The organism is Aerolutibacter ruishenii, from assembly GCF_007830115.1.
Classification (GTDB): Bacteria; Pseudomonadota; Gammaproteobacteria; order Xanthomonadales; family Xanthomonadaceae; genus Aerolutibacter; species Aerolutibacter ruishenii.
The window spans coordinates 57,672-114,840 of the sequence record NZ_VLKP01000011.1 but is presented as its reverse complement, the minus strand read 5'-3'; the positions used below and the strand labels follow the sequence as shown (position 1 = coordinate 114,840).

Below are 57,169 nucleotides of genomic sequence, written 5' to 3'. Positions count from 1 at the left end.
CATCGCTGCTGCAGACGCCGATGGTCACCTTCAAGCGCGCAATGGCGATCGCGCGCTGGGTCGTGCGTCCGCCCACGCGGGACAACGCCGCGACCATCACGCGCATGGTGGAATGGAGCAACATCGCCCGACGCCAGGGCCTGCTCGGGCTGGAGCCCGAAATCGAGAAGCAGGACGATCCGTTCCTGCGCAAGGGCCTGCAGATGGTGGTTGACGGGCTGGAGCCCGAATCGATCCGGCAGATGCTCGAGATCGAACTCTACGGCCAGTCCAAGCGCGACCTCGACGCGGCCAAGGTCTATGAAGGCATGGGCATCTACGCCCCGACGCTCGGCATCATCGGCGCGGTGCTGGGCCTGATCGCGGTGATGAAGAACCTGGCCGACCCCAGCAAGCTGGGCCACGGCATCGCCGCGGCATTCACCGCCACCATCTACGGCATCGGCTCGGCCAACCTGGCGCTGTTGCCGATGGCCTCCAAGCTCAAGGGCATCGTCCACGACCGCACCCAGGAGCGGGAAATGATGGTCGAGGGCCTCATCGCCATCGCGCAGGGCGAGAATCCGCGCAACATCGAGTCGCGCCTCAGCGGCTTCGTGCTGTGACCGGGAGACGCATCGCATGGGTTCCCGGCACAAACGCCACCAGCACGAAGAGCACGCCAGCCACGAAGCCTGGGCCATTCCCTACGGCGACCTGCTGACCTTGCTGCTGGCCTTCTTCGTGGTGATGTACGCCATTTCCTCGATCAACGAAGGCAAGTACCGCGTGCTCTCCGATGCGCTGTCGTCGGCCTTCGGCGGGCCGCCACGTACCATCTCGCCGATCCAGCTGGGCCACACCCAGCTGCGCGGCTCGTCGTTCGACCGCCCATCGCTGCAGACGCCCGGCACGCGCGCCGGCCCGTCCTCTGCCAGCCCCATCGCCTCGCCCAGCCGCCTGCAGGTGCTCGACCTGCCCACCTTCGCCGCCGTGTCCCGCATGCAGCAGGACGCCGCCGCCAGCGGGGCCACCGGCAAGCGCGTGGAGCTTGAGCGCCTGGGCACGCGCATCCGCCTGGCACTGCGGGAACTGGTGAAGTTGCGCCTGGTGAAGGTGCGCGAGAGCGAAACCTTCGTCGAAGTGGAAATCCAGAGCGACATCCTGTTCCAGAGCGGTTCGGCCGCACCCAGCGCAGTCGCCATCGCCACGGTGCGCGAACTGGCGGGCGTGCTCGCCCCCGAGCCCAACGCCGTGCGCGTGGAGGGCTATACCGACAACCTGCCCATCCGCAGCGTGCAGTTTCCGTCCAACTGGGAGCTGTCGGCGGCGCGTGCCGCCAGCGTCACCCACGAGTTGATCGGCAATGGCGTGGTGCCGCACCGGCTGGCCGTGGTCGGCTACGGCGAGTACCAGCCAGTGGCGGACAACGCCACGCCGGAGGGACGCAATGCCAACCGGCGCGTGACGCTGGTGATCCTGGCCTCGCCACAAGGACCGGATACGCCCGACGCCACGACACCGGCCCCCTCGCCCACGCGCACCGCCGCGGCCGAAGCCGAAGCCGCCGACGCATCCGCGCCCCATCCACCGGAGGTCGGCTGACATGGAAATCTGGGCCATCGCAAACCAGAAAGGCGGCGTCGGCAAGACCACCACGTCGATCTGCCTGGCCCGCGGGTTGGCGGCGGCGGGCAAGCGCGTGCTGCTGCTCGACCTCGATCCGCATGCCTCCGCCACGCGTTCGTTTGGCGTGCCGGCCGAACCCACGCCCGCAGGCACGCACGAAGTGTTCCTCAGCGCCACCAACCTGCTGGTCAACCTGGCGCGCGGCACGGCCGTCGACGGCTTGCAGCTGGTCGCGGCGCAACCGGCGCTGGCCACGCTGGAGCGGCGCGGCGCCACGCAGCCCGGACTGGGACTGGCGCTGGGGCGCGCACTGCACGCCGCGCGCGGCAGTTACGACCACGTGCTGCTCGACTGCCCGCCGACGCTGGGCCTGCTGATGGTCAATGCCTTGGCCGCCGCGGATCGCCTGGTGATCCCCACCCAGACCGACCCACTGGCCCTGCATGGGCTGGCGGACATGCTGCGCACGGCGACGATGGTCGAGCGCTCGCGCCGGCGACCGCTGCCGCACTACATCCTGCCGACGCTGTACGACCGCCGCACACGCTCGGGCGTGCAGAGCCTGGACACCCTTCGCGACAGCCATGAACAGCGCATCTGGCCGGGCGCGGTGCCGACCGACACCAAGCTGCGCGACCCGGCCGTGATTACCGGCGCCGAAGAACTGCAGGGTCGCGGCGCCGAGGCGTACGCGAAGGCCCTCAACTGGATCCTCAACGTGGCCGATCGCCGCCGGGAGGCTGCATGAACGCCCAATGGGTAGACGAATACGTGGACATGCTGCTGGCACCCGAGGCCGCGCACGCGCCGGTTCCCGACAGCGCGCCGGCGGCGGCTGCGCCCGCCCCGGCGGCACCTGGGCCCGCGACCCACCACGGCGCGTCCGAGGCCCCCGTCGTGGAAGTCCCGATGCACATGCCCGAACCCTCCACGGCTGCCCAGCCGCGGGCCGAGACGCGCCCGGCGCCCTCGCCTGCGCCCACCCCGACGCGGACACCTGCGCACTCGCCCGCCGCTGTGCCGGCGCGGGCAGAACGCCCGGCCAACTCGCCCTATGTGGATCGTTCGTCTCCGTCGCTCCACGACGAGCGCGAGCGTCGCGCAGGCGGCGACCCGGCGGACAGCGGCGGCACCCGCTGGCTGCGCGTGTGCGTGGGCGGTGACAGTTACGCACTCGAACTCCTCCGCGTGCAGGAAGTCCTGCGCCCGGCGCCCATCGTGGCCATGCGCGGCACGCCGGCCTGGACGCTGGGGGTGATGAACCTGCGCGGCCGCATCGTTCCGGTGATCGACCTTGGGGCTTGGCTGGGCGGCCGCCCCGCCACGGCCAGCGAGACCACGCGCATCGTGGTGGTGGAGCGCGACGACGAGCTGATCGGCATCCTCGTCTCGATGGTCGAGGACGTGGTGACCTTGCAGCGCGAGCGTCGCCGCTCCGCCCCTGTGGGCCAGGCCGGCCCGACCCTGATCGAGGACGTGGCCCTGCTCACGCCCTCTCGCACCGAGTCCAGCCACGCCAATGCCGCGCGCGGCGCCACCGTCGGCGTCGCCCGCGTGGGAAGCGTGCCCACGGTCCTGCTGGAAGCATCGCGCCTGTTCGAGTGAGTGCGCGCGGCGGGCTAAAGATCCCGCCGCGCCCGCCGTTAGAGACAGTGAAAGTTTCCGACGGCTGCCCCAATGACCGCCCTGTCCCTGCCCGCCGACCTCGGCATCGAACACGTCTCAGGCCTGCAGCAACTGCTGTCGGCCCACGTCGATGATGCGCAGGCGCTTGAACTGGTTGCCTCCGATGTCCGCCGCGTGCATGCGGCGGGCGTGCAGTTGCTGCACGCATTCGCCTGCGAGCGTGCGCAGCACGGACACCCCACCCTTGTCACCCAGGCATCGCCGGTCCTGGTGGATGCGCTGCGCCTGCTTGGCCTGGCCGCATCCCTGGGTGTCGATGCCCCCTCAGATTCCACTGGAGACTCCGTGTGAGCGCGCAGCTTCTGATCGTCGACGATTCCACCTCCATGCGGCAGATGGTCGCATTCGCCCTCACCTCGGGCGGTTACCAGGTGCGCGAGGCCGAGGACGGCCAGGCCGCCCTCGACATTGCCCGCACCGCGCGCTTCGACGCCGTGGTGACCGACGTCAACATGCCGCGCATGGACGGTATCGAACTGATCCGCCAGCTGCGCCAGCTGCCCGACTACCGCTTCACTCCGCTGCTGATGCTCACCACCGAGTCGGCCGCCGACAAGAAGCAGGAAGGCCGCGCCGCCGGCGCCACCGGCTGGCTGGTCAAACCGTTCGACCCTGAGCAGCTGGTCGCCACCGTCCGCAAGGTGCTTGGCTGACGCCCATGGACATGTCCCGGTTCCACGCCGCGTTTTTCGAGGAAAGCCGCGAAGGTCTCGACGCGATGGAGCGTGGCCTTTTGGCGATGGAATCCGGTGATGCCGAAGCGGACACCCTGCACGTGGTGTTCCGCGCCGCGCACTCGATCAAGGGCGGCGCGGCCACGTTCGGCTTTTCCACCATTGCCGAACTGACCCACCTGCTGGAAACGCTGCTGGACGAGGCGCGCAATGGCCGCCGCCAGCTCGACAGCATTGCCACCGGTGCCCTGCTGGTGTCGGTGGACGTGCTGCGCGGCCTGCTGGAAGCCGCCGAGCACGGCGGCGGTACCGACGATGAGGCCGTGGCGCACGCACGCCGCGCGCTGGAGCGCGTGCTGGCCAGTCCGGCCGACGGCGCGGCGGCACCCGCGAGCGCCGCCAAGCCCAGTGCCAACGCCGAGCCAGAGGCGTGGCACATCGTGTTCAAGCCATTCCCGTCGCTGTTCCTGAGCGGCAACGACCCGCTGCGCATGCTGCGCGAACTCGACCAGCTCGGCGCCATGACCAGCCGTTGCCTGGACGCGTCCCTGCCGGCCTTCGCGGCGCTCGATCCGCACCAGGCCTTCCTCGGCTGGGACATCACCCTGCCGGGCACGGTCAAGCGCGCCGCCATCGACGAAGTGTTTGCGTGGGTCGAGGACGAGTGCGAACTGGACATCCAGGCGGTGATGCCCGCCGCGGCCGCACCCGCCCCAGCGCCTGCCCTGCCGTCGCCTGCAACGACCGATGCGGCGCCCACCACCGACGGGATCGATCGCGCCGGTCGGCGCGCCACCGACGCCCCGCAGGAAAGCTCGATCCGCATCGCGGTGGCCAAGATCGACGCGCTCATCAACCTGGTGGGCGAACTGGTCATCACCCAGGCGATGCTGCAGCAGCGCGCCGCCGCCCTCGACCCGAACGAGCACGAGCCGCTGCTGGCAGGCCTGGTGCAACTGGAACGCAACACCCGCAACCTGCAGGAATCGGTGCTGGGCGTGCGCATGTTGCCGGTGGAATTCGCCTTCAGCCGCTTCCCGCGCATGGTCCGCGACATTGCCTCGCGCCTGGGCAAACGCGTGCAGCTGCGCACCCAGGGCGAAGCCACCGAACTGGACAAGGGCGTGATCGAGAAAATCGTCGACCCGCTGGTGCACCTGGTGCGCAATGCGATCGACCACGGCCTGGAAATGCCCGAGGAACGCCGTGCCGCCGGCAAGGACGAGACCGGCACGCTGGCGCTGACGGCCGCGCACCAGGGCGGCCACATCCTGATCGAGATCGTCGACGACGGCCGCGGCCTGGACCGCGACAAGATCCTCAAGAAGGCGCTCGAGCGCGGCCTGCCGGTGCCGGAGAATGCCACCGACACGCAGATCCACGAACTGATCTTCCACCCCGGCTTCTCCACCGCCGATGCGGTCTCCGACCTGTCGGGGCGTGGCGTGGGCATGGACGTGGTCAAGAGCAACATCACTTCGCTCGGCGGCACCGTCGAGATCCGCAGCGAACACGGCCGCGGCACCACCATCGCCATCCGCCTGCCGCTCACCCTGGCCATCCTCGATGGCATGTCGGTGTCGGCCGGCGGCGAGGTGTTCATCCTGCCGCTCAACGTGGTCGTCGAGTCGCTGCAGCCCGCCGCCGCCGACATCCGCACCATGGGCGGGCAGTCGCGCGTGATGCGCCTGCGCGACGACTACCTGCCGCTGCTCAACCTGGCCGAGCAGTACCAGCTTCCACGCCTCCCCACCATCGTCGGCGACGCCGACCCGATCGCGGTCGTGGTCGAAGCCAACGGCCAGCGCGTCGCGCTGGAGGTGGACGAACTGGTCGGCCAGCAACAGGTCGTGGTCAAGAACCTGGAAACCCACTACCACCGCATCCAGGGCGTGGCCGGCGCCACCATCCTGGGCGATGGCCGTGTCGCCCTGATCGTCGATCCGGTCGGACTGGCCCAGGCCGCGGCACTGCCCAGTGCCGCCTGAGTCGTCCACCGTACCCAAGGCCCCCTACGCATGACCCAAGCCACCGCCGACCTGACCGACGCCGACCACACCCAAGGCGAACCGCGCGAATTCCTGACGTTCACCCTTGGCAACGAGGAATACGGCATCGACATCCTCTGCGTGCAGGAGATCCGCGGCTACGACGGCGTCACCCGCCTGCCGGGCGCGCCCGCGCACATCAAGGGCGTGGTCAACATCCGCGGCACCATCGTGCCGGTGGTGGACCTGCGCATCCGCTTCCAGCTCGGCAACGCCACCTACGACGCGCTCACCGTGATGGTGGTGCTCAACGTCGGCGACCGCATCGTCGGCGTGGTGGTCGACAGCGTGTCCGACGTGGCCGCACTGGCCGAGGACCAGATCCGCCCCAACCCCGACCTGGAAGGCGCGGTCGACCCGCGCTTCGTCACCGGCATCGGTACGCTCGACGGCCGCATGCTGATCCTGCTCGACATCGAAGGCCTGATGGCCAGCGCTGAAATGGGCCTGGCCGGCAGCGAGGCCGCCTGAAGCCCCCGTGACCACGATTCCGCCCCCGCTCCCGCTGCCCGCCGCCGGTGATTACCTCGCCGTGACGCTCGGTGGCGAGGAGTACGCGATCGACATCCGCCCCGTCCGCGAGATCCGCGATTGCGAGGGCATCACCGACCAGCCGGATGCGACTGGACATGTCCTGGGCACCGTCACCCTGCGCGGCAGCGCGGTGCCGGTGCTGGACCTGCGCCAGCGCCTCCGGCCGGACCACCTGCATGCCGGCAGCCCGCCGGTGATGATCGTGCTCGACACGCCCGTCGCCACCGTCGGCCTGGTGGCCGACGCCGTGTCCGACATCATCCCCCTGGGCAGCCGTCAGATCCTGCCCGTTCCGGACATGGCCGCCATCGTCGATGCGCGGTATCTCGCCGCGATCGCCGTGCTCGACGAACGCATGCTGGTGCTGCTCCATGTGGACCAGTTGCTGGCCGACATCGCACCGGAAAACACCATCCCCCCCGCCCACCCCCAGGGTTGAAATGCGCAAGAACCTCCCGGTCACCGGTAAGGAATTCGACCTCGCCGACAGTGACCGCTTGACCTCACGTACCGATCTGCGAGGCGTCATCACGCGGGTCAACCAGGACTTCGTCCGCGTCAGCGGTTTCACCGAAGCCGAACTGATCGGCCAGCCACACAACCTCATCCGCCACCCGGACATGCCCGCGGCGGCCTTCGCCGACTTCTGGGCCACGCTCCAGGCCGGTCGGCCGTGGGTGGGGCTGGTCAAGAACCGGCGCAAGAACGGCGACCACTACTGGGTCGAAGCGCAGGCCACGCCGGTCTACGAGGACGGCAAGCTCGCCGGCTACATGTCGGTGCGCCGCAAGGCCAGCCGCGAGCGGATCGTCGCCGCCGAGCGCGACTACGCCACGCTGCGCACCGGCAACTCCGCGCTGCGCATCCGCCACGGCCATGTGGCCCTGCCCGACCGCCTGCGGCAACTGAATCCGCTGTGGCTGCTGTCGCTGCGCCAGCGCATGATGCTGTCCGGCCTGGGCGTCGCGGTGTTCGGCGGCGCCATGACCCTGCTGGCGTCGCGCGGCGCGGGTATCCCCTTGCTGCTGGGCATGAGTGCCATCGCCACCGCCATGACCGTCTACTCGATGTGGTGGTTGTCGCATGACGTGGTCGACCGCCTGGACGATGCCGTGGACGAGTTCCGCCACATCGCCGGCGGCGACTACGGCCGCGACATCCGCGTCGACCGCGACGACGAGGTCGGCCGCGTGCTGATGGCGCTCAAGTCGATGCAGATCCGCCAGGGCTTCCTGATCGAGGACCAGACGCGGCGCGCCAACGAGGCCATCCGCATCCGCCGTGCGCTCGACGCCGCCGACGCCAACGTCATGGTCGCCGACCACGACCACACCATCGTCTACGCCAACCCGTCCATGCTGGGCCTGTTGCGCACCGCCCAGTCCGACTTGCGCCAGCACCTGCCCGAGTTCGACGCCGACCACGTCATCGGCCGCAGCATCGACCTGTTCCACCGCGACCCCACGCACCAGCACACCCTGCTCGACACCCTGCAGGACACCCACCACGCCACCATCCGCGCCGGTGGCCGCACCCTCGACCTGCTGATCACCCCGGTGCGCAACGAACGCGACGAACGCATCGGCGTGGTGACCGAATGGCGCGACCGCACCGTCGAGTTGGCGCTGGAGCGCGAGGTCCAGGAGCTGGTCGACGCGGCCGCGCGCGGCGACCTGGGCCGGCGGCTCGCGTTGGACGACAAGCAGGGCTTCCTGCGCGTCCTCTCGCAAGGCATCCACCGCCTGCTCGAGGCCACCTCCGCCAGCCTGCTCGAAACCCGCACCGTGCTGTCCGCGCTTGCCGATGGCGACCTGCGGCCGCGCATCGCCTCGCACATGGAAGGCGTGTTTGGCGAGTTGAAGGACAGCACCAATGCCACCCTCGACCACCTCGACGGCATGGTGGCCACCATCCGCGACACCTCGACGGCCATCGACCACGCCGCGGCCGAGATCGCGGCGGGCAACGACGACCTGTCCCGCCGCACCGAACAGCAGGCGGCCTCGCTGGAGGAAACCGCCGCATCGATGCAGGAGTTGACCTCCACCGTCCGCCAGAATGCCCAGAGTGCGGGCGAGGCCAACCGCCTGGCCCACGAAGCAGCGGCCATCGCCGCCGACGGCGGCCAGGTCGTCGGCAACGTGGTGCAGTCGATGCAGGCCATCCGCGAGCGCTCCGACCGCATCGCCGACATCATCGGCGTGATCGACGGCATCGCATTCCAGACCAACATCCTGGCGCTGAATGCCGCGGTCGAAGCCGCCCGTGCCGGCGAGGAAGGCCGCGGCTTCGCGGTCGTGGCGGGCGAGGTGCGTGCCTTGGCCCAGCGCTCCGCCGCGGCGGCCCGCGAGATCAAGCAGCTCATCACCGATTCGGTGGCCGAAATCCGCGGTGGCGCCACGCTTGCGCAGCAGGCCGGCGCCACCATGGACCAGGTGGTGGGCAGCATCCGCCAGGTGTCCGAACTCGTGGCCGGGATCAATGCCGCCTCGCGCGAACAGAGCATGGGCATCGAACAGGTGAACCAGGCGGTCATGCAGATGGAGGAAACCACGCAGCAGAACGCCGCGCTGGTGGAGCAGGCCGCCGCCGCCGCCGCGAGCATGGCCGACCAGTCGGCACAGTTGCAGCGCACCGTCGCCGAGTTCCGCCTGGCCGGCACGGCGGCCTGACGGCCCCACGGCCGCGCGCGCGCAAAAAAGGGCACCGCTGGTAACCCGGCGGTGCCCTCGCAGTGCGCCAGCCCATCCAGGCCGGCACACCCTTCGGGGATCAGAGGCTGAAGTCGAGGCGGATCTTGCCGCGCTGCTCGGCACCGGACGCGACGAACTCCCACTGCTTCACCGCACGCACGGCGGACGACTCGAAGGTGCGGGCAGGCTTGGCGTTGAGCACCGAGACCTTGCTGACCTTGCCGTCGCCACCCACGGTGAACTCGAGTTCGACAAAACCGGTGGTGCCGGCACGCACAGCCTCGGCCGGGTACTGCGGCTCGACGCGCTTGGTCGGCTTCGGCTGGGCCTGCGCAGGCAGGACGAATGCCAAAGCGAGGATCGCGGCGGCAAACGGGAGGGGGCGGGACATGGAGGACTCCTGGGAACAATTCGGGTGACTGCATCGCAGGTATCGGCCCTGCCGGCGGGACCTTTAGCGCCGCTAAAGTTCGCCCCCGCGCTGCCGATGACTTCGGATGAGCCCCCCGTCCCGGGCGCTGCCCAAGCACTTCCGAGGCTGTTCATGTCCTTCCGTCCTACTACGCTCCTGGACCGCGCCCTCGCACCGTCGGTCCATTTCATGTCCCGCTTCAGGTTCGCGCAGAAGGCGATGGTCATCGGCACCTCGTTCCTGCTGACCTGCCTGGTGCTCGGCGGCATCCTCATGACGCGCTCGCTGCAGGAGCTGTCATCGGCCAGGCAGCAGCGCACGGCGGTGGAAGCCCTGCACCACCTGCACGTCGCGATGGGGGCCATGCAGCAGCACCGGCAGTTGCTGGTGCGGCGCGCGGCCAAGGACGCCGTGACCACGGGCGCAATGACCTCCAGTGCAGAGAGGGCCAAGGGCGCGCTTGATGGCTATGAAGCATGGCAATCGGCCAACCTGTCCGAAGCGCCGCTGGCCAAGTCCCTGAAGGACGTGCGCACCGCCTGGGCCAAGGCCGCCGGACAGGACGAAGCCAGCACGTCGATGGACCTGCACAACGCCGCCATCGCCGCGCTCCGCCACCAGATGAGCCTGGTGGCCGAGCACACCAGCCTGTCGCACGCCACCAGCGCGCCGATGCTGTACATGGGCCGCGCCTCCAGCGAGTGGCTGCCGACCCTGTCCGAATACACCAGCCAGCAGGCCACCGTCGGCTTGCGGGTGCTGGGCGAAGGCGCCATCTGGGTGGAGGACCGCACCGGCTTCGCCGTGTCGCAGACCATGCAGTCGTTCCTGCGCGGCCGCATCGAACAGGACGTCCGCAACGCGCAGAAGGAGATGCCGAGCCTCGACGCCGATATCGGCAAGCCCCTCAAGCTCGCGCTGGCCGCGATCGACAAGCAGAACAAGGCGATCCAGACCCACGTCCTCGACGCCGAGACCCCGGTGTTGCCGGTGAAGACGATGGCCCTGCGCGACGACGCCACCCGTGTCGCCATCACCACGGCCCTGGACGGCGCCAACCAGGCTCTGCAGCAGGCCGCCGACAGCCAGATCGCCAGCCTGCAGCGCCGCACCGCGCTCACCGCACTGACCTGCATTCTGGTGCTGCTGCTCTCGGCCTACCTGTTCGCCGGCTTCTCGCGCAGCACCCGCACCGCACTGACCAGGATCGACGAAGCGTCCAAGTTGCTGGCCATCGGCCAGTTCCCCGCCAGCATCACGGTGGAGACGCGCGACGAACTGCGCGACATCGCCGACGGCATGGCCAGTGCGATACGAACCCTGCGTGAATTCGCCGACGCCCAGCAGGAACTGTTCCGCTCCCACCAGGCCGGCGACATCGACGCGCGCCTGGATACGGGCCTCTACCCCGGTTCGTTCGGCGTCATGGCCGACGAGATCAACACGCTGGTCGGCTCGCACATCGAGCTCAATTCGCGCGTCATCGACATCGTCTCGCACTATGGCCGGGGCGACCTGTCGCTCGACATCGAGCGCCTGCCCGGCAAGAAGGCCCGCGTCACCGAGGCGGTCGATGCGGTCAAGGCCGGCCTGGTGCAGGTCAACCAGGAAATCTCGCGCCTGGTGAACGCCGCCGTCGCCGGTGACTTCCACCAGCGCGGCAACGCCGAAGGTTTCCAGTTCGCGTACCGCGACATGGTCGAAGGCCTGAACACGTTGATGGCCACCGCCGACCGTGGCATCCAGGAAGTCGGCGACCTGCTCGCCGCCGTCGCCGACGGCGACCTCGACCGCCGTGCCGACGCCGAGCTGCCGGGCCAGTTCGGCCAGCTGGCGGCCGATGCCAACGCCACCGTCGACAAGCTCGCCGCGATCGTCGGCAACATCCGCAGCGGCAGCGACGCCATCAGCGCCGCCGCCGGCGAGATCGCCAGCGGCAACAACGACCTGTCCGGCCGCACCGAACAACAGGCCGCCGCACTGGAGGAAACCGCGTCCTCGATGGAGGAACTCACTTCCACCGTGCGCCAGAACGCCGACAACGCGCGCCAGGCCAACCAGCTGGCGGTGGGCGCCGCGGACGTCGCGTCCAAGGGCGGCGAGGTGGTTGGCAAAGTGGTCGACACCATGGCCGAGATCAACCGTTCCTCGCACCGCATCGTCGACATCATCGGCGTCATCGATGGCATCGCGTTCCAGACCAACATCCTGGCGCTCAACGCCGCTGTCGAAGCGGCCCGCGCCGGCGAACAGGGCCGCGGCTTCGCCGTCGTCGCCGCCGAGGTGCGCTCGCTGGCGCAGCGCTCGGCCGGTGCCGCCAAGGAAATCAAGCAGCTGATCAGCGACTCGGTCGACAAGGTCGAGGAGGGCTCGGTGCTGGTCGACCAGGCCGGCAAGACCATGAACGAGATCGTCACCAGCGTGAAGCGCGTGACCGACATCATCGCCGACATCAGCGCCGCCTCGCAGGAACAGACCGCTGGCATCGAACAGGTCAACCAGGCCATCACCCAGATGGAAGAAAGCACGCAGCAGAACGCCGCACTGGTCGAAGAGGCGTCCGCGTCCGCCGCGAGCATGGAACAGCAGGCCGCCAGCCTGGTGCACACGGTCGCGGCCTTCCGCCTCACGGCCGTCGACGCGGGCGAGCCGGGGCCGGTCGAAAGCGCTGCCGCCACGCGTCGCGCGCATGCGCACACCCACGCACGCGTGCGCGAGCCTGCCGCACCCAAGCACGCACCGCGCGCACCGAAGCTGGTGACCCAGCGCGTCGCCAAACCGGCCGCGAGCGACCAGCACTGGCAGGAGTTCTGAGGGACACACCCTCGGAGCAATGATGGCCGCTGGTCCCCGCGCCCTGCACCGTGAAACCCGCCAGGCACCCACGACGGGCCCCGGCGGGGGATCGGCCCACGCCCCCAGCGGCGACCGCGAGTTTGCCTTCACCGAACGCGACTTCCAGCGCGCGTGCCGCCTGATCCACGAACATGCGGGCATCAGCCTCGGCACGCACAAGCGCGACATGGTGTACAGCCGCCTCGCGCGGCGCATCCGCAGCACAGGCACGGCGTCGTTCGCCGACTACCTCGACCACGTCGAGCGCGGTGACCACGACGACGTGCAGGCCTTCGTCAATGCGCTGACCACCAACCTCACGTCGTTCTTCCGCGAAAGCCACCACTTCGACATGCTCGGCGAGCAGCTGCGCGCCGCGCCGCGACGCACGCACGAACTGTGGTGCTGCGCGGCATCCACCGGCGAGGAGCCCTACTCCATCGCCATCACCGCCTGCGAAGCGTTTGGCACGCTGGCGCCACCGGTGCGCATCCTGGCGACGGACATCGACACCAACGTGCTGAACACCGCCGCCCGCGGCGTGTACCCCATCGAACGCGCGGAGGCGGTACCCCCGGCACTTCGCCATCGCTATTTCCAGCGGGGCACCGGCCCCAATGCCGGGCTCTGCCGCGTGCTGCCCGCACTCCAGGCATTGATCGAATTTCGTCCGCTCAACCTGCTGGCGCCGCACTACGGCCTCGCGGGCGGATTCTCGGCCGTGTTCTGCCGGAACGTGATGATCTATTTCGACAAACCCACCCAATTGCAGGTCCTCTCGCGGATCGTGCCGCTGCTCGAGTCCGATGGCGTGCTGTACGCCGGACACTCCGAAAGCTTCACCCACGCCGCCGACCTGGTGCGCCCGGCCGGCCGCACCAGCTACCGCGCCGCCAAACCGAAGCGCGCGGAGCGCACCGCATGAGCGTCGCCGAACGCCTCGAGAGCGAGGCCGGAACCTACTTCGACAGCGCCCTGAAGACCGCGGCCTACAAACTGCTGCCCGCCGAGTACCGGGTCAGCAACCTCCCCGAACCGCTGGTCACCCTGCTCGGCTCCTGCGTGGCCGCCTGCCTGTACGACCCCGCCCTCCAGACCGGCGGCATGAACCACTTCATGCTGCCGGCCGGCGGCGCCGGCGACGGCAACAGCGCGCGCTACGGCGTGCATGCAATGGAACTGCTGGTCAACGGCCTGCTCAAGCGCGGTGCGAAGCGCAACCGGCTGCAGGCCAAGGTGTTTGGCGGTGGCAACGTGCTCAACGGGTTCTACAGCGACCCCATCGGCACGCGCAACGCACGTTTCATCCTCGAGTATCTCGAAGCCGAACGGATCCCGCTGCTGGCCCAGGACCTGGGCGACGTGCATCCGCGCAAGGTGGCGTTCTACCCGCAGACCGGACGCGCCCTCGTGCGCCGCCTGCCGTCCACGCGCGATGGCGAGATCACCAGCGCCGAACGCGACTATTACGGCCGCCTGGCGCGACGCCCATTGTCCGGTGGCGTGGAGTTGTTCTGAGATGTCCCGCCCCATCCGCGTCCTGGTGATAGACGACTCTGCACTCATCCGCGCCCTGATGAGCGAGATCCTCGGTGCCGATCCCCGCATCGAGGTCGTCGGCACCGCCGCCGATCCGTTCATCGCCCGCGAAAAGATCAAGCAACTCTCGCCCGACGTGCTCACGCTGGACGTGGAGATGCCGCGCATGGACGGCCTCACGTTCCTGCGCAACCTGATGCGCCTGCGCCCGATGCCGGTGGTGATGGTGTCCTCGCTCACCGAGCAGGGCGCCGCGGTCACCCTGGATGCCCTTGCAGCCGGCGCCGTGGACTTCGTCACCAAGCCGAAGATCGACGTGGCCCGCACGATGGCCGGTTACGCCGAGTTGCTCGTCGAAAAGGTGAAGAATGCCGCGCGCGCGCGCGTCCACGTCATCGACGATCGCGCGTCACCCGCCCCGGTCGGCGCCATCGGCTACCGCACCACCGACCGCCTGTTCGCCATCGGCGCGTCCACCGGCGGCACCGAGGCCATTCGCACCGTGCTCGAAACCATGCCGGCTGACGCGCCGGCCACCGTGATCGTGCAGCACATCCCCGCCGCGTTCAGTGGACCCTTCGCCCAGCGCCTGGACCGGCACAGCCGCATGACCGTGGTCGAAGTAGCCCGGGGCCAGCCGCTGCTCACCGGCCACGCCTACGTGGCGCCAGGCGGCCGTCACCTGCGCGTGGTGCGCAACGGCGCGCGGTGGTGGTGCCAGTTGGACGACGATGCGCCCGTGCGCCGCCACCGTCCCAGCGTCGACGTGCTGTTCGAGTCCATTGCCGAGCACGTGGGCAGCAACGCCAGCGCGGCGCTGCTCACCGGCATGGGCGACGACGGTGCTCGTGGCCTGCTGGCACTGCGCAATGCCGGCGCCGCCACCTTCGCGCAGGACCACGACAGCAGCGTGGTATGGGGCATGCCGGGCTCGGCGGTAGCGCTCGGTGCCGCCACCGAAGTCGTGCCGCTGCACATGGTCACCGCGCGCCTGCTCTCATCCACCCTCCAGAGTGCGGCCTGATTCGGCCTCGCACGCTCAAGCCACGCCTCACGCCGCCGATACCGCGGTTGAAGTCCCGACGAGAACTGCAATGGCTCCCCGCATCCTGATCCGCCTGGCTCCGCCTTTGGTACTTACTCTGTTGCTCCTGCTCGCCGAGGCCCTGGGTTGGCCGGGTGCGGTGCGCTGGGGCACCCTCGTGGCGATGACAGCGGCATGGCTGTTCGCCTTCTGGGCCGCCACGCGCCCCGATGCCGTGCAATCGGCCGCACTGCGCGAACAGTCCCGCCTGCTCGACGAGTTGCGTACCTTCGTTGGCAGCGAGATCCAGGGCTCCCGTACCGAGATCGAACGAACCCGCGACCTGATCCGCGATTCGGTCGCCCGCCTGGGCACCAGCTTCGACGCGGTCAACCGCCAGTCGCGCCAGCAGAACGACTCGATCAAGCGCATTCTCGATCGCACCGACGGCGACCAGGGCGGCCTTGACGTGCATCGCTTCGCGCTGCAGGCCAGCCAGAAGATGGAACAACTGGTGGAGGCGCTGGAAGCCGTCAGCGGCCAGAGCAGCAACACCGTCACCCACATCGACGCGATGGCCGAGCATCTGGACGGCATCTTCGCCCTGCTCGAGGACGTCAAGTCGATCGCCGACCAGACCAACCTGCTGGCGCTCAACGCCGCGATCGAAGCGGCGCGTGCCGGCGAGGCGGGACGCGGCTTCGCGGTCGTGGCCGACGAGGTGCGCAACCTGTCCGAACGCTCCACCGCCTTCAACGAGCAGATCCGCAAACTCGCGCACAGCTCCAAGGACGCCATCGCCAAGGTGCGCGACACCGTGTCCCACATGGCGTCGCGCGACCTGGACCGCTCCCGCGGTGCCCGCGCCGAAGCCGCGCAGATGCTCGAGCACGTGGAGGGCATCAACCGCAACCTCGGCAACGGCATGCGCGAGATCGCCGACTGCGGTCGCGCCATCGACACCTCCGTCGCCGAGGCCGTGCGCTCGCTGCAGTTCGAGGACATCGCCACCCAGGCGCTGGGCGCGGCCCAGCTTCACCTGGACCGCATGCTGGAGATCAACCGCGAGGCCACCTCGCTGCAGGAACTGCTGCACCGCAGCGGTGGCAATCCGCAGGACGACGACGTCAAGCGCGCACTCAAGAAGATCGGCGACCGCGTCGCCCAGATGCGCGGCGAATGGGAACGGCCGCCGCACAAGCCCGTCTCGCAGCAATCCATGGACGTGGGCAGCGTGGAACTGTTCTGACGCCCAGCCCGTTTCGGGCGTACCCTGCCGACCACCGAGCCCCCTGTTCCCACAGGGGGCTTGGCGTTTTACAAGCACGCATCATTCCGATTGGAGCCGTGGCGGATGCCGCGACCAGCGGTCTGTCACGACAGGCCGTATCGGCTGATCTCAGCGGCCGCGACCGACAGCGTCACGCTGCGCTCCACCGCCCCAAGTTTCACGGCCTCGCGCGGCATTCCGTACACCACGCAACTGGCCTCGTCCTGGGCGAAGGTTCTTCCACCGGCGTCGCGAAGTTCCTTCAAGCCGCGTGCACCGTCGTCCCCCATTCCGGTCATGATCACGCCCATGGCGTTGCGCCCAACGCTACGGGCCACCGAGCGGAACAGCACATCCACCGACGGGCAATGCCGATTGACCCGCGGCCCGGCCACCACTTCAACCTGCAGTTTCCCGCCGCTGCGCCTGAGCATCATGTGCCGGCCGCCAGGCGCGACCAATGCCTGCCCCGGCACCACCGGATCGCCGTCGCGCGCCTCGCACACCGTGATCGCACAACGGGTATCCAGCCGCGCGGCAAACGCCGCGGTGAACTTTTCCGGCATGTGCTGCACGATCACGATGCCAGGACACGATGGCGTCAACCGGGTCAGCACTGCCTCCAGCGCCTGCGTGCCTCCGGTGGAGGCGCCCAGCGCCACCACTTTTTCGGTGCTTTGCGCCGTCGAGGATGCACCCTTGTCGACGAGTGCACGCACATCGCCCCCTCGTCCACCCGCCGAAAACGGCAGCATCCGCGATACGTTGGCGCGGGCCGCCCCACGTACCGCCTCGGTGATCTCCGAGGCCGCCGACTCCAGGAACTGTCGCAGTTCCACTGTCGGCTTCGCGATCACGCTGACAGCGCCCGCTGCCAATGCCTGCATCGTGGTCTCCGCGCCCCTCGCGGTCAGTGAGGAGCAGATGATCACCGGCGTCGGGCGCTCTGCCATCAGCTTGCGCAGGAAGGTCAGGCCGTCCATGCGCGGCATTTCGATATCCAGCAGGATGACGTCAGGCCATTGCCGCGCCATCTTCTCCATCGCGAACAGTGGATCGGACGCAGTGCCGATCACGTCGATGTCGGCCTGCTGTGCCAATACCATGGACAGGACCTGCCGCACGGTCGCCGAATCGTCCACGACCAGCACCTGGATCCGGCTCATGCCGCGCCTCTGACCTGCACCATCGCCGGAGGCGGCAGCGGCGTATGTTTCAACCACGCATCTCCGCTCGCCACGTCAAACAGCACCTGGCGATGCCCGTATCCGCCCAGGTGCTCGGCCTTGACCTGGAATCCATGGCTGGACATCAACTTGCGCGCCATGTCCACGTTCCGTTCCTGTACGCCAACGTTGCCGTTGCCGCCATGGAACATCCGTCCACCGCCAAAAAGCTTTGCCTCGAACTCGCTGGCCCGACAACCACTCGCCTGGACTTCCCGCAGCAACAGCCGCACCGCATCAGTGGCGTAGCGCGGGTCGGGAGCGGCCAGCTGTCGACCGACGTGCTCGGGCAACATGAAGTGGCACATGCCACCGATACGCCGCTGCGGATGCCACAGCGTGATCGCAACGCAGGAGCCAAGGATCGTGCGTACCTGCACCGCGCCTCCGCCGAACCAGACCTGGGCGGGCTGCAGGTGCACCTCGCGCGACGCCGGGGAGTCTTTCATGGCTTCCGATAGACCGACGGAACCACGTTGACGAGCCCGCGGGAGGTGCTGCCGAAACTTTCCGAATGGCCCACCAGCAGCCACCCTCCCGGGCGAAGGCGTTCCAGTACGTGCCCGATCACCCGCTGCTTCACGTCGGGCTGGAAATAGATCAGCACATTGCGCAACAGGACGACATCGAACAGACCGATGTCCGGAAGCGACGCATTCAGGTTGATCTGCGAAAAACGGACCTTCTGCCGCAGCTCCGGCGCAATGACGAACGAACCCTCCTGACGGCCGATACCGCGCAGGCAATAGGCGCGCAGATAGCCGTCTGGCAGCTCCCGGGCCTGGCTCATGTCGTACTGTCCGCGCCGCGCCTGTTCCAGTACGCGTGAGCTGATGTCCGAACCAAAAACCTCCCAGTCGTTATGCGCGACATGGCGCGCGAGCAGCATCGCCAGGCTGTAGGCCTCCTGTCCCGTCGATGCCGCGGCACTCCATATGCGCAGCGGACGCGCCTTCGACAGACTCGGCAGGATCCGCTCCCGGAGCAGATCGAAATGCGGCTGTTCCCGGAAGAAATGCGTCTCGTTGGTGGTCAACAAGTCGACCGCGACCTGCATCTCCTCCGGCGATCGCGCAACGGCCTGGTGATAGGCCTCGTAGCTGTCCAGCTGCAGGTGCTTCAGGCGCTTCGCCAACCGGCCCGCAACCATCGCCTTCTTGCCCGACGCCAAACTGATGCCGGCTGACTGCAGGAGCATGTCCTGGAACAGCCGGAAGGCGGAGTCGCTGAGCGGCACCGCCTCGGCAACGCCCTGGCGAAACGACGCGTGGCCGTTCATCAGGCCCTCGCCACCGCAACCGCCAACGCCGGGACGACCACGTTCATGCCGAAACGGTCACAGGGCCCAGGCATTCGCAATCACTCCGATCCCGCCTCGCCAAGCTGCGAAAGCTCGTCGACCGACAGTATCCGGTCGGCGTCGAGTATGACCACGAACTTTCCGTCCAGCTTGCCCATTCCCGAGATGAACTCGGTCCGGATACGCGGTCCAAACGCCGGTGGCGGCTCGACATCGGCATCCGCAATGTCGACCACTTCATTGACCGCATCGACCACCAGTCCAATCACTTGCGGCGGCGTTCCGTCCGGATCGTGCGCATCCAAGGCAACCTCGAGAATGACGATGCACGAGCGTCGCGTGACCTCGCTCCGGCTCCAGCCAAACCGACTGCCCAGGTCAACAACGGGAACCACCGCGCCGCGCAGGTTGATGACCCCTCGGATGCACTGGGGCATCATGGGCACCGCGGTGAGGGTTCCGAACTCGATGATTTCCTTGATGTTGTGGATCGGGATGGCGAAAGCCTCGCCACACAGCATGAAAGTCAGGTATTGCTGGGCGCCGCGCCCAGCCCCGGGCGGTGCGACGGCGACTTTGACCAGTGCGTTCATCACTACCCCGCGCGCTCAGAAGCGGACGAATTCGGACTCGGCCTCGGCCATTGCCGGCACCATTGCCGGACGTATTCCGCTCTTGGAACGCTTGACCGGTTGCGCTGCCTCGACGACGCGCGCAGTCTGTTGATCCAGTCGGAAGAAGCCCATCAGCACCTGCAACTGCTCGGCCTGGCTGCTCATCTCCTCCGAAGTAGCGGCCAACTCCTCGGCGGCGGACGCATTCTGCTGGGTCGCGAGGCTCAACTGACTCATCGCAGCGTTGATCTGGCGCCCCCCGCTGGACTGCTCTTCCGAGGCGGCGGCGATCTCCTGCACCAAGTCAGACGTCTTGCGTATGGAGGGGACCATGGTATCCAGAAGCTGTCCGGCCCGCTCGGCCAGCTGCACGGAGCTTCCTGCCAGCTCACCGATTTCCTGTGCGGCGACCTGGCTGCGCTCGGCCAACTTGCGTACCTCGGCCGCAACGACTGCGAAGCCCTTGCCGTGCTCGCCCGCACGGGCCGCTTCGATCGCGGCGTTCAACGCAAGCAGGTTGGTCTGGTAGGCAATGTCATCAATGATGCCGATCTTGCCGGCGATGCTCTTCATCGCGGAGACCGTCTGCTTCACCGCGTCGCCGCCATCCACCGCCTCCTTCGCCGCCACGCCCGCAATCCCGTCGGTAGCCTTCGCGTTCTCGGTGTTCTGGGCAATCGATGCGCTCATCTGCTCAACCGACGCCGAGGTTTCCTCCACGCTGGCGGCCTGCTCGCTGGCACCTTGCGACAGGCTCTGCGCGGTCGCCGAGACCTGCTCTGAAGCGCTCGACAGATTCTCCGAAGCGGCACGCACCTCGCCGATGACCTGCGCCACCTTTTCCATCATCGCCTTCATCGCCGCCAGCAGCCGCCCCGTTTCATCGTGGCGGTCGACGACGATCCGCGCGGTCAGGTCCCCGTTGGCCAGCTGGGTAGCGACCTCGACCGCCCTCGCAACGGGCTTGGTGACGCTGCGGGCGACCACGTAACCGATGGCGGCTGCCAGCAGTACGGAAACGGATGCGATCACCAGCAGGATCCAACGCGCAAACCGATAGTCCTCGGTCGCCGCGGTGCCCGTTTCCACCATCAACTTGCCCTGGAACGCGGTCATCGCGGAGGCCGCCGCAACATAGCTCTTCTGCAAAGGCTCCACTTCGGTCAGATAGCGCTCCCGTGCCGCGTCGAACCGGCCGTCGCCGACCTCCGCAAGGAAGCGATTCTGCGCCTCGACGTAGGCCGCCCGCGATGACTTGATCGTGTTGAGCAGCTCCCGGCCCTGCGGCAGGGTGATGGTTTCGTCCAGCACGGCCAGACGATCGCCGATGGTCTTGCGCGTGCTCTCGATCAGTGCCCGCTGTCTCGCCACGCCTTCCGCATCGCGCACCACAAGGCTGGTGGCCATGGCTTGGGCGATGACGTTGACGCCGTCGATGATGTCGTTCGTCTGCACGGTCTTCGGGTAGCGATCGGAGACCAGCAACGCGACATCGTCATTGAGCGTCGCAAGCCGGTCTATGGTATGGACAAGGCGACGATGGCCATCATCAACGCGAGGATCAACGAGAAACCAAGACCGAGCCGCGTTCCGATTTTCATGTTGGCAAACATGTGCGTTCCTTTATAGCGCCTGGTTGGGCTGCATGGGTTTGGGCGGAATTGCGTCACGTCCACCGTGGGTGATGCTCGCCAGCAGTGAGGGAATGTCGAGTACGAGTGCAATCTCCCCCGACCCGAGAATGGTGGTGCCGGAAATACCGACCAGTCGGGAGAACAGGCGGCCCAGCGGCTTGATCACCGCCTGCAGCTCCCCCTCCAGCTGGTCCACCACCAGCCCGAGCTTGAATCCGAGGTTGGCCACCACGACCACGCTCTGCCGCCGCCCCAGGCCGCTTTCCAGGCCAAAGTGCTCGCGCAGGCGCAGCAGCGGCAACACTTCTCCGCGCAGGTTCAGGTAACCACGACCGTCGTCTTGCGCCTCCAGCTCGACGCATTCGATGACCGTATCGAGCGGCGTGACGTAGTGGCTGCCAGCCACGCCCATCAGAAAGCCGTCAATGATCGCCAGCGTCAGCGGCAGGCGGACCCGGAACGTGGTTCCCTGGCCACGCACCGAGTCAATTTCGATGTTGCCGCGCATCGCCTCGATGCTTTCCTTCACCACGTCCATTCCGACGCCGCGGCCGGACAGGTTGCTCACCTGCTTGGCGGTGGAGAACCCGGGGAGGAAGATCAGCTTCCAGACGTCCGCATCCGCGGGCTGGGCCCCATCGGCCAGCATGCCGCGTTGACGCGCCTTGGCGAGGATGCCCTCCCGGTCAAGGCCGCCGCCATCATCACTGACCTCGATGATCACGCTGCCCGCTTCGTGCCGGGCTGCAAGCCGGATCACCCCGCGCACCGGCTTGCCGGCGGCCTCGCGCCGTTCGGCCGATTCGATTCCGTGGTCTATCGCGTTGCGGACGAGGTGGGTAAGAGGGTCGGCGATATTCTCGACCAGGTTCTTGTCCAGTTCGGTGTCCGCACCCTCGATCTCCAGTTCGATGTCCTTCCCCAACTGGGCACTCAGGTCCCGCACCACCCGGCGGAACCGGCTGAAGGTTTCACCAATTTCCACCATGCGCAGGCGCATTGCGTCGTCGCGAATGTCCTCGACCAGGCGGGCCATGCCGGCCACGGCCTCAAGCAGGCCGTTTTCGCCGGACTGCGCCGCCATCTGGCCAATTCCCGCACTGGCAATCACCAGCGCGCCCACGCGATCGATCAGCCCATCGAGCTTGCCCGACTGGACCCGGATCAGGCGCGCCGCGTCGTTGTGCCGAAGCCGTGTTTCACGCTGCTTCAGCAAGGCCGCCCGCACCACTTCGGCCGGAGCGGCATGCTGCTGCACCACCAACTCGCCGATCGGCTGCGTGATCCCGGCGCTGCGGCGCTGGTCCGCCTGGATGGCGAGGATCTCCTCCAGCTCGCCCTGCGTGATCGCGCCGCAGGCCAACAGCATCTCGCCGATTCGCGCATCATCCTCGGGAAGTTCATCGATCAGGCGCATGTAGTCGGCGACCCGGCTGCCTGGCGGCAGGATCTGCAGCAGGCAGTCGTCGCGTACAAACTCGAACACGTCCTCGATGCTGGCCTTGGATGCGGCACTGCGGAGCCGTATTTCCAGGCCCAGGTAGCAGGATTCCGGATCCATGTCCGGCGTCACCGGAAGCGCGTCGGCGACGGTGATGACATGAACCAGCTCGCCCATTCGCGCCAGGCAGCGAAGCAGCGGTGTCGGGCTCATGCCCTTGCGGAACAGGTCCGTCCCGAAACGGACCGAGATGTGCCAGGCGTCATCGTCCGAAACGGTGCTGGCATCTTCGCCGGGGGCCGCCCCCCCCTTGTTGGGCGGCGACCGTTCGTCCTCGTCGAGCAACGCCGACAGGCATCGCACCAGATGCTGGTTTTCCTCCTGGACGTCGGCATCGGGGGTTGTTTCCGCCACCGCCGCGTCGAGCAGGCGCTCCACGTGGTCGCGACAGTTCAGCAGCAACCCGACACCTTCCATGTCCAAGGCCAATCGGCCGTCGCGAGCACGATCCAGGACGCCTTCGACGTGGTGGGTGAACGTCACCACGTGGTCCAGCGCAAACAGCCCGGCCGATCCCTTGATGGTGTGCGCGGCACGAAACACCTCGTTGATCGCATCGAAATCGGCAGGCGCCGACCTCAACCGCAACAGACCGTCCTCCATCTGCTCCAGCAAACCGTGGCATTCGGCAAAGAAGGTCTTCAGCACGTCTGCGATGCTGTCCACTCGGCCACTCATCCTTCGTTGCTCCTGGCAGGCACGACCATCGGGTCGCCGAACACCGCCGCCAGGTTGAACAGTTCGAACTGCTCAATGACCGCGGGGCTGTGGTCCACCAGCCTGAGGCCGTGCCGGCGCTGCGATGCCATGCGTTTGCAAAGGATCAGCAACTGCATGCCGGCCGCATCCAGGCGGCGTATGCCGGACAGGTCGAACTCAAGCTCGGGATGGCACTCGATCGCATCCAGCAACGCCGCCTTCGCCGACGCCACGCAGCTGATGTCCAGATCCCCGGAAAGCCGCGCACGCGCACCGTCGGCCAATACCCCGATCTCGACCTTCACGCGGCACCCCGCGGGAGCGCCTTGATCCATGTGTTCCCGCCCGTCACCCATCGTGCTTCGCCGCCCTTGCGAAAAGGCATTCGGCCCGGCGCGCAGGGTGCCAACCGGGCGACGATGAGTCCTGTCATGGCGTGTCCGCAGCGGCATTCGAGCGCACGACGCTACCGGTACAATGCCAATTCCTGCATAGGCGCCGACTTAATTCGGTGTAGGCGCAGGATTAATTCAAGCCAGCCCCGCAGAGGGCGACGCCTCCCACCCAGTGCTCCGGATAGCCGTCAGCCGGGGCGTCGCGAACGCCAGGCGGCCAATAGCACCGCGGTGGCGGCCGCCACATTCAGGCTTTCCACCGCACCGGTGCCCGGGATGGACAGTTGCAGGTCGCATGCACGCGCCAACTCGCGGTCCATGCCCTCGCCCTCGGCGCCCATCACGTACACCAACCGCGTCGGCAGATCGGCGGCGAACACGTCGCGCCCCCCCGCCACCACCGTCGCCGCCAGGGCAAAACCGGCGCCACGCAACTGCGCCAGCGCATTGTCGGTACGCCCCAGGCGCACCATCGGCACATGCTCGGCACCGCCCTCGGCCACGCGCGCGGCCGCCCCGGACAGGGCCAGGCTGGAATGCTTGGGCAACAACACCGCGGCCACGCCAAAGTGCGCGGCCGACCGCAGGATCGCACCGAGGTTGTGCGGATTGCCCACGCCGTCCAGCCAGATCGCCAGTTGCGGACCGGCCGGCAAGTCACGCAGCCAGGTGGACAGCGACTCGGGCTCGGCGCGCAACACGTCGGCGACCACGCCTTCGTGGTGGGCGCTGCCCGACAGTTTCTCCAGGTCGGCCTCCTCCACCACGCGGTAACCAACGCGGTGCGCCACGCACCACGCCAGCAGCGGCTGGAGCGCGGGGATGCGCGACTGGACCAGGTACAGCTTGCGAATGGCTTCGGGCCGCTTGGCGAACGCCGCATGCACGGCATTGAGCCCATACAGGCGCAACTCGCGCGGTCCGCGCGGAGCCGGGGACTCGGTGCCTTCCAGCTCAGGGGATGCCGCCATCGGCGGCCGAGCACGAGGCGCCCGTTCGCGATCCTGCTCACGGCCGGGAGCGCGGTCCAGCGCACCACCGCGGGCGGCACGCTCGCCCCATGGTCGCTCGGCTGGCCGAGCCGGCCGCTCCCGCTCCTGCTCCCGCTCGATCTGCGGGCGCGGCGGCCGGTCCGTCGTCTGCGGCCGCTCGGGGCGCGGCTCGCGCCACGGGCCCGCACCTCCCTCCCGCCGCGGCGGCTGGCCGCGGTTCTGACCCGGTCGGGGAGGACGTCGTTCGCTCATCGTAGGAACCTGTTACGGATTGCCGCCGCCCTGGCGACGCCAGAACTCGGCATTGCGGATGCCCAGCGCATCGGGATCGAACACCGGATCCTTGCCCGCCTTCTTCTGCGCCTCGTAGTCGCGCAGCGCCAGCATCGCCGGCTTGTGCAGGATCAGGATGGCGATGATGTTCAGCCATGCCATCAGGCCCACGCCGATGTCACCCAGCGCCCAGGCCTGGCCGGCGTTGTGGAACGCGCCAAAGACCACCATGGCCATGATGCCCAGGCGCAGCAGCAGGATCGCCAGAGGGTGCGTGCGGTTGGTGCCGGCCACGTAGGTCAGGTTGGTCTCGGCCATGTAGTAGTAGGCCATGATCGTGGTGAAGGCGAAGAAGAACAGCGCCACTGCCACGAACCCCGCGCCCCAACCCGGCAGGATCGATTCCACCGCCGCCTGGGCGTAGCCCGGACCGGCTTCAATGCCGGGCAGCGCGTTGTGCAGCATCGTCACGCCGTCGGGCGCATGCACGTTGTACATGCCCGAAGCCAGCACCAGGAACGCGGTGGAAGTGCACACCAGCATGGTGTCGATGTAGATGGCGAAGGCCTGCACGTAACCCTGCTTGGCCGGGTGCGAGACCTCGGCGGCAGCGGCGGCATGCGGGCCGGTGCCCTGGCCGGCCTCGTTGGCGTACACGCCGCGCTTGACGCCCCACTCCACCGCCAGGCCGATCATCGCCCCGAACGCGGCATTGGCACCGAACGCGCTGCTGAAGATCAGGCCGAACATCGCCGGCACCTGTTCGGCGTTGAGCACCATCACGGTGAGTGCCATCAGGATGAAGCCGCCGGCCATGAACGGCACCACGATCTCGGCGAAGTTGGCGATGCGCTTGACGCCGCCGAAGATGATCACGGCAAGCAGCAATGACACGCCCAGGCCGATACCCAGCTTGAGCGTCTCGCGCGCCGACAGGCCCATCCACTCGCCGTCCATCGGGCCGCACAGCGCCGTGCCCTGGCAGGCGTTGGCCACGCTGTCGGCGATCGCATTGGCCTGCACGCCGGGCATCAGGAAGCCGGCGGCGACAATGGTGGCGAACGCGAACAGCAGCGCGTACCACTTCAGGCCCATCGCCTTCTCGATGTAGTACGCCGGGCCGCCGCGATAGCGGCCTTCCGCGTCCTTGACCTTGTAGATCTGCGCCAGGGTGCACTCCACGTACGAGGTGGACGCGCCCAGGAAGCCCATCACCCACATCCAGAACACCGCGCCAGGGCCGCCGAAGGCGATGGCGGTGGCCACGCCGGCGATGTTGCCGATGCCGATGCGGCCTGCCATCGACATGGCCAGCGCCTGGAACGAGGAAACGCCGGCCGCGGAGCTCTGCCCGCTGACCGTGAGCCGTGCCATCTCCACGAAGCCGCGCACCTGCATGAAACGCGTGCGGATGGTGAAGAAGATGCCGGCGCCCAGGCACATGGCGATCAGCGCCTTGCTCCAGATGATGCCGTTGATTGCAGAAAGCAGTGATTCCACCAGTGTCTCCCCGGATGTGGAACGCGCGCCCCCGGACGCACGCCTGAGGCGCCCACGATAACCGCATCGGGGCGCTCGCGACACGGCCAGGCACCCGGTGGGACGCAATCGGCGTCCGGCCGGCGCCCTTCTGCTCCCTTATGCGTGCCCGCCCGCCTGCGGCGTGGTGGCTTCCTGATGCTCCAACTCGCGGGTTACCGCCTCCGGCGAGCGGGTATAGCGCGCCAGCAGCACGTAGAACACCGGCACCACCACCAGCGACAGCAGGGTCGAGAACGACACGCCGAAGATCACCACCACGCCGATGGTGGCGCGGCTGGCCGACCCCGGGCCGCCGCCCAGCACCAGCGGCAGCGCGCCGGCCACGGTGGCGATGGAGGTCATCAGGATCGGCCGCAGGCGCACCGCCGAGGCTTCGACGATGGCGTCGTGGATTTTCCGGCCTTCGTCGCGCAGCTGGTTGGCGAACTCCACGATCAGGATGCCGTTCTTGGCCGCCAGGCCCACCAGCATCACGATGCCGATCTGGCTGAACAGGTTCAGCGTGCCACCGGTCAACCACAGTCCCAGCAGCGCGCCCAGCACGCCCAGCGGCACGGTCAGCATGATCACCAGCGGATGGATGAAGCTCTCGAACTGCGCCGCCAGCACCAGGAACACGATCAGCAGCGCCAGCGTGAAGGTCATCAGCACCGCGCCACCGGCCTGCTGGTACTCGCGCGACTCGCCCTTCCAGTCGATCTGCGCATGCTCGGGCAACTCCTCCCGGACCACGCCCTGCAGCCACTCGATGGCATCGCCCATGCGGTAACCGGGCGCGAGGCCCGCACTGATGGTGATCGCACGCAGGCGGTTGAAGCGGTTCAGGCTGCCCGGCTCGGCCAGCTCGCGCAGCGTCACCAGGTTGGACAGCGGCACCAGGCTGCCGTCGCGCGCGCGCACCTGGATCGCGGCCAGGTCGGCCGGCGAAGCACGCCCTTCCTTGCCCGCCTGTACCACCACGTCGTACTCCTCGCCGTCCTGCACGAAGGTGGTGACGCGGCGGCTGCCCATCATCGACTCCAGCGCGCTGCCGATGGCGGTGACGCTGACGCCCAGGTCGGCCGCGCGCTGGCGGTTGATGTCCACGCGCATCTGCGGGCGCGTTTCCTTGTAGTCGGAGTCGACCGAGAACAGTCCGGGGTTCTGCTCCATGCGCGCCAGCAAGCGATCCCGCCACTGCGCCAGTTCGGCATAATCCGGGCCGCCGAGCACGATCTGCAGCGGCTGGCCGCGGCTGCGCACCAGGCCGGTGCGCACCGACGGGTTGGCGCGCACGCCCGGCAGCTTGCCCAGTTCGCTGCGCAGGCTGTCGACCACGTCGTTGGTGGTCACGTCGCGCTTGTCCCAGTCCTGCAGGAACACGATCACCTGGCCGGTGTGCATCTCCTCGCTGGCGCCAAAGCCACCGGGCACACGGGTGTTGGCGCGCTGGATCGGCTGGCCGTCGCCAATGTGCTTGGCCAGCACCTGCTCCACCTGCTGGATCTGGCCGACGGTGTAGTCAAAGCCCGCACCTTCCGGTCCCTGCACCGAGACGAAGAACGAACCGCGGTCTTCCGGCGGAGCCAGCTCCGAGGGCACCAGCTTGAACAGCACCGCACTGGCCACCAGCGCCGCCACCATCAGCGCGCCGAAGAACCACGGGCGCTCGACGCTGCGGTCGAGGAACCGGCGATAGCGCACGACCAGCCCGTCCAGACCCGCATTGACCCAGCGGTTGAGCGCCAGCGACTTCTCCTCCTTGTGCGGGCGCACCAGTTTGGATGACATCATCGGCGTCAGCGTCAGCGCCACGAACGCGGAGATGGCCACTGCGCCGGCCAACGCCACCGACAGCTCGCGGAACAGGCGACCGGTGTTGCCTTCCATGAAGCCCACCGGCAGGAATACCGCCACCAGCACCGCCGTGGTCGCGATGACCGCGAAGGCCACCTGCCGGGTGCCGCGCGCGGACGCCACCAGCTTCGGCTCGCCCAGGTCGGCACGGCGCTGGATGTTCTCCAGCACCACGATCGCATCGTCCACCACCAGGCCGATGCACAGCACCAGCGCCAGCAGGGTCAACAGGTTGATCGAGAAGCCGAACAGGTACAGCGGAATGAACGCCGCCACCAGACACACCGGCACGGTCACCGCCGGGATCAGCGCCGCGCGCACGCTGCCCAGGAACAGCCAGATCACGATCAGCACCAGCGCGATGGCCTCGAACAGCGTGCTGTACACGCGATCCACCGAGGCCTCGATGAACACCGTGCTGTCGAACGCGACGAAGATCTTCGTGCCTTGCGGCAGGCTCGGCTGGATGCGCTCGGCCTCGGCGCGTACCGCCTTGGCCACGTCCAGCGAGTTGGCGGTGGAGGTCTTGATGATGCCCAGGCCGATGTTGGGCGCGCCGTTGCTGCGGTAGTAGGCGCGGCGCTCGGCCGCGGCCAGTTCGACCTTGGCCACGTCGCCCAGGCGCACCACATAGCCGTCATTGCCCTTGCGTAGCGGCATCTGCGCGAACTCTTCCGCGCGCTGGTAGCCGCGCGCCACGCGCAGGGTGAAGTCGCGGTCGGCCGATTCGATGCGGCCGGCGGGCAGCTCCACGTTCTCTGCGCGCAGCGCGCTTTCCACGTCGCCCACGGTGATTCCGCGCGCGGCCAGCGCGTCGCGGTCCAGCCACACGCGCATCGCATAGCGCTGGCCGCCGCCCAGGCGCACCTGGGCCACGCCGTCGATGCTGGACAGGCGGTCCACCACGTAGCGCTCGGCGTAATCGCTGAGCTCCATGGTGTCCATCTTCTCCGAGCTCATGTTGAGCCAGAGGATGGTCTCGGCGTCGCTCTCGACCTTCTCGATCTCCGGCGCGTCGGCCTCGTCGGGCAGGCGGTCGACCACGCGGCTGACCGCATCGCGCACGTCGTTGGCCGCCGCTTCGATATCGCGCTCCAGGCTGAACTCGATGGTGATGCCCGAGCGACCGTTGACGCTGCGCGACTCGATGGTCTCGATGCCTTCGGTGCCGGCCAGCGCGTCCTCCAGCACCTGGGTGATGCGGGTCTCCACCACCGCGGCGGAGGCGCCGGGGTAGCTGACCGTCACCGAGACGATGGGCGGGTCGATGGCCGGAAGTTCGCGCAGGGTCAGGCGCGAGTACGCCATGATGCCCAGCACGATCAGCAGCAGGCTCATCACCGTCGCGAAGACGGGGCGGCGGATCGAGATGTCGGAGAGCAGCATGGCCGGTCAGCCCTTGGCGCGGGCGGGCGTGGAGGTCGAAGCCGCGCTGGCACCTGTCTGCGGAGCCGGCGCCTTCACACCTTCGGCGGCCGGCTGCGTCGCAGGGCTCGCGCCTGCCTTCTCCGGGCCACCCTGCGCCTCCACGACTGTCGCGCCCGGGCGAAGCTTGCCGGTGCCGTCCACCACGACGCGATCGCCGGCGGCCAGGCCCTCGACGATCTCGGCGAGGCCATCGCGGCGCACGCCCACCTTCACGTCCGCGCGCTCGGCCTTGCCATCGGCGCCCACACGGAACACGTAACTCGCGTTGCCCACCTGCACCACCGCGATTTCCGGCAGCAGCAGCGCCTGGCGCTCGGGGCGGCTCAGCGTGACCTGCAGCAGCATGCCCGGGCGCAATGCGCGATCCGGATTGTGAAAATCGCCACGCACCACCAGTGCGCGGGTGGCTTCGTCCAGGCGCGAATCCACCGTGGCGACGGTGCCGTCAAAGGTGCGCCCCGGCCATGCCACGCTGGTGCCACTCACGCGCTGGCCCGACGCGACATGGCCCAGTGCCGCTTCCGGCACCGGAAAGTCCACGTAAACGCGCGAAGTGTCGTCCAGCGTGGTGATCACCGTGCCCGGGGTCACCAGTGCGCCCGGACTCACCTGGCGCAGGCCCAGCACACCAGAGAAGGGCGCGCGGATGACCCGGTCGCCCAGGTTGGCGCGGATCTGCGCGACGCGGGCATTGGCGGCGTCACGGGTGGCGCGCTGGCTGTCGAGCGAAGCGCGCGCGATCAACTGCTGCGCCGCCAGTTCCTCCTGGCGCTTGAACAGGCGCTGGGCCTCGTCGGCGCTGGCCTGCGCCTCGGCCAGGGCGGCCTGTTGCTGGCGCCCGCTCAGGGTCACCAGCGCCGCGCCGCGGGCCACCACGTCACCGCTGTCGAAGTGCACTGCGTCAACGGTCTCGCTGACCTTGGCGGTCACGGTGACCGATTCATGCGCCTTCACCGTGCCCAGGGCCTGCACCGTGTCGTTCCACGCCCGCGGCTGTACCACCGTGGTGGTGACCATCGTCGGCCGGTCGCCGCCGCCCTTGGCCGGCCCCTCCCCGTCGCCGCCACAGGCACTGAGGGTCAGGCCAAGCGCAAGGATGCAGGCGGCACGGAACAGGGGGCGAGAGTGCATTCGACAGGCCGGTATCGGGCAAGGGACCCCGATTCTAGTAGCAGGTTGTTAACGCACGCGTGGGCCAAAGGTTGACCCTGGCCGCATCCGCCAGAATCGGACAGGTACGGCGGCGGAATGACGGCGCGTGAACGTGGGCGGCCGTAGCCTCGCCCGGAACGGGACATGGCCCTTCGCGGGGCCCCATACCGTGTTCAAGGGCATCATGCCGGGACGGAGCCGGTCTCCGCCCATTCCTCAACCCCGCCCAACGCGAGGCCTCCATGATCCACGACAGCATCCTCGACACCATCGGCAGCACCCCGGTGGTGCGCCTGCACCGCATCGCCCCCCAGGGCATCGCGCTCTACGCCAAGGTCGAAGCCTTCAACCCCGGCGGCTCGGTGAAGGACCGCCTGGCCATCGCGATCATCCTCGATGCCGAGGCCCGCGGCCTGCTGAAACCCGGCGACACCGTGGTCGAGGCGACCTCGGGCAATACCGGCGTGGCCCTGGCGATGGTCTGCGCGGCGCGTGGCTACAAGTTCGTGGCGGTGATGACCGAAACGTTCTCGATCGAGCGCCGCAAGCTGATGCGCGCGTACGGCGCCAAGGTGATCCTGACCCCCGCCGCCGAGCGCGGCAGCGGCATGGTGCGGCGCGCGGAGGAACTGGCGAAGCAGCACGGCTGGTTCCTGGCCCGCCAGTTCGCCAATCCCGCCAACCCGGCGTACCACCGGCAGACTACGGCGGCAGAAATCCTGCGCGACTTCGCCGGCCGGCGGCTGGACCACTTCGTCACCGGCTGGGGCACGGGCGGCACCCTGACCGGCGTGGGCGAGGTGCTGAAAGTGGCACGGCCCGAGGTGCGGATCACCGCCTGCGAGCCCGCCGGCGCCGCAATGCTGTCGGGCAAGGAATGGCAGCCGCACAAGATCCAGGGCTGGACCCCCGACTTCGTGCCCGAGGTCCTCAATCGCAACGTCGCCGATGCGATCCTGCCGGTGGACGATGTGCTCGCGCGCGATACCGCGCGCCGGCTGGCGGCGGAGGAAGGCCTGTTCGTCGGCATCTCAGCCGGCGCCACCGTGGCCGCGGCGCTGGAGGTGGCACGCAGCGCCGAACCCGGCGCGGCAATCCTGGCGATGCTGCCCGACACCGGCGAGCGCTACCTCAGCACCTTCCTGTTCGAGGATGTGAACGAAGGCTCGGACGAAGACTGGCTGGCGAGCCTGCCCTGATCGCGACAGGCGCTGGATATCCGCCGCATCAAAGAAAAACGCCGGTCGCAAGACCGGCGTTTCCCGTGGCGCAACAGTGGCGAGGTCGCTTACGCGGCCTTCCACTCGCCCAGCGCCGCCAGGCCGTTGTCGCGGGCGCGCTCGTACACGGTCTGCTGCGCGGCCGCGTAATTGCCGACCATGTCCTGCGCCCACAGCTTCAGCGCGGCCTGCTGCATGGCGCGACCGTAGGAGAACGACAGCGGCCACGGCTTCGGGCCCATCTGGTTCATGGCGTTGAGGTGCGAGGTGGCCGCCAGGTCCGACTGGCCGCCCGACAGGAACACAATGCCCGGCAGGGTGGCCGGCACGGTGGCCTTCAGGCAGTGCAGCGTCGCGGCAGCCACTTCCTCCACCGAGGCCTGCTCGGCGCTGGTGGTGCCGGAGATCACCATCGAGGCCTTCAGGATGGTGCCCTCGAGCATCACGTTGTGCTCATGCAGCGAGGCGAACAGCGAACGCAGGGTCACTTCGGTGACGTCGTAGCAGGTGTCGAGGTCGTGGCTGCCGTCCATGATCACTTCCGGCTCGACCATCGGCACCAGGCCCTGTTCCTGGCACAGCGCCGCGTAGCGGGCCAGCGCGTGGGTGTTGGCGTCGATGCAGGTGCCCGACGGGGTCTCGTCGCTGATGTTGATCACCGCGCGCCACTTGGCGAAGCGGGCGCCGAGCTTGTAGTACTCCTCCAGGCGCGCGCGCAGGCCGTCCAGTCCTTCGGTCACCACTTCACCCGGGAAGCCAGCCAGCGGGAAGGTGCCCTTGTCGACCTTGATGCCCGGGAGGATCCCGTTGTCCATCATGACCTTGGTGAACGGCACGCCGTCCTTGGTCGACTGGCGGATGGTCTCGTCGAACAGGATCGCGCCGGAGATGTAGTCACCCAGCTTCGGGGCGGTCAGGAGCAACTCGCGGTAGGCGCGGCGGGTCTCCTCGGTGCACTCGATGCCGACGCCGTCGAACCGCTTCTTGCAGGTGGCGTTGGACTCGTCGATGGCGATGATGCCCTTGCCCGGGGCGACCATGGCCAGGGCGGTTTCTGCAAGCTGTTCGATGCTCATGGGATCCTGACGATGCGGGAGGGAAAGAACCGGGATTATAGCCCGCTCCTCCTCCCCACGTCCCGCCACCGCCGGCGCAAATCATTGGCAGGACTGGCGAAATATCCCCGGGCCCCGCCCCGCAGGCGCCGATGCGACCGCCAGGTTGAAGGCAACGGGCCGGGCAACGGGCCAGCACCGGCGAGCGCCCGACTGGGCTCCCGCCCCTGCGCTCCAGCCGCGGCCTAGAGTTCCCCCAGTCCCTGCGCGCCGCCGTCGGCCCCCACCTGCAGCAGGCGCAGGGTGTTGGTCGCGCCGTGCTGCTCCATCGTGTCGCCGCTGGTGAAGATCACCCGGTCGCTGGGCACCAGGAACCCCCCGTCGAACAGCTGGCGGACCGCGGCGCGCGCCGCGTCGCGCGAGGCCATGCCGCGGCTGTCGAAGGCGATCGGGGTAACACCCCGCATCAGTGCCATGCGCCGGCGGGCGTCGGCATGGCGCGACAGCGCGAACACCGGCGAGGGGGCGCGGAACCGCGACAGGAACCGCGCGGTGCCCCCGGATTCGGTCATCGTCACGATCGCGCGCACGCCGATGTGCTCGGACAGGAACATCGCCGCCATCGCAATGGCCTGGTCGGCCCGTTCCAGCCCCCGTTCGGCTTCCTCGAAGTCGGTGTCGTGGTTGAACTGCCGCTCGGCGCCCAGGCAGATGCGCGCCATCGCCTCCACCGCCTTCACCGGGTAGCGCCCGGCGGCCGATTCCTGCGACAGCATCACCGCGTCGGTGCCGTCGATGACCGAGTTGGCCACGTCCAGCACCTCGGCGCGGGTCGGGATGGGACTGTCGACCATGGATTGCAGCATCTGCGTGGCGGTGATCACCACGCGGTTGCGCGCCAGGGCCTCACGGATGATCTTCTTCTGCAGGCCCGGCAGCTCGGCGTCGCCGATCTCCACGCCCAGGTCGCCACGCGCGACCATCACCACGTCGCTGGCGTCGACGATCTCGGCCAGGTTCTCGATCGCCTCGGCGCGCTCGATCTTGGATACCAGCGCGGCCTTGCTGCCAGCCGCGCGCGCCACGCGCCGCGCCTCGTGCATGTCCTCGGCGGTACGGCAGAACGACACCGCAATGAAGTCCGCACCCAGTTCCGCGGCGACCGCGATCAGTTCGCGGTCGCGCTCGGTCAGGGCCCCCAGCGACAGGCCACCGCCCTGCTTGTTCAAGCCCTTGCGGTCGGACAGCGCGCCGTCATTGAGCACGGTGTTGACGATGCGATCGCCTTCCACCGCCTCCACCCGCAGTTGCATCATCCCGTCGTCCAGCAACAGCACGTCGCCCGGTTTCACGTCACCGGGCAGGCCCAGGTAGCTGACGCCCACTTCGTGCACGGTACCCGTCGGCGCATCGGCGCGCGCGACCAGATCGAAGCGGTCGCCGGCCCTGAGCTGCACCTTGCCTTCGGCAAAGCGCTCGATCCGGATCTTGGGGCCCGGCAGATCGGCGAGGATGCCGACCTCGCGACCGGCGCGACCGGCGGCTTCGCGCAGCGCGTGCGCGCGCGCAAGCTGCCCCGCCGGATCCCCGTGCGAAAAGTTGAGGCGGACGCAGTCCACGCCAGCGGCGAGCAGCGCGTCGAGAACGCCCGGCGCATCGGTGGCCGGGCCGAGGGTGGCGAGGATCTTGGTGCGGCGTAGCGTGTTGGGCATGTCAGACTTCCTTGGATGGATCCACGCTAGCACAGCGCTGCGACCGAACGGATTGAATACGTATGCCAATCGCCGACACGTCCCGGCCAACCCGACCCGCATTGGCGATGCTGGACGCGGGCACCGTACGCCTGCGTCCGCACCGTGCGGACGACCTGCTGGACTTCTTCGCGCTGTATTCGGACCCGCAGGTGATGCGCTACTGGAGCTTCCCGGCCTGGACCCACGTCGACCAGGCGCGCGAACGATTCGAAGGCGCGCTTGCCGGCGATGATCCGTCGAAGCTGCTGTGCTGGGCGGTGGCCGACGCGGAGCGTGATCGCCTGATCGGCGGCGTCACCCTGTTCGCGATCGATCCCGCGCAGGGGCGCGCGGAAATCGGTTACGCGCTGCATTCCTCGCAATGGGGCCGCGGGCATGCGCGCCATGCGCTGCGCGCGGTGCTGGACCACGCCTTCGGCGCGCTGGGGTTGCGCCGGGTGGAGGCGGACATCGATCCACGCAACCTGGCGTCGTGTCGGCTGGTGGAACGCCTGGGCTTCACCCGCGAAGGCCTGCTGCGCGAACGCTGGCAGGTGGGCGGAGAACTGCAGGACACGGCGTTGTACGGGCTGCTGGCGCGGGAGTGGTTTGCCGGACAGCGTTGAGCCAGTGCGCGTTGGGTGCGCGCCCGGATCATGGCACCCGGACCGCACACCCACTACGCGACGTGCACGTAGGTTCCCAGGCCGCCAGCAACATCGGAAGGTGCGTGGGAGTCATCGCGATGTGCAACGCCCCGGCCGCGTGCAGCTCCACCTCGCCGCCAAAGCCCCACAGCACGCCGATGCCGCGCATGCCGTGGTGGCGCGCGCCCTCGATGTCCATGTGGCGGTCGCCGATCATCACGCATTGCCCGGGCGCCAGCGCCAGCCGGCGCAGCGCCTCGCCGATCAGTTCCGGCTTGTGGCTGCGGCTGCCATCGGGCGTGGCGCCGATCACCTCCTCGAACAGGTGCCCGAACGGCAGGTGTGCGGCGATCTTGCGCGCGTGCGGCTCGTTCTTGGCGGTGACGATGGCCAGCCGATGACCGGCGGCATGCAGCGCGCGCACCGTCTCGTCGATGCCCGCGTAGACCGTGTGCTCCGCCCAGCCGTGGCTTTCGAAACGCTCGCGGTAGTGTTCCACCGCCTGCTCCACGCGGGCCGCGTCGTGCAGCAGCGGCGCGAAGCTGGTGCGCAACGACGGGCCGATCCAGCGTCGCAGTTCCTCGTCCGACGGCACCTCCAGCCCCATCCGCGTCAGGGCGTGCGCGACGCAGCGGGTGATGCCGACCTCGGAATCGATCAGCGTGCCGTCCATGTCGAAGAACAACGTCGGTCTGTCGTGTGCCATCAGGAGCCTTGGAGGTGAAACAACGCGGACCGGCCCGCACCGGCCCGCATGGGGCGACCGGGGTTGCACCGCGCGGTCGCCATCCGGCCTCAGCCGCGCGCCTTGAGCGCGGTGACCGCGGGCAGTTCCTTGCCTTCCAGGAATTCCAGGAACGCACCGCCGCCGGTGGAGATGTAGGACACGTCGCGCTCGATGCCGTACTTGTCCACCGCGGCCAGGGTGTCGCCGCCACCGGCGATGGAGAACGCCTGCGACGCCGCGATCGCGCGCGCCAGCGCCTCGGTGCCCTTGCCGAACGCGTCAAACTCGAACACGCCCACCGGACCGTTCCACACCACCGTGCCCGCCTTGGCGATCAGCGCGGCATAGGCAGCCGCGGTATCCGGGCCGATGTCGAGGATCATGTCGTCGGCGCCCACCGCGTCCACGGCCTTGACCGTGGCCGGCGCATCGGCGGCGAAGGCCGGCGCCACGACCACGTCGGTCGGCACCGGGATGTCGGCGCCACGGGCCCTGGCGTCGGCCATGATCTGCTTCGCGGTATCGAGCAGGTCCATCTCCACCAGCGACTTGCCGACCGAGTGCCCCATCGCCGCGATGAAGGTGTTGGCGATGCCGCCACCGACGATCAGCTGGTCGACCTTGCCCACCAGCGACGACAGCAACTCCAGCTTGGTACTGACCTTGCTGCCCGCGACAATCGCCAGCAGCGGCCGCGCCGGGTGCTCCAGCGCCTTGGCCAGCGCGTCGAGCTCGGCCATCAGCAGCGGGCCGCCGGCCGCGACCTTGGCGAAGCGGATCGCACCGTGGGTGGAGGCCTGCGCGCGGTGCGCAGTGCCGAAGGCGTCCATGACAAACACATCGCACAGCGCGGCGTACTTCTTCGACAGGCCCTCGTCATCGGCCTTCTCGCCGACGTTCATGCGGCAGTTTTCCAGCAGCACCAGCTGGCCCGGCGCGACTTCGACGCCATCGACCCAGTCCTTGACCAGCGGCACGTCGATGCCCAGCAGCTCGGACAGGCGCTTGGCCACCGGCGCCAGCGAATCGGCTTCCGACCATACGCCTTCCTTCGGGCGGCCCAGGTGCGAGGTCACCATCACGGCGGCCCCCTTCTCCAACGCCAGTCGCATGGTGGGCAGCGAGGCGGTGATGCGCTGCTCGGAGGTGATGCGGCCGTCCTCGATGGGGACATTGAGGTCTTCGCGGATCAGCACGCGCTTGCCGGCGAGATCGAGGTCGGTCATGCGGACGATGGACATGGTCGGTTCCATTGGGGCGATGGGGATGGGGCGCGGCACGATCCGGGCGATCGGCGCCGAGCCGGTTATTGTCCCGCCCGGCCTGTCCGGGGGCAAACGAGGCACCCCGATGGGTGCAAACCATTGCGCCACGAGGGTCGCGCACGGACACCCAACATTTGGTGTTGACTGGACAAGAAAACTCGATATCTTGTGGTCGTCGGTGCCGATCCTCGCGGGTCGGCTGAAAAGGGAAGCCGGTGAGATGCCGGCGCTGCCCCGCAGCGGTATGGGAAACGACCGCGGTCTTGGCACTGGGCCTCCTGGCCCGGGAAGCGACCGCCAGTAGGTGACGCACGGCGTCGTGTCCCGAGCCCGAAGACCTGCCGACAGCCGCGCGAAGCACACCGCGCGGTGACCGGCCAGGGAGTCCTCGGGGGAGGACGGTCGGTGTCGCGCCGCGCGGGCAGCCGCAGCGGTTGCCATGCGTCGACGCCCTGCGGCGCGATGCACGGCAGGATCCGTCCCGGTCCGCGCGACACCTCCGTAGCAGCCTGTGGATTGCCCGCCCGCGGGGGCGTTGGTCGTGCTGTCGGCGCCGCATTGCGGTGGCCGTCGACTGCCGTCCTTGCTCCCGTGTGCCGCCCTCCGTGGGAGAGGACGACAACCGTGCGCCCATGCACCGGAGCCACGCCATGACTGTTTCCCCGCCCGACGTCGTCATCGTCAACCAAGCCACCGACCACACGGCCAACGACCGCGCCACCGAGCTGGCCAGCGGCAACGCCGCCAGCGTCGAAGCGCCCTCGATCCGCGTCCACGATGCGGCGGCCGCCACCAGCACCCGCGACTTCGCCCTGACCCCGCCGGCCACCGCCTTCAGCATGGCGGTGACCAAACGCAGCGGCCACCGCGAACCAGTGGACCTGAACAAGATCGTGCGTGCGGTGGCACGCAACTGCGACGGCCTGCATGCGGTTGATCCGATGCGCGTGGCCACCCGCACCATCAGCGGCCTGTATGACGGTGCCAGCACCCGCGAACTGGACGAGTTGTCGATCCGCACGGCTGCACTGCTCACTGCCGAGGAGCCCGAATACGGCCGCCTGGCCGCGCGTCTGCTGGCACAGGTGATCGAAAAGGAAGTCGCCGGACTGGAGATCCACGCATTCTCGCAGTCGGTGCAGTACGGCCACGAACTGGGACTGATCAACGACCGTCTGCTGGCCTTCGTGCAGGCGAATTCGCGCAAGCTCAACGACGCCATCGATCCGACGCTCAACCGCCTGTTCGACTACTTCGGCCTGCGCACCCTCTACGACCGCTACCTGCTGCGCCACCCTACCTTGCGCACGGTGATGGAGACGCCGCAGCAGTTCTTCCTGCGCATCGCGTGCGCGCTCAGCGCCGACGTCGGCGACGCCCTGGCGCTGTACCGGCGCATGGCGCAGTTGGATTACATCCCCAGCTCACCCACGCTGTTCAACGCCGGCACCACGCATGAGCAGCTGTCCAGCTGCTTCCTGCTGGACTCGCCCGAGGACTCGCTGGAGAGCATCTACAAGCGCTACATGGACGTGGCCAAGCTGAGCAAGTTCAGCGGTGGCATCGGCCTGTCGTACACGCGCATCCGCTCGCGCGGCTCGCTGATCCGCAGCACCAACGGCCTGAGCAACGGCATCGTGCCGTGGCTGAAGACGCTGGATTCGTCGGTGGCGGCAGTGAACCAGGGTGGCAAGCGCAAGGGCGCGGCCTGCGTATACCTGGAACCGTGGCACGCAGACGTGGAGGAGTTCCTCGAACTGCGCGACAACACCGGTGACGAGGCGCGGCGCACCCACAACCTCAACCTCGCCAACTGGATCCCGGACGAGTTCATGCGCCGGGTCGAGGCCGATGGCCTGTGGTCGCTGTTCGACCCGCACAAGGTGCCGCAGCTGACGGACCTGTGGGGCCACGCCTTCGACCAGGCCTACCGTTCCGCCGAAAAGGCGGGACAAGCGGTAAAGCAGGTCAAGGCGCGCGAGCTGTACGCGCGCATGATGCGCACGCTCGCGCAGACCGGCAACGGCTGGATGAACTTCAAGGACAAGTCCAACCGCGCGTGCAACCAGACCCTGCGCGACGGCAACGTGGTGCACCTGTCCAACCTGTGCACCGAGATCCTGGAGGTGACCTCGCAGGACGAGACCGCGGTCTGCAACCTTGGCTCGATCAATCTTTCGCACCACGTGGTCCTGTTTGCCGACGACACCGGCAACGCAACCCAGGGCCCCGTGGACGATGCCACCGGCCAGCGCGTCGCGGGTGTCTTCGACTTCGAAAAGCTGGCCGAGACGGTGCGCCTGGCCGTGCGTCAGCTCGACCGGGTCATCGACCTGAACTTCTACCCGATCGACACCGCGCGCAATGCCAACCTGAAGTGGCGCCCGGTGGGCCTGGGCACGATGGGCCTGCAGGACGTGTTCTTCAAGCTGCGCCTGCCATTCGATTCGGCCGCGGCGCGCAAGCTGTCGCGCGATATCGCCGAGACGATCTACTTCCACGCGTTGACGGCATCGAACGAGCTGGCGCTGGAACACGGGGCACACCCGGGCTTCGGCGACACCCGTGCCTCGCAGGGGGAGCTGCAGTTCGATGCATGGGGCGGGGCACCGGACACCGCACTGGACTGGGACGGCCTGCGCGCGCGGGTCAAGGCGCACGGCCTGCGCAACTCGCTGCTGATCGCGATCGCGCCGACCGCCACGATCGCCTCGATTGCGGGCTGCTACGAATGCATCGAGCCGCAGGTGTCCAACCTGTTCAAGCGCGAAACGCTGTCGGGCGACTTCCTGGTGGTGAACCGCTACCTGGTGCAGGAACTGAAGGTACTGGGCCTGTGGACGCCGGAACTGCGTGATGCGATCAAAGTGGCCGAAGGCTCGATCCAGGGCGTGGACGCCATTCCCGAATCGCTGCGCAATGTCTATCGCACCGCATGGGAACTGCCGATGCGCTCGCTGATCGACATGGCCGCCGAGCGTGGCGCGTTCATCGACCAGAGCCAGTCGCTGAACCTGTTCATCGAGAGCCCGAACATCGGCCAGCTGTCCTCGATGTACATGTACGCGTGGAAGCAGGGGCTGAAGACCACCTACTACCTGCGCTCGCGTCCGGCCACGCGCATCGCCAAGACCACGGTGAGCAGCGCGGGCACCGCCGCGCCCACGCCGGAGTACACCCCGGGCGAAGCCGTGGCCTGCTCGCTGGAGAACCCGGAAGCCTGCGATGCCTGCCAGTAGCCCCCACGTTGGGCGCCCCAGGCGCCGCCGTCCGCCCGGCGGTCACCCGAGCGCCGACCCGCACACCGAACGCCAAGGAACGCCCATGTCCGCTCAGCCCACTGCCCCGCGCCTGCTCGACCCCGGCTTCGACCTGACCCTGCGGCCGATGCGCTACCCGCAGTTCTACGAGATGTATCGCGACGCGATCCGCAACACCTGGACCGTGGAGGAGGTCGACTTCTCGCTGGACGTCAACGACCTCAAACACAAGCTCGGACCGGCCGAACGCCACCTGATCGAGCGGCTGGTGGCGTTCTTCGCCACCGGCGACAGCATCGTGGCCAACAACCTGGTGCTGAACCTGTACCAGCACATCAATGCGCCCGAGGCGCGCATGTACCTGTCGCGCCAGCTGTACGAGGAAGCGCTGCACGTGCAGTTCTACCTCACCCTGCTCGACACCTACCTGCCCGATCCGGTCGCGCGCGCCAAGGCATTCGCCGCGGTGGAGAACATCCCCTCGATCCGCACCAAGGCCGCGTTCTGCTTCAAGTGGATTGACTCCATCCAAGGCCTCAAGCGGGTCGAGACGCGCGAGCAGCGCCGCCAGTTCCTGCTCAACCTGATCTGCTTCGCCTGCTGCATCGAGGGCCTGTTCTTCTTCGCCGCCTTCGCCTACGTGTACTACCTGCGCTCGCGTGGGCTGCTGCACGGCCTGGCCTCCGGCACCAACTGGGTATTCCGCGACGAGAGCTGCCACATGGCCTTCGCCTTCGAGGTGATCCGCACCGCGCGCGTCGAGGAGCCCGGCCTGTTCGACGAGGAACTGCAAGGGCTGGTGATGCGGATGCTGGAAGAGGCGGTGGAGTGCGAGATGCAGTTCGCCGAGGACGTGCTGTCCGGCGGCGTGGCCGGCCTGTCGCCGCGCGACATGCGCCAGTACCTGCAGTACTGCGCCGACCAGCGTCTGGCGCAGCTGGGCCTGGCCAAACACTTTGGCGCCAGCAACCCGTTCGCGTTCATGGACCTGCAGGACGTGCAGGAGGTGACCAACTTCTTCGAACGGCGGGTCTCGGCCTACCAGGTGGGGGTGGAAGGCGAGGTGGCGTTCGACGCGGCGTTCTGAGCGGCGCCGGGCCGGGGCCAACCGGCCAACCGGCCAACCGGCCGCTGCCCCTCAAGCGGGCTCCGACCGGACCGGGGGAGCCCAGGCCTGGCGGGACGGTGCACGCCAAGGTAGGGGGCGAGACCGCCCCCCGCGTTGTGAAGGTAGGCAGGGCCCCGGCTGACAGGCCATGTCGCCGTGGGCTCCGGTAGATCTGCGCCGCCTGGAACTTCGGGGAGGCAGGCGCAGTACGGCGGTAACGCCGTTGTCGGACTCCGCCGGAGGCGGCTGCCCGACGTGACCCCCTACACGGCCGTGGGGCGCTGGGCGGCAGGAAGCTCGCCCGCGTCGGAGGGACATCGACGTTGTTGGGCCAGGATGGCGGGGAACCGGCGGGACGCCGGCGGACGGGCGGCAGGGATGCCGCTGCCCCTTTTCCCGCAGGTCAGCGGGCCGGCCCCACCACCGGCAGCCCCAGCGAACGCGCGCCCACGCCGCCATTCAACCCCAGTCCATAACGCAGGCTCTGGCCGATGCGTTCGGCGTAATGGTTGAACTGGGTCGCATCATCCGGGGACAGCACCTCGGCGGTGGTCTCGCGCCACAGCGCCAGCCACTGGTCGAAGTGCTCGTGGCGGATCGGATGCCCGTGGTGCCTGGCCATGGGGTTGCCGCGGTACGTGCCGTGCTTGAGCACCACCGATGCCCAGAACGAGGTCAGCGTGCGCTGGTGGTCGTCCCAATCGTGCACGGCGGCGTTGAACACCGGCCCGAGCTCCGGGTGGCGGCGCACCTTGGCGTAGAAGCGGTCGACCAGCAGCGCGATGCGCGCTTCGTCCAGCCAGACGGTGTCGTTCATGCGGAAACGGTCCTGCGTGGCGGCGCCTGTCGCGGCGGGATGCGCGGGACGCCATGGCCATTCTACGAAGAAGCCCCGCGGGTGCGGGGCTTCCGGGGTGCTGCAGTCAGCGGGCGTTGCGGCTTACTTGCCGGCGATGACCTTGACCATCTCCAGGCACTTGTTGGAGTAGCCCCACTCGTTGTCGTACCAGCTGACCAGCTTGACGAAGGTGCCGTCCAGCGCGATGCCGGCATCGGCGTCGAAGATCGAGGTGCGCGCGTCGCCGCGGAAATCGGTGGCCACGACCTTGTCCTCGGTGTAGCCCAGGATGCCCTTCAGCGCGCCTTCCGACTGCGCCTTCATCTCCGCGCAGATCTCGGCGTAGGTGGCTGCGTTCTCCAGCTCGACGGTCAGGTCAACGACCGACACGTCCGAGGTCGGCACGCGGAACGACATGCCGGTGAGCTTCTTGTTCAGCTCCGGGATCACCACGCCCACGGCCTTGGCGGCACCGGTGGACGACGGGATGATGTTCTCCAGGATGCCGCGGCCACCGCGCCAGTCCTTGTTGGACGGGCCATCGACGGTCTTCTGCGTGGCGGTGGCGGCGTGCACGGTGGTCATCAGGCCGCGCTTGATGCCCCACTTGTCGTTCAGCACCTTGGCGATCGGCGCCAGGCAGTTGGTGGTGCACGAGGCGTTGGAGACGATGGCCTCGCCGTTGTACTTGGCGTGGTTCACGCCGTACACGAACATCGGCGTGTCGTCCTTGGACGGGGCCGACAGCAGCACCTTCTTCGCGCCGGCATCCAGGTGCTTCTGCGCCGTGGCCTTGTCCAGGAACAGGCCGGTGGACTCGATGACCACGTCGGCGCCGACGTCGCCCCACTTCAGGTTGGCCGGGTCGCGCTCCTGGGTCAGGCGGATCTTCTTGCCGTTGACGATCAGGTTGCCGCCGTCGACCGACACGTCGCCTTCAAAGCGGCCGTGCACCGAGTCGTACTTCAGCATGTAGGCCAGGTAGTCCGGCTCCAGCAGGTCGTTGATGGCCACGATCTCGATGTCGTTGCCGAAGTTCTGCACGGCCGAACGCAGCACGTTGCGGCCGATGCGGCCGAAACCGTTGATACCAACCTTGATCGCCATTACCGGGGCTCCTGAGTGGGGCGAGCTTGAGAAACCGTCATTTTACCCCATCCCGCCGCCCCCTGCCCCGCGGCACGAGGCGCTCGCGCACGCGTAGCAGCCCCCGCAACAACACGATTTGACCCATGTCAAACAAGCACTTGACGATGATCAAGCGAGCGTTTGACCCGCTGCGGACAATGACGGCAACGAGTTTCCCACGTCATCTCCCACAGAGGTTTGCACATGAAGTTCCGCACATCCGCCCTTGCGCTCGCCCTCGTCCTCGGCGGCGCCGCCACCCCGGCCCTGGCCCAGTCCGCCGGCACCTGGACTGTTGGCATCGGCGCGCACCAGGTCAACCCGAAGTCCGACAACGGCAAGCTTGCCGGCGGCACGCTGCCGGTCGAGGTGGACAGCGACATCCGTCCGACCATCACCGGCGAATACTTCATCCGCGACAACCTCGGTATCGAGGTGCTGGCCGCACTGCCGTTCCAGCACGACATCGCCATCAAGGGCCTGGGCACCGTGGGCGACACCAAGCACCTGCCGCCGACCGTGTCGCTGCAGTATCACTTCGGCCAGGGCAAGGTGAAGCCGTTTGTCGGCGCCGGCATCAACTACACCAAGTTCTTCAGCGAGGACGCCTCCGGCGCGCTGGAGGGCTCGAAGCTGGAACTGGACGCTTCGTGGGGCCTGGCCGCGCATGCCGGCATCGACTTCAAGGTTGGCGAGAAGGGCGCGATCCGCGTGGATGCGCGCTGGATCGACATCGACACCGACGTGAAGCTGGATGGCCAGGACCTGGGCACGGTCAACATCGACCCGCTGGTGTACGGCGTCGCCTACGTGTTCTCGTTCTGATGCAGCGGCCCTGACCAAGGTCAGGGCTGCCATGACGGGCCATGTCCGATACCCTTGCGGACATGGCCCGTATTCTTTTTGTTCCCGGTACCCAGGCGCTGGCCGCATTGGCCCTCGCCACACTGGTCGCCCTGCCCGCCCCCGCCCTGGCGTGGAGCGCGATGGGGCACCGCTTGGTCGCGGCACTCGCCGATGACGAATTGACCGACGCGGCGCGCAGCCAAATCAAGGGACTGCTCGCAGACACCGGGCAGCAGGAAGGCGAAGGCCCGCTGCAAGGCGAGACCGGCATGCTGCTACCCGCCATTGCCACCTGGGCCGACGAACTGCGCGCAAACGACCCGGAGTTGGGCCGCCGCAGCAGCCCATGGCATTACGTCAACCTGGGCGAGCATGCCTGCCTCTACGAGGTCGCGCGCGATTGTCCGCAGGGAAACTGCGTGGTCGCGGCCATCACCGCACAGACGGCCATCCTGGCCGACCGCACGCGCGACCGCGCCGAACGCGCCCAGGCATTGAAGTTCGTGGTGCATTTCGTGGGTGATGTGCACCAGCCCATGCACGCCGGCTACGCCCACGACAAGGGCGGCAACACGGTGCAGGTGCGGTTCAACGGACAAGGCACCAACCTGCATTCGCTATGGGACGGGCGCCTGCTGGAGTCGGCGGGGCTGGACGAGGCGGGCTATCTGGCGCACCTGCGTACATTGCCGGTGGCGGTGCCGCTGCCGGCACGGGCCCTGCCACCGACCAGCGCCGAATGGGCGCAGCAGGCCTGCACCATTGCCACGCAGCCGGGCGTGTACCCGAACGGCGCCAAGCTGCCTGCCGATTACGCCGACACCTGGCGACCGCTGGCCGAAGAGCAGTTGCGGCGCGCAGGCACCCAGTTGGCACTGCTGCTGAATGCCGCGCTGACGCCCTGATCGGCCTCAGCAGTTGGAGACGCAGCGACCGTCCGCGGAGTCCAGTACTTCGCGGGCCCGGGCCTCGGTGCTGACCATGCCGGCTTCGCGGCCCAGTTGCAGTGCCGCATCCCGCTCCAGTCCGCCGTGGCGGGCCATGGCGATCGACAGCAGTCCGCCAACGCGGTTGCCCGATGCGCAATGCACCACCACTGGCCCCTTGGCCTGCTGCAGCAACGTCCACAGCTTGTCGGCATTCTCGGCGGTGAGGTCGCCCGCACCCGCCACCGGGATCTGGTGGTAGGCCATACCGGCGGCGCGCACTTCGCCGGCCTCGTCGCGGCCCGCGAGTTCGGCGTCGGGGCGCAGATTGATCACTGTGCCCACGCCGGCAGCCGCCATCGCCCCCCAGGCGTCGGCGGTGGGCTGGCCGCCGGTGTACAAGCCCGGACTCGGCTGGCGCAGCCCCGCGAGTTGGGGACCGGCCACCGACTGGCCGCCCACCGCCCCGGCAGCGGCCGGCGCGGTGCTGGCGACGGTGTCCGGCGCGGAGGAACAGGCCACGGTCAGTGCGGCCGCCAACAAGCCAAGTGTTACGACACGAAGGTTCATTCGATGGGTCATGGCATTGTCTCCTGCACGGCCGGATTTGCCGTGGATTCTACTGCTGCGCGCCAAGTTGCTGCCGGGTCCAGCGCACGATGTCCGACGCGCCCATTGCACCCGCCTGCCGCGCCAGCTCCCGGCCCTGCTGGAACAGGGCGAGGGTCGGAATGCTGCGGATGCCGAATTGCTGGCCCAGCGTCGGCTCGTTCTGGGTATTCACCTTGGCAAGGCGCACGCGCGGCTCCAGCAGCTTCGCTGCCTGTTCGAACTGCGGCGCCATCACCTGGCACGGTCCGCACCACGGCGCCCAGAAGTCCACCAGCAACGGCAGCTCGCTGCGCGTGTAATGCGTGGCGAAGTGGTCCACGCCCAGCTCGACGGGGTGGCCGTCGAACAGCGCGCGGTGGCAGCGCCCGCATGCCGGCGCTTCGCCCAGGCGCTCCGGCGGCATGCGGTTGAGCGCATGGCAGCGCGGGCAGGCGATATGCATCCCCTCGCTCATGACCCTGCCTCGAAACTCTTGTCGCCCAGCAATGTGCGGCCATGGGCATCCCTGACCGTCACGTCCACCTCGATGCCGTGGCGCACGCTCTGGGTCACCGTGCAGAAGTTCTCGAACTGGTCGAGGATGCGCTCCAGGTGCTGGTAGTCCTCGTTGCCTTCGGGCAGTTGCAGGGTGACGAAGGCCTTGGGGATGCGCAGGCGGCCATCGGCGTTGCGCGACGGCGTGGCGGTGATCTCCGCGCGCAGCGTACCGGGCTGGTTCTTGTACTTGCGCAGCGCGAACAGCAGGCTCGCGCTCAGGCAGTTGGCAATGCTGGCCAGCAGCAGGCGCGAGGGCGTTGGGCCGCGGTCATGGCCCAACGGCGAGTCCTCGTCGGCCAGCAGCGGCTCCAGCGACGTCTCGTCGAAATGGATGCGGAACGCGTAGTCGCGGTCCTGCTCCAGCGTCAGGCGGATGGGGGATTCGGCGCTCATCGAGGTTCTCCTTGTGGGAACACGCACTTCATTCGCAGGGCGTCCAACCCGGCCACCGTCGTGCGATGGCGCGGACCGGCCGGTCAGGCCGCCTGCCCGACCGTGCGATCGCGGACGGACAGCAACGCGTAGTACAGCAATGGAATCACAACCAGCGTCAACACGGTGCTGACGAGGATGCCGAAGATCAACGATACCGCCAGTCCGTTGAAGATGGGATCGTCGAGGATGAAGAACGCACCCAGCATCGCCGCCACGCCGGTCAGCACGATGGGCTTGGCACGCACCGCGCAGGCATCGACCACGGCTTCGGCCAGCGGCACGCCGCGCGCGGTTTCCTGGTTGATGAAGTCCACCAGCAGGATCGAATTGCGCACGATGATGCCGGCCAGCGCGATCATGCCGATCATGCTGGTGGCGGTGAACTGCGCGCCCAGCAGCGCATGGCCCGGCATCACGCCGATCACGGTCAGCGGGATCGGCGCCATGATCACCAGCGGCACCACGTAGCTGCGGAACTGCGCCACCACCAGCAGGTAGATCAGCACCATGCCGGCGGCATAGGCGATGCCCATGTCGCGGAAGGTCTCGTAGGTGATCTGCCACTCGCCGTCCCACTTGATGGCGAAGCCGCTGGTGTCCTGTGGCTGGGCGATGAAGGTCTGCGCCAGCGTCTGCCCGCCGATGGCGTTGTCCGACACCTGGCCGACCAGGTCGAACATGCCGTACAGCGGGCTGTCGAACTCGCCGGCCTCGTCGCCCAGCACATAGACCACGGGCAGCAGGTCCTTGTGGTGGATGGCGCCGTCCCACGGGGCCTTGCGCACCGTCACCAGTTCCGACAGCGGCACCAGTTGGCCCTGGCCGCCGCGCACCTTCACCGCGAGCAGGCGCTCGGTGCTGGCCTGGTCGCCAGGCGGCAGGCGCAGGCGCACCGGACGTGGGTACTTGGACGCGCCATCGTGCACGTAGGTGGCGTCGAAACCCGCCACGGCGGCGGCGAGTGCGTCGCTGATCGCGACCTGCGGCACGCCCAGGCGCGCGGCACGGGCACGGTCGACCACCATCACTTCGCGCAGCGCATCGGTCTCCACCGTGGTATCGACATCGACGATGCCCTCGGTGTTGAGGAAACGCTGCTCCAGCGCCTTGGCCAGCTTGCGGCTGGTGGCGTAATCCGGGCCGTAGACTTCCGCCACCAGCGGCGACAGCACCGGAGGGCCGGGGGGCACTTCCACCACCTTCACCGAGGCGTCGTGGCGGCGACCGACTTCGGCCAGCTTCGGCCGCAGGTCGCGGGCGATCTCGTGACTCTGGCGGTCACGCTCGTGCTTGTCCACCAGGTTGACCTGCAGGTCGCCCACGTTGCTGCCGCTGCGCAGGAAGTACTGGCGCACCAGGCCGTTGAAGTTGATGGGTGCGGCGGTGCCAGCATAGCCCTGGTAGTCCAGCACTTCGGGCACGGTGTCGACCACCGCCGCCAGCTCGGTGAGCAGCGCGTTGGTGTCTTCCAGCGTGCGCCCCTCGGGCAGGTCGACGATCACCTGCAGTTCCGACTTGTTGTCGAACGGCAGCATCTTCATCACCACCAGTTGGAACACCGCCAATGACGCCGCCAGCACCACCAGCGCGGCCATGCCGCCAAACAGCACCTGGCGGCGACGCCCGCCCGTTCTGGCGTCGAGGAACGGACGCATGATCCTGCCGAACAGGCGGTGCAGCCAAGTGTCGAGATGGTCGGGCACACGCATGGAGGTGTCAACGGCGGGCTGCGCGGAGGGTTCGACGGTTCTGCCGTCCGAGTCCGAAGTGGCCACCCGTGTGCCAACATCGGAAGTTGAAACCTGACCCGTCGCATGCGCAGGCCCGTGCCGTCGCAACAACTTCAGCGACAGCCACGGCGTCACGATCAGCGCGATGGCCAGCGACAGCAGCATGCCCACCGACGCATTGATCGGGATCGGGCGCATGTACGGGCCCATCAACCCGGACACGAACGCCATCGGCATCAGCGCCGCGATCACGGTGAACGTGGCGAGGATGGTCGGGCCGCCCACTTCGTCCACCGCCGGCGGGATCGCCTCGCGCAGGGTCTTGCCGCCCCGGGCCATGTGCCGGTGGATGTTCTCCACCACCACGATGGCGTCATCGACCAGGATGCCGATGGAGAAGATCAGCGCGAACAGCGACACGCGGTTCAGGGTGAGGCCCATCGCCCACGAAGCGAACAACGTCAGCGCCAGCGTCAGCACCACCGCGCTGCCGACCACGATCGCCTCGCGCCAGCCCAGCGCGAACAGCACCAGCAGCACCACCGAGCCGGTGGCGAACACCAGCTTCTGGATCAGCTTCTGCGCCTTGTCGGTGGAGGTCTGGCCGTAATCGCGGGTCACCGTGACGTTGACGCCTTCGGGGATCAACTCACCCTTGAGCTGCTCGACGCGTTGGGTGGCCCCCGTGGTGATGTCGGCGGCATTGCTGCCAGGCTTCTTGGCGATGGCGATGGTCACCGCCGGTGCAATGCCCTGCGCGGGACCGGCCTTTCCGGCCGGCGCACCGTGCCATGCATAGCGACTGGCGATGTCGCCGCCGGCGCGGATCTGCGCCACGTCAGACAGGCGCAACGGCTGGCCACCGGAGAGGCCAATGACCAGCTCACGCACGTCGTCGGCATTGGCGAGGAAGGTGCCGGCGGTGACCGGCACAGCCGCGCCGCTGCCCACGCGCTCGCCCACCTGCTGCACCGCATTCGCTGCCCGCAATGCCTGGCCGAGGTCGGCCACGGTCAGGCCATACGCGGCGAGCTTGGTGGGGTCCAGCGTCACCGACACCACCCGGTCCGGCGCGCCGATGGTATAGACATCGCGGCTGCCCGGGATGCGCTTGAGTTCGGTTTCCAGCGAGTGCGCGACTTCCGTCAGTTCGGTGGCCCCGCGCCGCGGATCGTCGGTCCACAACGTCAGTGCCATCACCGGCACGTCGTCGATGCCCTTGGGCTTGATCAGCGGCTGGCCCACGCCCATGCCGGGCGGCAGCCAGTCCTGGTTGGAAAACACCTGGTTGTACAGGCGCACGATGGCCGGCTGCCGCTCCACGCCCACGGTGTATTCCACGGTGAGCACCGCCATGCCGGGTCGGCTGATCGAGTAGACGTGCTTGACGCCTTCGATCTCCGACAGCTTCTGTTCCAGCGGCGTGCTGACCAGCTGCTCCACGTCGCGCGCGCTCGCGCCCGCGAACGGCACGAACACGTTGGCCATGGTCACGTCGATCTGCGGTTCTTCCTCGCGCGGGGTGATCAACACCGCCACCAGGCCCAGCAGCAGGCCCATGATCGCCAGGATCGGGGTCAGCGGATTGGCCTGGAACGCCGCGGCCAACCGCCCGGATATGCCGAAGCGGTTGCGCGGTTCAGTCATGGCCCGCCGCTCCCGTTCCCGCGCCGGCGGCCTTGCGCTGCGCGGCCAGCGCCTGCACCGCCGCGATCGGATCGGCGGCGACCACGTCGCCTGCCTTCAACCCGGCCAGCACCTCGATGCGCTCGCCGCTGCGCTGGCCCAGACGCACCTGCCGCAGGGCGATGCGGTTGCCGGCGATGACATACACGCCGCTGACCTCGCCGCGCTGCACCAGCGCGCTGGCCGGAATGTTGACCGTGCCGACCGGGACCGCGGCCGCGATCGGGAACAACACCTTGGCCGTGACGCCCGGCACCGGGGCCTTTTCCAGGTCCGGCAGTGTTACGCGCACACTGACGCTGTGCGTGGCGGGATCGGCCGCGGGAAACACCACCACTTCGGCAGCGTCGACCGTGCGGCCATCGGCCAGCGCGACACGGGCACGTCCGGCTGCGCGGATGGCGTCGGCCTCCGACTGCGGCACCTGCACCTCGATGCGCAACGCGCCCGGTGCATACATCGCCATCAGCGGCTGGCCCGGGGCCACGCTTTCGCCCGGCTCCACGCGCCGCGCACTGACGATGCCGGAAAATGGCGCGCGGACCACGGTGTAATCCGTCTGCTGGCTGGCCTGCGCCACCTGCGCACGCGCCGCGTCACGTGCGGCCACGGCACTGTCACGCGCGGCGCGTGCCTGGTCGATCTGCGAACGCGACACGTACTGCCCACTCGCGAGCGCGGCGTAGCGGCGGTAGTTGGCCTCCGCTTCCGCCGCAGCCGCCTCGGCCGCACGCAGCTGTGCGCGTGCGGTGTTGACACCTGCCTGCTGCTCCACCGCGGTCAGCCGCAGCAGCACGTCGCCCCTGTCCACGCGGGCGTTGACGTCGACGTTGACGACCGTGACCCGGCCGGCGGTCTGCGCGGTCAGGTCGGCCTGCTGCACGGCTTCGACCACGCCGTCCCACCGGCTGCCCGTTGCGTCGGTGGTGCCACCCACGGTCAGGGTCTGCAGTTTGGGCAACGGTGGCATCGCCGGTGCGGTGGGTTCACTGCCGCAGGCCGCCAGGGCGAGCAACGTGGAGGCAATCAGGGCGGTACGCAGCGGCTTCATCGCAAAGGCAATCCGTGGGGTAAAAAGCCGGCCCGCCTCATGCGGAACGGAGGGGGACGCGTGCGGCGGTCAATTGCAGCAGCTGGTGCCGTTGCCGTTGCGGCCAATACCGAGCTTCTTCATCACCATGCCCGCCGGGCAGAACCCGGTGAACGCGGACTGGAAGAGGTTCGCGCCGATGAAGGCAGTCAGCCACCAGAAGTTGGGATGCACGAATTTGGTCAGCACGATGCTGACGAGGATCATGACGCCGGCAAAGGCCATGATGGCGCGGTCGAGGCTCATGGTGGTTCTCCTGGAAAATGCAGCGGTTTGAAGGGTGGTGATGAGGTGGACCACGGGCCCTAAGTTCGTGGTGATGGAGCGAGTGGCGTGACGTTGGCTTACTTGTCGCCGTTCTTGAGGCGTTCGATGCCCAGCACACCAAGCGCGTACTTCTCGTAGATCGGCTCGGAGGTGCCGTGGCGCATCTTGTAGAGGAAGTACTTCTCGAATCCCAACTTGGCCAGGTGCACCCACTTTCCGATCTTCGTCCACGTCACGTTGCGCGGCGGGATCTGTGGCAATGCCACGAACGCGGCGCCGGTGTCGCCCATGTCGGCCAGGCACACCGCGTTCCACGTGCCTTCGAACGTGGCGGGCTTGCCCTGCAACTCGGCGTGGATGTTGCGCACGATGGTGGTGACCATCGACTCGATCATGAAACCCGTCTTGGGCGCGCCGGTCGGGATCGGCGTAGCCTCCACCGGAGGGATCGCCACGCACACGCCAGCGGCGAAGATCTGCGGGTATTTCGGGCTGCGCTGGTGCTTGTCGACGATGACGAAGCCGCGCGGGTTGCACAGGCCTTCGACCGCAGCCACCGCATCCACGCCCTTGAACGCCGGCAGCAGCATCGAGTACTTGAAGGGCAGCACGTGTTCCTTCAGGGGCTGGCCCTGCGCATCGTGCTCGACCACCACCACTTCGCCCGGGCGCACTTCCTGCACCTTGGCATTGGTGATCCAGTGGACGTGGCGCTGGCGCATCTCCGACTCCATCAGACCCTTGGAGTCACCCACCCCGCCCAGGCCCATGTGGCCGATGTACGGCTCGCTGGTGACGAACGTCATCGGCACCTTGTCGCGGAGCTTGCGCTTGCGCAGGTCGGCATCGAGGATCATCGCGAACTCGTAGGCGGGGCCGAAGCAGCTCGCGCCCTGCACGGCACCGATCACCACCGGGCCGGGGTCCTGCACGAAGGCCTGGTAGGCCTCCCACGCGTGCTGCGCGTGCGGCGTGGTGCACACCGACTGGGTGTGACCGGCGTCCGGCCCGGTGCCCGGCACCTCATCGAAGGCCAGCTTGGGGCCCGTGCAGACCAGCAGGTAGTCATAGTCCAGCACCTCGCCCGCGCCGGTGTGGACCTGCCGCGCCTGCGCGTCGATGCGCTGCGCGCCCGAGCCATGGAACGCGATGTCCTTGTGGCCCAGATGCTCGGCGGCCGGCAAGGTGATGGCGTCCGGCGTTCGCCAACCGACCGCCAACCACGGGTTCGACGGGGTAAAGCTGAAGCGGTCACCAAGGCCGACCACGCTGATTGCGTGCGTTTTTCCCAGGGCTTCCCGCAATTCGTACGCGGCGGACATGCCACCGAGCCCCGCGCCCAATACCACGATCCTGGCCATGGCCTACCCCCCGGGAGTCCGCATTCCGCCGCGGCGCGGCGGTTCACGGCATAACATTAGATCTTTCTTATATTCGTGTCAACTGATATATTGCAGCTACCCCCACCCGGAGCCAGAACATGACCCTCACCGCCGCCGACCTGGTCGCCGATGCCCGCCGCCAGATCCGTGAGATCAACCCGTCCGAGTTCGCATCCGACACGCGGGGCAGCGTGCTGATCGACGTGCGTGAACCCGCCGAATTCGAAACCGGCCACATCGTCGGCGCGGTCAACATCCCGCGTGGTGTGCTGGAGTTCCAGGTCGACGCCCACCCGGCCGTGGCCAACGTCAGCGACCCGGCCCTGTCGCACAAGGAGCAGCCGATCGTGGTGTACTGCCGCACCGGCGGTCGCTCGGCACTGGCCGCGCTGAACCTGCAGCGCATGGGCTTCAAGAACGTGCGCTCCCTCGCCGGCGGCATCACCGATTGGACCAACGCCGGCCTGCCACTCACCCAACGCTGACCTGCCCCATGGCCGCACCCCGTAAATCACCATCGTTACCCGTCATCGATCCTGAATCGATGCGTGCCCACGCGGCCGACGCCGCGCGGTTGCTCAAGGCGCTGGGCAACGAGAACCGGCTGATGCTGCTGTGCCTGCTGGTGGAGGGCGAACGCTCGGTGGGTGAGCTCAACGCGCGGCTGGCCCTCAGCCAGCCGGCGCTGTCCCAGCACCTGGCCGTGCTGCGCGCGGATGGCCTCGTGAACACGCGTCGCGAAGCACAAACCATCTATTATTCGCTGGCCGAGGGCCCGGCGCAGCGCATCATCGGCACGCTGCACGGCATCTACTGCGCCGACGAGCGACCGCTATGCGAGGGAGCGTGATGAACGAAGCATTGAATATCGAGCCGTTCTTCCATGACGGCACCGGCACGTGGAGCTACGTCGTGCACCGGGGCGCCGATGCCGTGGTCATCGACCCGGTGCTGGACTACGACGCGCGCTCGGGCCGCATCGCCACCGACAGCGCTCGCCACCTGCTGGCCTACGTGGTGGAGCACGGGCTGACGGTGCACCGCATCCTCGAAACCCATGCGCACGCTGACCACCTGACGTCGGCGGCATTCCTGCGCGCGCGCACCGGGGCGCCGGTCGCGATCGGGCACGGCATCCGTTCGGTGCAGGCACACTTCGCGGACCTATTCCAGCTGACCAGCGACGACCCGGCGCTGCACGACGCGTTCGATGCGCTGCTCGAAGACGGTGAGGTGATCGAGTCCGGTGCGCTGCGCATCGAAGTACTGGCCACCCCCGGGCATACCGCCGACAGCCTCAGTTACCGCATCGACGGCAATGTGTTCGTGGGCGACACCGTCTTCGCGCCGGACATCGGCACCGCGCGCTGCGACTTCCCTGGCGGCAGCGTCGAGCAGCTGTACCACTCGGTCCAGCGCTTGTATGCGATGCCCGATGAAGCCACGCTGTGGCTGTGCCACGATTACCCGCCGGCTGGGCGCGAGCGCCGTGCAAGCGTCAGCGTGGGCGAGCAGAAGCGCGACAACCGCATGCTCGATGGCGGAACCTCGCTGGAAGCGTTTGCCGAAGCCCGGCACGCACGCGACGCCGGGCTGCCGGCGCCGAACCTGCTGTATCCCTCGTTGCAGGTGAATATCCGCGGCGGTCGCCTGCCGGCGGAAGATCCGCACGGCAGGCGCCATCTTAGTACGCCGCTGCGCATCGAGGCGCCGGCTGACGGGCTGATCTGAGCGTCAGCGATTGACCTGGATGGCTTCCAGCGTATTCGCGCCTTCACCGGCGTACGCTGCAATCGGACCAAAGTCGATCGGCACGCGTACGCGCGATGCGACGGCCGCACCCGCGCTGTAAGCGGGATTGAAGCGCCACTTCATCACAGCCTCGCGGGCGGCATTGTCCAGCACGGCTTGGCCCGAGGAACGGGCGACCGCGACCGCGGCCACCTCGCCGTCGGCGCGCACGTCCACTTCCAACATCACGCGGCCCTCCAGTGATTCGCCTTTCGGATACGCCGGCGGCGACATGCGGGCAACGGTGGCGCCGGCATCCGCCACGCCAGCGCGCGGGGCGGAGGCCGGGGAGAGCGGCGGCGCGGCAGCGCCGTTCGCATCGGGAACGCAGGTGAAGCGGCCGTTGGCTTCGTCTGTGTATACCGTGCCGTTGCACACGTGGCTGCCATCCGCCGCCACTGGATCCCATGCGCCTTCGAAGTGCGGGGCAACCTCCTTGATGCGAACGCGCGTTTGATGCCGTGCAGCGGGAGCGCCGCCTGCTTGCTCCGGCGTCGGCACTACGATGCGCTTGGCCACGATCCGAGCGCCATCCGACGGAGGAACCGGGGGCAGGGACGCACCGTTTGCGGGAGCCAATGGGGATGCCGCCGGCACGGGCGGGGGCCCCATCCCACGCACACCCGCCAATGCGGGCGGAGCAGGGGGTGCGGGAGGCGCCGCGGCCGGCAAAGTCGGCACCGACGGAATCCCGGCGGGCGGTGCTGGTGGCAGCGGAGCGGCGGGCAGTTGGCCGCGCGTGCTCAACTTCATCGCCAACTCGACGCCCTGGAAGGCACCCGGTGCCGGCTCCTCGCCTATGCGGATCACCGCCTGCTTGCCATCGACCACCACCAGCTTGGGTTTGCCGACCACCTTCCCACCCTGTGTCAGCACCGCATCCAACTGGATGCGATCGCCGGACAGCGGCTTCATCGTCGCTTCCATCCGATATGCACTGGCGCCCTCGCCCACCGAGATGGCGAACGGCTCACCGGCGCGATTGGCGATGACGAAGGATTCTTCCTGGTTGGCATCCACACGGGCCTCGATACTGGCCATCACGTGGCCCTCGGGCAATTCACGGGTACCGGTGGCGATCGGAGCGCTCGCGGGTTGCGCCGACCACGCGGCAAACCCCACGCCCAGCGTGAGCCCGGTCATCAACAGCACACCACCGGCAATGCGGGCGCGCGATGGAACGGGGCGGATCAGCATGGCGATTCTCTCCTTGAGCGGGTGGCCGAAGCCCCAATGGCAGGCCAGCGGCAGCGGGTACGCCGCCAACTGGGTCTTGAACATCGCTTCGCCATAGCGACGGCGGGCGTGCGGATAACGGGCAATCACGCGCTGGTCGCAGGCCAACTCCTGATCATGGCGGAATGCGAACCACGCCACGTGGACCAGCGGGTTGAACCAGAACGCGCAGCGCAGCGCCGAGGCGAAGGCGTTGCTGTGCAGGTCGCCGGCGCGGATGTGCAGGCGTTCGTGGGCCTGCATGAGCGCGCGCTCGTCGGCGTCATAACGCTGTTCAAAGTCGATGGGCACCACCACCCGCGGACGCACTAGACCGATCGCAGCCGGCAGGCCCGCCACGGCGGCCGCTTCGTGCAGCCCATCCGGGCGTGCGCGCACCGGCCCCATCGCTCGGTGGAATCGGCGCTGCTGGTGGATCATCCACAGCAGCAACAGCGTTGCACCCACGCCCCATGTCGCCAGCCACCATGGCGAGGTGTCCACCGGCGCCGCGATGACGACCGGCGTGGCGGCGGCCACCGCCCGGGTGGTGACCGGAGCGACCACCATCGGGACCGCCGGCTGCACCGCGGCCGGCAGCAGCACCGCGACCAGCGCGGCCGGCACCAGCCACCATGCGGCGTACGCAACGCGCGCACCGAATGCGCTGCGCAGCACGCGCCGCAACAGCAGCACCAGTGCCACCGCAGCGCTTACCGCCAGCGTGGCTTCGAACAAGGCGTCCAACAGCTCAGC

General features: G+C 68.3%; 50 protein-coding genes, 2 pseudogenes and 1 riboswitch (3 of these 53 cut by a window edge). Of the genes and pseudogenes, 24 read left to right on the top strand and 28 right to left on the bottom strand.

From position 1 onward, the window contains the following. The 10 genes from IP93_RS12960 to IP93_RS12915 form a co-directional block, all read left to right on the top strand. Window positions 1–605, top strand: the 3' portion of a protein-coding gene (locus IP93_RS12960) for a flagellar motor protein (protein ID WP_144816362.1). The gene continues 136 nt to the left of window position 1, outside the view; 605 of the gene's 741 nt are visible here — the last part of the coding sequence; the start codon falls outside the window, past its left edge; it ends in the stop codon at window positions 603–605. 16 nt (window positions 606–621) lie between these two features. Then, complete coding sequence (motD, locus tag IP93_RS12955) at window positions 622–1,584, top strand: flagellar motor protein MotD (RefSeq protein ID WP_144816360.1); 963 nt, start codon at window positions 622–624, stop codon at window positions 1,582–1,584. Window position 1,585: 1 nt separating this feature from the next. Then, entirely contained in the window at window positions 1,586–2,356 is a 771-nt protein-coding gene (locus IP93_RS12950) for a ParA family protein (protein ID WP_144816358.1), read from the top strand. Then, window positions 2,353–3,213: a chemotaxis protein CheW gene (locus IP93_RS12945; protein WP_144816356.1), complete on the top strand. Its 861-nt coding sequence runs from the start codon at window positions 2,353–2,355 to the stop codon at window positions 3,211–3,213. Before IP93_RS12950 ends, IP93_RS12945 begins: the two co-directional genes overlap by 4 nt. Window positions 3,214–3,285: 72 nt before the next feature. Beyond that, window positions 3,286–3,585, top strand: coding sequence for an STAS domain-containing protein (locus IP93_RS12940; protein WP_144816355.1), 300 nt, complete (start codon window positions 3,286–3,288; stop codon window positions 3,583–3,585). Continuing rightward, window positions 3,582–3,947 (top strand): response regulator, encoded by a 366-nt coding sequence (locus IP93_RS12935; protein WP_144816353.1) that lies wholly within the window; start codon window positions 3,582–3,584, stop codon window positions 3,945–3,947. The genes IP93_RS12940 and IP93_RS12935 overlap by 4 nt, the downstream gene beginning before the upstream one ends. Before the next feature lie 5 nt (window positions 3,948–3,952). After that, window positions 3,953–5,956, top strand: a complete 2,004-nt coding sequence (locus tag IP93_RS12930; protein ID WP_144816351.1) for a chemotaxis protein CheA — start codon at window positions 3,953–3,955, stop codon at window positions 5,954–5,956. Window positions 5,957–5,986: 30 nt separating this feature from the next. Continuing rightward, on the top strand, window positions 5,987–6,487 hold the full coding sequence (locus IP93_RS12925) for a chemotaxis protein CheW (protein WP_144816349.1): 501 nt from the start codon (window positions 5,987–5,989) through the stop codon (window positions 6,485–6,487). Between the two features lie 7 nt (window positions 6,488–6,494). Then, complete coding sequence (locus tag IP93_RS12920; RefSeq protein ID WP_158636343.1) at window positions 6,495–6,989, top strand: chemotaxis protein CheW; 495 nt, start codon at window positions 6,495–6,497, stop codon at window positions 6,987–6,989. 1 nt (window position 6,990) lies between these two features. Beyond that, window positions 6,991–9,222: a methyl-accepting chemotaxis protein gene (locus tag IP93_RS12915; RefSeq protein WP_158636342.1), complete on the top strand. Its 2,232-nt coding sequence runs from the start codon at window positions 6,991–6,993 to the stop codon at window positions 9,220–9,222. A gap of 100 nt (window positions 9,223–9,322) precedes the next feature. Here the strand turns inward: IP93_RS12915 and IP93_RS12910 are convergent, their stop codons facing one another. Next, window positions 9,323–9,634, bottom strand: coding sequence for an energy transducer TonB (locus IP93_RS12910; RefSeq protein WP_144816343.1), 312 nt, complete (start codon window positions 9,632–9,634; stop codon window positions 9,323–9,325). 210 nt (window positions 9,635–9,844) lie between these two features. On the opposite strand from IP93_RS12910, the gene IP93_RS15985 reads away from it, so the two are divergent. The 5 genes from IP93_RS15985 (at window position 9,845) to IP93_RS12885 (ending at window position 16,302) form a co-directional block, all read left to right on the top strand. Further along, the gene (locus IP93_RS15985) at window positions 9,845–12,469 is read left to right on the top strand and encodes a methyl-accepting chemotaxis protein (RefSeq protein ID WP_277874041.1); all 2,625 of its coding nucleotides are present in this window, start codon (window positions 9,845–9,847) and stop codon (window positions 12,467–12,469) included. Between the two features lie 22 nt (window positions 12,470–12,491). Further along, entirely contained in the window at window positions 12,492–13,415 is a 924-nt protein-coding gene (locus IP93_RS12900) for a CheR family methyltransferase (protein ID WP_144816341.1), read from the top strand. Next, window positions 13,412–14,008, top strand: a complete 597-nt coding sequence (gene cheD / locus IP93_RS12895) for a chemoreceptor glutamine deamidase CheD (protein ID WP_144816339.1) — start codon at window positions 13,412–13,414, stop codon at window positions 14,006–14,008. The genes IP93_RS12900 and cheD overlap by 4 nt, the downstream gene beginning before the upstream one ends. A gap of 1 nt (window position 14,009) precedes the next feature. After that, window positions 14,010–15,053 (top strand): protein-glutamate methylesterase/protein-glutamine glutaminase, encoded by a 1,044-nt coding sequence (locus IP93_RS12890; protein ID WP_144816338.1) that lies wholly within the window; start codon window positions 14,010–14,012, stop codon window positions 15,051–15,053. 70 nt (window positions 15,054–15,123) lie between these two features. Beyond that, window positions 15,124–16,302 (top strand): methyl-accepting chemotaxis protein, encoded by a 1,179-nt coding sequence (locus IP93_RS12885; protein ID WP_144816336.1) that lies wholly within the window; start codon window positions 15,124–15,126, stop codon window positions 16,300–16,302. Between the two features lie 125 nt (window positions 16,303–16,427). On the opposite strand, the gene IP93_RS12880 is transcribed toward IP93_RS12885, so the two are convergent. The 12 genes and pseudogenes from IP93_RS12880 to IP93_RS12830 all read right to left on the bottom strand — a co-directional run bounded on the left by IP93_RS12880 (window position 16,428) and on the right by IP93_RS12830 (window position 30,894). Further along, window positions 16,428–17,489, bottom strand: a complete 1,062-nt coding sequence (locus IP93_RS12880; protein ID WP_144816334.1) for a protein-glutamate methylesterase/protein-glutamine glutaminase — start codon at window positions 17,487–17,489, stop codon at window positions 16,428–16,430. Continuing rightward, complete coding sequence (locus IP93_RS12875; RefSeq protein WP_199747227.1) at window positions 17,486–17,971, bottom strand: chemotaxis protein CheD; 486 nt, start codon at window positions 17,969–17,971, stop codon at window positions 17,486–17,488. The genes IP93_RS12880 and IP93_RS12875 overlap by 4 nt, the downstream gene beginning before the upstream one ends. 23 nt (window positions 17,972–17,994) lie before the next feature. Then, the gene (locus tag IP93_RS12870) at window positions 17,995–18,828 is read right to left on the bottom strand and encodes a CheR family methyltransferase (RefSeq protein WP_144816331.1); all 834 of its coding nucleotides are present in this window, start codon (window positions 18,826–18,828) and stop codon (window positions 17,995–17,997) included. A gap of 80 nt (window positions 18,829–18,908) precedes the next feature. Next, complete coding sequence (locus IP93_RS12865) at window positions 18,909–19,442, bottom strand: chemotaxis protein CheW (protein WP_144816329.1); 534 nt, start codon at window positions 19,440–19,442, stop codon at window positions 18,909–18,911. A 15-nt stretch (window positions 19,443–19,457) separates the two neighbouring features. Continuing rightward, window positions 19,458–20,480, bottom strand: a pseudogene (locus tag IP93_RS12860) (methyl-accepting chemotaxis protein); the annotation flags it as partial. Window positions 20,481–20,615: 135 nt separating this feature from the next. After that, window positions 20,616–20,918: pseudogene (locus tag IP93_RS16095) on the bottom strand (MCP four helix bundle domain-containing protein); the annotation flags it as partial. Between the two features lie 168 nt (window positions 20,919–21,086). Then, the gene (locus tag IP93_RS12855) at window positions 21,087–23,276 is read right to left on the bottom strand and encodes a chemotaxis protein CheA (RefSeq protein WP_144816327.1); all 2,190 of its coding nucleotides are present in this window, start codon (window positions 23,274–23,276) and stop codon (window positions 21,087–21,089) included. Further along, window positions 23,273–23,602 carry an STAS domain-containing protein gene (locus IP93_RS12850; RefSeq protein ID WP_199747225.1) on the bottom strand — a complete coding sequence of 110 codons (330 nt, stop codon included), beginning with the start codon at window positions 23,600–23,602 and terminating at the stop codon, window positions 23,273–23,275. The genes IP93_RS12855 and IP93_RS12850 overlap by 4 nt, the downstream gene beginning before the upstream one ends. A gap of 278 nt (window positions 23,603–23,880) precedes the next feature. Continuing rightward, complete coding sequence (locus IP93_RS12845; RefSeq protein WP_144816323.1) at window positions 23,881–24,663, bottom strand: TrmH family RNA methyltransferase; 783 nt, start codon at window positions 24,661–24,663, stop codon at window positions 23,881–23,883. A gap of 285 nt (window positions 24,664–24,948) precedes the next feature. Further along, window positions 24,949–26,457: an alanine/glycine:cation symporter family protein gene (locus IP93_RS12840; RefSeq protein WP_144816322.1), complete on the bottom strand. Its 1,509-nt coding sequence runs from the start codon at window positions 26,455–26,457 to the stop codon at window positions 24,949–24,951. A gap of 138 nt (window positions 26,458–26,595) precedes the next feature. Beyond that, on the bottom strand, window positions 26,596–29,721 hold the full coding sequence (locus IP93_RS12835) for an efflux RND transporter permease subunit (RefSeq protein WP_144816320.1): 3,126 nt from the start codon (window positions 29,719–29,721) through the stop codon (window positions 26,596–26,598). 6 nt (window positions 29,722–29,727) lie between these two features. Further along, window positions 29,728–30,894: an efflux RND transporter periplasmic adaptor subunit gene (locus tag IP93_RS12830; protein ID WP_144816318.1), complete on the bottom strand. Its 1,167-nt coding sequence runs from the start codon at window positions 30,892–30,894 to the stop codon at window positions 29,728–29,730. Between the two features lie 263 nt (window positions 30,895–31,157). Between IP93_RS12830 and cysK the strand changes: the two genes are divergently transcribed. Then, window positions 31,158–32,114 carry a cysteine synthase A gene (gene cysK / locus IP93_RS12825; RefSeq protein WP_144816316.1) on the top strand — a complete coding sequence of 319 codons (957 nt, stop codon included), beginning with the start codon at window positions 31,158–31,160 and terminating at the stop codon, window positions 32,112–32,114. 89 nt (window positions 32,115–32,203) lie between these two features. On the opposite strand, the gene IP93_RS12820 is transcribed toward cysK, so the two are convergent. Both IP93_RS12820 and pyk read right to left on the bottom strand, forming a co-directional pair. Then, window positions 32,204–33,211 (bottom strand): class I fructose-bisphosphate aldolase, encoded by a 1,008-nt coding sequence (locus tag IP93_RS12820; protein WP_144816315.1) that lies wholly within the window; start codon window positions 33,209–33,211, stop codon window positions 32,204–32,206. A gap of 224 nt (window positions 33,212–33,435) precedes the next feature. Then, window positions 33,436–34,902, bottom strand: a complete 1,467-nt coding sequence (pyk, locus tag IP93_RS12815) for a pyruvate kinase (protein WP_144816313.1) — start codon at window positions 34,900–34,902, stop codon at window positions 33,436–33,438. Between the two features lie 62 nt (window positions 34,903–34,964). Here pyk and IP93_RS12810 point away from each other — a divergent pair, with 62 nt between their 5' ends. Beyond that, window positions 34,965–35,549, top strand: coding sequence for a GNAT family N-acetyltransferase (locus IP93_RS12810; RefSeq protein ID WP_242006863.1), 585 nt, complete (start codon window positions 34,965–34,967; stop codon window positions 35,547–35,549). Window positions 35,550–35,577: 28 nt separating this feature from the next. Here IP93_RS12810 and IP93_RS12805 read toward each other — a convergent pair whose 3' ends face one another. Together IP93_RS12805 and IP93_RS12800 are read right to left on the bottom strand one after the other, a co-directional pair. After that, the gene (locus tag IP93_RS12805) at window positions 35,578–36,276 is read right to left on the bottom strand and encodes an HAD family hydrolase (protein ID WP_144816311.1); all 699 of its coding nucleotides are present in this window, start codon (window positions 36,274–36,276) and stop codon (window positions 35,578–35,580) included. An 89-nt stretch (window positions 36,277–36,365) separates the two neighbouring features. Then, entirely contained in the window at window positions 36,366–37,538 is a 1,173-nt protein-coding gene (locus IP93_RS12800) for a phosphoglycerate kinase (RefSeq protein ID WP_144816309.1), read from the bottom strand. Window positions 37,539–37,721: 183 nt separating this feature from the next. Next, a riboswitch (cobalamin riboswitch) is annotated at window positions 37,722–37,922 on the top strand. A gap of 479 nt (window positions 37,923–38,401) precedes the next feature. Here IP93_RS12800 and IP93_RS12795 point away from each other — a divergent pair. Both IP93_RS12795 and IP93_RS12790 read left to right on the top strand, forming a co-directional pair. Then, window positions 38,402–40,801, top strand: a complete 2,400-nt coding sequence (locus IP93_RS12795; protein ID WP_144816409.1) for a ribonucleoside-diphosphate reductase subunit alpha — start codon at window positions 38,402–38,404, stop codon at window positions 40,799–40,801. 85 nt (window positions 40,802–40,886) lie between these two features. After that, window positions 40,887–41,909, top strand: a complete 1,023-nt coding sequence (locus IP93_RS12790) for a ribonucleotide-diphosphate reductase subunit beta (protein ID WP_144816307.1) — start codon at window positions 40,887–40,889, stop codon at window positions 41,907–41,909. A 424-nt stretch (window positions 41,910–42,333) separates the two neighbouring features. Here IP93_RS12790 and IP93_RS12785 read toward each other — a convergent pair whose 3' ends face one another. Both IP93_RS12785 and gap read right to left on the bottom strand, forming a co-directional pair. After that, window positions 42,334–42,747, bottom strand: a complete 414-nt coding sequence (locus tag IP93_RS12785; protein ID WP_144816305.1) for a group III truncated hemoglobin — start codon at window positions 42,745–42,747, stop codon at window positions 42,334–42,336. Between the two features lie 123 nt (window positions 42,748–42,870). Then, on the bottom strand, window positions 42,871–43,875 hold the full coding sequence (gap, locus tag IP93_RS12780; protein WP_144816304.1) for a type I glyceraldehyde-3-phosphate dehydrogenase: 1,005 nt from the start codon (window positions 43,873–43,875) through the stop codon (window positions 42,871–42,873). Window positions 43,876–44,100: 225 nt separating this feature from the next. Between gap and IP93_RS12775 the strand changes: the two genes are divergently transcribed. Together IP93_RS12775 and IP93_RS12770 are read left to right on the top strand one after the other, a co-directional pair. After that, entirely contained in the window at window positions 44,101–44,721 is a 621-nt protein-coding gene (locus tag IP93_RS12775) for an OmpW/AlkL family protein (protein ID WP_144816302.1), read from the top strand. A gap of 161 nt (window positions 44,722–44,882) precedes the next feature. After that, entirely contained in the window at window positions 44,883–45,647 is a 765-nt protein-coding gene (locus IP93_RS12770; RefSeq protein WP_242006865.1) for a S1/P1 nuclease, read from the top strand. A gap of 6 nt (window positions 45,648–45,653) precedes the next feature. Here IP93_RS12770 and IP93_RS12765 read toward each other — a convergent pair whose 3' ends face one another. From IP93_RS12765 to IP93_RS12735, 7 genes are all read right to left on the bottom strand, one after another. Beyond that, window positions 45,654–46,250, bottom strand: a complete 597-nt coding sequence (locus IP93_RS12765; RefSeq protein WP_144816300.1) for a protein tyrosine phosphatase family protein — start codon at window positions 46,248–46,250, stop codon at window positions 45,654–45,656. Window positions 46,251–46,287: 37 nt separating this feature from the next. Further along, complete coding sequence (gene trxC, locus IP93_RS12760) at window positions 46,288–46,734, bottom strand: thioredoxin TrxC (RefSeq protein WP_144816298.1); 447 nt, start codon at window positions 46,732–46,734, stop codon at window positions 46,288–46,290. After that, window positions 46,731–47,210 carry an OsmC family protein gene (locus tag IP93_RS12755; protein WP_144816296.1) on the bottom strand — a complete coding sequence of 160 codons (480 nt, stop codon included), beginning with the start codon at window positions 47,208–47,210 and terminating at the stop codon, window positions 46,731–46,733. The genes trxC and IP93_RS12755 overlap by 4 nt, the downstream gene beginning before the upstream one ends. 83 nt (window positions 47,211–47,293) lie before the next feature. Next, the gene (locus tag IP93_RS12750) at window positions 47,294–50,629 is read right to left on the bottom strand and encodes an efflux RND transporter permease subunit (RefSeq protein ID WP_144816294.1); all 3,336 of its coding nucleotides are present in this window, start codon (window positions 50,627–50,629) and stop codon (window positions 47,294–47,296) included. Then, window positions 50,622–51,719 carry an efflux RND transporter periplasmic adaptor subunit gene (locus tag IP93_RS12745; RefSeq protein WP_144816292.1) on the bottom strand — a complete coding sequence of 366 codons (1,098 nt, stop codon included), beginning with the start codon at window positions 51,717–51,719 and terminating at the stop codon, window positions 50,622–50,624. The genes IP93_RS12750 and IP93_RS12745 overlap by 8 nt, the downstream gene beginning before the upstream one ends. Window positions 51,720–51,788: 69 nt before the next feature. Further along, window positions 51,789–52,004: a YgaP family membrane protein gene (locus IP93_RS12740; RefSeq protein ID WP_144816290.1), complete on the bottom strand. Its 216-nt coding sequence runs from the start codon at window positions 52,002–52,004 to the stop codon at window positions 51,789–51,791. A gap of 98 nt (window positions 52,005–52,102) precedes the next feature. Beyond that, window positions 52,103–53,386, bottom strand: coding sequence for an NAD(P)/FAD-dependent oxidoreductase (locus IP93_RS12735; RefSeq protein WP_144816288.1), 1,284 nt, complete (start codon window positions 53,384–53,386; stop codon window positions 52,103–52,105). Between the two features lie 119 nt (window positions 53,387–53,505). On the opposite strand from IP93_RS12735, the gene IP93_RS12730 reads away from it, so the two are divergent. The 3 genes from IP93_RS12730 to IP93_RS12720 are packed head-to-tail and all read left to right on the top strand — an operon-like array spanning window position 53,506 to window position 55,138. Further along, window positions 53,506–53,892: a rhodanese-like domain-containing protein gene (locus tag IP93_RS12730; RefSeq protein ID WP_144816287.1), complete on the top strand. Its 387-nt coding sequence runs from the start codon at window positions 53,506–53,508 to the stop codon at window positions 53,890–53,892. 59 nt (window positions 53,893–53,951) lie between these two features. Then, the gene (locus IP93_RS12725) at window positions 53,952–54,257 is read left to right on the top strand and encodes an ArsR/SmtB family transcription factor (protein WP_144816285.1); all 306 of its coding nucleotides are present in this window, start codon (window positions 53,952–53,954) and stop codon (window positions 54,255–54,257) included. Continuing rightward, window positions 54,257–55,138, top strand: coding sequence for an MBL fold metallo-hydrolase (locus IP93_RS12720; RefSeq protein ID WP_144816284.1), 882 nt, complete (start codon window positions 54,257–54,259; stop codon window positions 55,136–55,138). Before IP93_RS12725 ends, IP93_RS12720 begins: the two co-directional genes overlap by 1 nt. 3 nt (window positions 55,139–55,141) lie before the next feature. Here the strand turns inward: IP93_RS12720 and IP93_RS12715 are convergent, their stop codons facing one another. Next, window positions 55,142–57,169 carry the 3' portion of a TonB family protein gene (locus IP93_RS12715; RefSeq protein WP_144816282.1) on the bottom strand. Its footprint extends 9 nt past the window's final position, so 2,028 of the gene's 2,037 nt are visible here — the last part of the coding sequence; its start codon lies beyond the right edge, outside the window — the gene reads right to left on this strand; its stop codon occupies window positions 55,142–55,144. Continuing rightward, a protein-coding gene (locus IP93_RS12710) for a BlaI/MecI/CopY family transcriptional regulator (RefSeq protein ID WP_144816280.1) crosses the window boundary here: on the bottom strand, window positions 57,165–57,169 show its 3' end. 367 nt of this gene lie beyond the right edge of the window; the window shows 5 of its 372 coding nt (coding positions 368–372); its start codon lies beyond the right edge, outside the window; it ends in the stop codon at window positions 57,165–57,167. The genes IP93_RS12715 and IP93_RS12710 overlap by 14 nt, the downstream gene beginning before the upstream one ends.

Bases quoted from the DNA above. Each gene is read 5' to 3' on its own strand.
- IP93_RS12930 (WP_144816351.1), top strand. From the start codon at position 3,953: ATGGACATGTCCCGGTTCCACGCCGCGTTTTTCGAGGAAAGCCGCGAA.
- IP93_RS12820 (WP_144816315.1), bottom strand. From the start codon at position 33,211: ATGAGCATCGAACAGCTTGCAGAAACCGCCCTGGCCATGGTCGCCCCG.
- trxC (WP_144816298.1), bottom strand. From the start codon at position 46,734: ATGAGCGAGGGGATGCATATCGCCTGCCCGCGCTGCCATGCGCTCAAC.
- IP93_RS12880 (WP_144816334.1), bottom strand. From the start codon at position 17,489: ATGAGCCGGATCCAGGTGCTGGTCGTGGACGATTCGGCGACCGTGCGG.
- IP93_RS12940 (WP_144816355.1), top strand. From the start codon at position 3,286: ATGACCGCCCTGTCCCTGCCCGCCGACCTCGGCATCGAACACGTCTCA.
- IP93_RS12795 (WP_144816409.1), top strand. From the start codon at position 38,402: ATGGCGGTGACCAAACGCAGCGGCCACCGCGAACCAGTGGACCTGAAC.
- IP93_RS12870 (WP_144816331.1), bottom strand. From the start codon at position 18,828: ATGAACGGCCACGCGTCGTTTCGCCAGGGCGTTGCCGAGGCGGTGCCG.
- IP93_RS12725 (WP_144816285.1), top strand. From the start codon at position 53,952: ATGCGTGCCCACGCGGCCGACGCCGCGCGGTTGCTCAAGGCGCTGGGC.
- IP93_RS12885 (WP_144816336.1), top strand. From the start codon at position 15,124: ATGGCTCCCCGCATCCTGATCCGCCTGGCTCCGCCTTTGGTACTTACT.
- IP93_RS12730 (WP_144816287.1), top strand. From the start codon at position 53,506: ATGACCCTCACCGCCGCCGACCTGGTCGCCGATGCCCGCCGCCAGATC.
- IP93_RS12855 (WP_144816327.1), bottom strand. From the start codon at position 23,276: ATGAGTGGCCGAGTGGACAGCATCGCAGACGTGCTGAAGACCTTCTTT.
- IP93_RS12925 (WP_144816349.1), top strand. From the start codon at position 5,987: ATGACCCAAGCCACCGCCGACCTGACCGACGCCGACCACACCCAAGGC.
- IP93_RS12775 (WP_144816302.1), top strand. From the start codon at position 44,101: ATGAAGTTCCGCACATCCGCCCTTGCGCTCGCCCTCGTCCTCGGCGGC.
- cheD (WP_144816339.1), top strand. From the start codon at position 13,412: ATGAGCGTCGCCGAACGCCTCGAGAGCGAGGCCGGAACCTACTTCGAC.
- IP93_RS12770 (WP_242006865.1), top strand. From the start codon at position 44,883: ATGGGGCACCGCTTGGTCGCGGCACTCGCCGATGACGAATTGACCGAC.
- IP93_RS12800 (WP_144816309.1), bottom strand. From the start codon at position 37,538: ATGTCCATCGTCCGCATGACCGACCTCGATCTCGCCGGCAAGCGCGTG.
- cysK (WP_144816316.1), top strand. From the start codon at position 31,158: ATGATCCACGACAGCATCCTCGACACCATCGGCAGCACCCCGGTGGTG.
- IP93_RS12750 (WP_144816294.1), bottom strand. From the start codon at position 50,629: ATGACTGAACCGCGCAACCGCTTCGGCATATCCGGGCGGTTGGCCGCG.
- IP93_RS12910 (WP_144816343.1), bottom strand. From the start codon at position 9,634: ATGTCCCGCCCCCTCCCGTTTGCCGCCGCGATCCTCGCTTTGGCATTC.
- IP93_RS12755 (WP_144816296.1), bottom strand. From the start codon at position 47,210: ATGAGCGCCGAATCCCCCATCCGCCTGACGCTGGAGCAGGACCGCGAC.
- IP93_RS12915 (WP_158636342.1), top strand. From the start codon at position 6,991: ATGCGCAAGAACCTCCCGGTCACCGGTAAGGAATTCGACCTCGCCGAC.
- pyk (WP_144816313.1), bottom strand. From the start codon at position 34,902: ATGCCCAACACGCTACGCCGCACCAAGATCCTCGCCACCCTCGGCCCG.
- IP93_RS12735 (WP_144816288.1), bottom strand. From the start codon at position 53,386: ATGGCCAGGATCGTGGTATTGGGCGCGGGGCTCGGTGGCATGTCCGCC.
- IP93_RS15985 (WP_277874041.1), top strand. From the start codon at position 9,845: ATGTCCCGCTTCAGGTTCGCGCAGAAGGCGATGGTCATCGGCACCTCG.
- IP93_RS12950 (WP_144816358.1), top strand. From the start codon at position 1,586: ATGGAAATCTGGGCCATCGCAAACCAGAAAGGCGGCGTCGGCAAGACC.
- IP93_RS12845 (WP_144816323.1), bottom strand. From the start codon at position 24,663: ATGGCGGCATCCCCTGAGCTGGAAGGCACCGAGTCCCCGGCTCCGCGC.
- gap (WP_144816304.1), bottom strand. From the start codon at position 43,875: ATGGCGATCAAGGTTGGTATCAACGGTTTCGGCCGCATCGGCCGCAAC.
- IP93_RS12790 (WP_144816307.1), top strand. From the start codon at position 40,887: ATGTCCGCTCAGCCCACTGCCCCGCGCCTGCTCGACCCCGGCTTCGAC.
- IP93_RS12835 (WP_144816320.1), bottom strand. From the start codon at position 29,721: ATGCTGCTCTCCGACATCTCGATCCGCCGCCCCGTCTTCGCGACGGTG.
- IP93_RS12945 (WP_144816356.1), top strand. From the start codon at position 2,353: ATGAACGCCCAATGGGTAGACGAATACGTGGACATGCTGCTGGCACCC.
- IP93_RS12805 (WP_144816311.1), bottom strand. From the start codon at position 36,276: ATGGCACACGACAGACCGACGTTGTTCTTCGACATGGACGGCACGCTG.
- IP93_RS12865 (WP_144816329.1), bottom strand. From the start codon at position 19,442: ATGAACGCACTGGTCAAAGTCGCCGTCGCACCGCCCGGGGCTGGGCGC.
- IP93_RS12830 (WP_144816318.1), bottom strand. From the start codon at position 30,894: ATGCACTCTCGCCCCCTGTTCCGTGCCGCCTGCATCCTTGCGCTTGGC.
- motD (WP_144816360.1), top strand. From the start codon at position 622: ATGGGTTCCCGGCACAAACGCCACCAGCACGAAGAGCACGCCAGCCAC.
- IP93_RS12890 (WP_144816338.1), top strand. From the start codon at position 14,010: ATGTCCCGCCCCATCCGCGTCCTGGTGATAGACGACTCTGCACTCATC.
- IP93_RS12810 (WP_242006863.1), top strand. From the start codon at position 34,965: ATGCCAATCGCCGACACGTCCCGGCCAACCCGACCCGCATTGGCGATG.
- IP93_RS12765 (WP_144816300.1), bottom strand. From the start codon at position 46,250: ATGACCCATCGAATGAACCTTCGTGTCGTAACACTTGGCTTGTTGGCG.
- IP93_RS12900 (WP_144816341.1), top strand. From the start codon at position 12,492: ATGGCCGCTGGTCCCCGCGCCCTGCACCGTGAAACCCGCCAGGCACCC.
- IP93_RS12720 (WP_144816284.1), top strand. From the start codon at position 54,257: ATGAACGAAGCATTGAATATCGAGCCGTTCTTCCATGACGGCACCGGC.
- IP93_RS12785 (WP_144816305.1), bottom strand. From the start codon at position 42,747: ATGAACGACACCGTCTGGCTGGACGAAGCGCGCATCGCGCTGCTGGTC.
- IP93_RS12740 (WP_144816290.1), bottom strand. From the start codon at position 52,004: ATGAGCCTCGACCGCGCCATCATGGCCTTTGCCGGCGTCATGATCCTC.
- IP93_RS12745 (WP_144816292.1), bottom strand. From the start codon at position 51,719: ATGAAGCCGCTGCGTACCGCCCTGATTGCCTCCACGTTGCTCGCCCTG.